At 57.7% G+C, this 57,094-nt stretch carries 55 protein-coding genes and 1 pseudogene (1 of these 56 cut by a window edge); 30 read left to right on the plus strand and 26 right to left on the minus strand.

Translation table 11 applies throughout. The annotated features are described in order from the left end of the window. The 6 genes from GKC28_RS26415 to GKC28_RS13725 all read right to left on the minus strand — a co-directional run. The coding region (locus GKC28_RS26415; RefSeq protein ID WP_368041123.1) for a helix-turn-helix domain-containing protein at positions 1–136 on the minus strand (136 nt) is incomplete at its 3' end. A gap of 64 nt (positions 137–200) precedes the next feature. Beyond that, entirely contained in the window at positions 201–401 is a 201-nt protein-coding gene (locus GKC28_RS13705; protein WP_174147467.1) for a hypothetical protein, read from the minus strand. Between the two features lie 11 nt (positions 402–412). Further along, on the minus strand, positions 413–883 hold the full coding sequence (locus GKC28_RS13710; RefSeq protein WP_174147468.1) for a hypothetical protein: 471 nt from the start codon (positions 881–883) through the stop codon (positions 413–415). Then, positions 880–1,068: a hypothetical protein gene (locus GKC28_RS13715; protein ID WP_174147469.1), complete on the minus strand. Its 189-nt coding sequence runs from the start codon at positions 1,066–1,068 to the stop codon at positions 880–882. The genes GKC28_RS13710 and GKC28_RS13715 overlap by 4 nt, the downstream gene beginning before the upstream one ends. Then, positions 1,065–1,292 (minus strand): hypothetical protein, encoded by a 228-nt coding sequence (locus tag GKC28_RS13720; protein WP_174147470.1) that lies wholly within the window; start codon positions 1,290–1,292, stop codon positions 1,065–1,067. Before GKC28_RS13720 ends, GKC28_RS13715 begins: the two co-directional genes overlap by 4 nt. A 438-nt stretch (positions 1,293–1,730) precedes the next feature. After that, positions 1,731–1,922, minus strand: coding sequence for a hypothetical protein (locus tag GKC28_RS13725; RefSeq protein ID WP_174147471.1), 192 nt, complete (start codon positions 1,920–1,922; stop codon positions 1,731–1,733). Positions 1,923–2,900: 978 nt separating this feature from the next. On the opposite strand from GKC28_RS13725, the gene GKC28_RS13730 reads away from it, so the two are divergent. Together GKC28_RS13730 and GKC28_RS13735 are read left to right on the plus strand one after the other, a co-directional pair. Next, positions 2,901–3,563: a ParA family protein gene (locus tag GKC28_RS13730; protein ID WP_174147472.1), complete on the plus strand. Its 663-nt coding sequence runs from the start codon at positions 2,901–2,903 to the stop codon at positions 3,561–3,563. After that, entirely contained in the window at positions 3,550–3,855 is a 306-nt protein-coding gene (locus tag GKC28_RS13735; RefSeq protein WP_174147473.1) for a hypothetical protein, read from the plus strand. The genes GKC28_RS13730 and GKC28_RS13735 overlap by 14 nt, the downstream gene beginning before the upstream one ends. 198 nt (positions 3,856–4,053) lie before the next feature. On the opposite strand, the gene GKC28_RS13740 is transcribed toward GKC28_RS13735, so the two are convergent. The 5 genes from GKC28_RS13740 to GKC28_RS13760 form a co-directional block, all read right to left on the minus strand. Further along, a complete protein-coding gene (locus GKC28_RS13740) occupies positions 4,054–4,863 on the minus strand; it encodes an N-6 DNA methylase (protein ID WP_174147474.1) in 810 nt (269 codons plus the stop codon). Further along, positions 4,860–5,102 carry a hypothetical protein gene (locus GKC28_RS13745; RefSeq protein ID WP_174147475.1) on the minus strand — a complete coding sequence of 81 codons (243 nt, stop codon included), beginning with the start codon at positions 5,100–5,102 and terminating at the stop codon, positions 4,860–4,862. Before GKC28_RS13745 ends, GKC28_RS13740 begins: the two co-directional genes overlap by 4 nt. Before the next feature lie 755 nt (positions 5,103–5,857). Continuing rightward, positions 5,858–6,490 carry a hypothetical protein gene (locus GKC28_RS13750; protein WP_174147476.1) on the minus strand — a complete coding sequence of 211 codons (633 nt, stop codon included), beginning with the start codon at positions 6,488–6,490 and terminating at the stop codon, positions 5,858–5,860. A gap of 54 nt (positions 6,491–6,544) precedes the next feature. Next, positions 6,545–8,395, minus strand: a complete 1,851-nt coding sequence (locus tag GKC28_RS13755) for a ParB/RepB/Spo0J family partition protein (RefSeq protein ID WP_174147477.1) — start codon at positions 8,393–8,395, stop codon at positions 6,545–6,547. Between the two features lie 236 nt (positions 8,396–8,631). Then, positions 8,632–9,081: a DUF3768 domain-containing protein gene (locus GKC28_RS13760; RefSeq protein WP_174147478.1), complete on the minus strand. Its 450-nt coding sequence runs from the start codon at positions 9,079–9,081 to the stop codon at positions 8,632–8,634. Between the two features lie 897 nt (positions 9,082–9,978). Between GKC28_RS13760 and GKC28_RS13765 the strand changes: the two genes are divergently transcribed. After that, on the plus strand, positions 9,979–10,698 hold the full coding sequence (locus GKC28_RS13765) for a DUF3800 domain-containing protein (RefSeq protein ID WP_174147479.1): 720 nt from the start codon (positions 9,979–9,981) through the stop codon (positions 10,696–10,698). Between the two features lie 685 nt (positions 10,699–11,383). Here the strand turns inward: GKC28_RS13765 and GKC28_RS13770 are convergent. Together GKC28_RS13770 and GKC28_RS13775 are read right to left on the minus strand one after the other, a co-directional pair. Next, positions 11,384–11,989 (minus strand): methyltransferase type 11, encoded by a 606-nt coding sequence (locus tag GKC28_RS13770; protein ID WP_174147480.1) that lies wholly within the window; start codon positions 11,987–11,989, stop codon positions 11,384–11,386. Next, positions 11,986–13,341 (minus strand): DUF3560 domain-containing protein, encoded by a 1,356-nt coding sequence (locus tag GKC28_RS13775; RefSeq protein ID WP_174147481.1) that lies wholly within the window; start codon positions 13,339–13,341, stop codon positions 11,986–11,988. The genes GKC28_RS13770 and GKC28_RS13775 overlap by 4 nt, the downstream gene beginning before the upstream one ends. A 1,997-nt stretch (positions 13,342–15,338) precedes the next feature. Between GKC28_RS13775 and GKC28_RS13780 the strand changes: the two genes are divergently transcribed. The 3 genes from GKC28_RS13780 to GKC28_RS13790 all read left to right on the plus strand — a co-directional run bounded on the left by GKC28_RS13780 (position 15,339) and on the right by GKC28_RS13790 (position 18,531). Beyond that, a complete protein-coding gene (locus GKC28_RS13780; RefSeq protein ID WP_174147482.1) occupies positions 15,339–16,418 on the plus strand; it encodes a hypothetical protein in 1,080 nt (359 codons plus the stop codon). Positions 16,419–16,769: 351 nt separating this feature from the next. Further along, on the plus strand, positions 16,770–17,360 hold the full coding sequence (locus tag GKC28_RS13785; RefSeq protein ID WP_174147483.1) for a hypothetical protein: 591 nt from the start codon (positions 16,770–16,772) through the stop codon (positions 17,358–17,360). A 367-nt stretch (positions 17,361–17,727) separates the two neighbouring features. Then, positions 17,728–18,531: an abortive infection family protein gene (locus tag GKC28_RS13790; RefSeq protein WP_254604233.1), complete on the plus strand. Its 804-nt coding sequence runs from the start codon at positions 17,728–17,730 to the stop codon at positions 18,529–18,531. A gap of 313 nt (positions 18,532–18,844) precedes the next feature. Here the strand turns inward: GKC28_RS13790 and GKC28_RS13795 are convergent, their stop codons facing one another. Further along, a complete protein-coding gene (locus GKC28_RS13795; protein ID WP_174147484.1) occupies positions 18,845–20,392 on the minus strand; it encodes a hypothetical protein in 1,548 nt (515 codons plus the stop codon). A gap of 668 nt (positions 20,393–21,060) precedes the next feature. On the opposite strand from GKC28_RS13795, the gene GKC28_RS13800 reads away from it, so the two are divergent. After that, complete coding sequence (locus tag GKC28_RS13800; protein WP_174147485.1) at positions 21,061–22,161, plus strand: outer membrane protein transport protein; 1,101 nt, start codon at positions 21,061–21,063, stop codon at positions 22,159–22,161. 51 nt (positions 22,162–22,212) lie between these two features. On the opposite strand, the gene GKC28_RS13805 is transcribed toward GKC28_RS13800, so the two are convergent. Together GKC28_RS13805 and GKC28_RS13810 are read right to left on the minus strand one after the other, a co-directional pair. Then, positions 22,213–23,175, minus strand: coding sequence for an alpha/beta hydrolase (locus GKC28_RS13805; protein WP_174147486.1), 963 nt, complete (start codon positions 23,173–23,175; stop codon positions 22,213–22,215). 3 nt (positions 23,176–23,178) lie between these two features. Next, positions 23,179–24,924, minus strand: a complete 1,746-nt coding sequence (locus GKC28_RS13810; RefSeq protein WP_174147487.1) for an RcgA family putative transporter — start codon at positions 24,922–24,924, stop codon at positions 23,179–23,181. A 19-nt stretch (positions 24,925–24,943) separates the two neighbouring features. Between GKC28_RS13810 and GKC28_RS13815 the strand changes: the two genes are divergently transcribed. The 6 genes and pseudogenes from GKC28_RS13815 to GKC28_RS13840 all read left to right on the plus strand — a co-directional run. Continuing rightward, positions 24,944–25,186: a hypothetical protein gene (locus GKC28_RS13815; RefSeq protein WP_174147488.1), complete on the plus strand. Its 243-nt coding sequence runs from the start codon at positions 24,944–24,946 to the stop codon at positions 25,184–25,186. 557 nt (positions 25,187–25,743) lie between these two features. Next, positions 25,744–26,769 carry a replication initiator protein A gene (locus GKC28_RS13820; protein ID WP_174147489.1) on the plus strand — a complete coding sequence of 342 codons (1,026 nt, stop codon included), beginning with the start codon at positions 25,744–25,746 and terminating at the stop codon, positions 26,767–26,769. 576 nt (positions 26,770–27,345) lie between these two features. Further along, on the plus strand, positions 27,346–27,753 hold the full coding sequence (locus GKC28_RS13825) for a transposase (protein WP_174147490.1): 408 nt from the start codon (positions 27,346–27,348) through the stop codon (positions 27,751–27,753). After that, entirely contained in the window at positions 27,750–28,106 is a 357-nt protein-coding gene (tnpB, locus tag GKC28_RS13830) for an IS66 family insertion sequence element accessory protein TnpB (RefSeq protein WP_174147491.1), read from the plus strand. Before GKC28_RS13825 ends, tnpB begins: the two co-directional genes overlap by 4 nt. 53 nt (positions 28,107–28,159) lie before the next feature. Further along, on the plus strand, positions 28,160–29,680 hold the full coding sequence (locus GKC28_RS13835; RefSeq protein WP_174147492.1) for an IS66 family transposase: 1,521 nt from the start codon (positions 28,160–28,162) through the stop codon (positions 29,678–29,680). Between the two features lie 33 nt (positions 29,681–29,713). Then, a pseudogene (locus GKC28_RS13840) lies at positions 29,714–29,929 on the plus strand (transposase domain-containing protein); the annotation flags it as partial. On the opposite strand, the gene GKC28_RS13845 reads toward GKC28_RS13840, so the two are convergent. Further along, positions 29,875–30,600 (minus strand): NAD(P)H-binding protein, encoded by a 726-nt coding sequence (locus tag GKC28_RS13845; protein ID WP_174147493.1) that lies wholly within the window; start codon positions 30,598–30,600, stop codon positions 29,875–29,877. The pseudogene GKC28_RS13840 and the gene GKC28_RS13845 sit on opposite strands and share 55 nt — an antisense overlap. 107 nt (positions 30,601–30,707) lie before the next feature. Here GKC28_RS13845 and GKC28_RS13850 point away from each other — a divergent pair, with 107 nt between their 5' ends. Beyond that, positions 30,708–31,097 carry a helix-turn-helix domain-containing protein gene (locus tag GKC28_RS13850; protein ID WP_174147494.1) on the plus strand — a complete coding sequence of 130 codons (390 nt, stop codon included), beginning with the start codon at positions 30,708–30,710 and terminating at the stop codon, positions 31,095–31,097. 1 nt (position 31,098) lies between these two features. On the opposite strand, the gene GKC28_RS13855 is transcribed toward GKC28_RS13850, so the two are convergent. Together GKC28_RS13855 and GKC28_RS13860 are read right to left on the minus strand one after the other, a co-directional pair. After that, complete coding sequence (locus GKC28_RS13855; RefSeq protein WP_174147495.1) at positions 31,099–31,971, minus strand: radical SAM protein; 873 nt, start codon at positions 31,969–31,971, stop codon at positions 31,099–31,101. Positions 31,972–32,045: 74 nt separating this feature from the next. After that, positions 32,046–32,816: an MBL fold metallo-hydrolase gene (locus tag GKC28_RS13860; protein ID WP_174147496.1), complete on the minus strand. Its 771-nt coding sequence runs from the start codon at positions 32,814–32,816 to the stop codon at positions 32,046–32,048. 204 nt (positions 32,817–33,020) lie between these two features. On the opposite strand from GKC28_RS13860, the gene GKC28_RS13865 reads away from it, so the two are divergent. Next, positions 33,021–33,935: an AraC family transcriptional regulator gene (locus GKC28_RS13865; RefSeq protein WP_174147497.1), complete on the plus strand. Its 915-nt coding sequence runs from the start codon at positions 33,021–33,023 to the stop codon at positions 33,933–33,935. Here GKC28_RS13865 and GKC28_RS13870 read toward each other — a convergent pair. Beyond that, positions 33,910–34,269 carry a helix-turn-helix domain-containing protein gene (locus GKC28_RS13870; protein WP_174147498.1) on the minus strand — a complete coding sequence of 120 codons (360 nt, stop codon included), beginning with the start codon at positions 34,267–34,269 and terminating at the stop codon, positions 33,910–33,912. The genes GKC28_RS13865 and GKC28_RS13870 overlap by 26 nt on opposite strands. 121 nt (positions 34,270–34,390) lie before the next feature. Between GKC28_RS13870 and GKC28_RS13875 the strand changes: the two genes are divergently transcribed. The 3 genes from GKC28_RS13875 (at position 34,391) to GKC28_RS13885 (ending at position 36,427) form a co-directional block, all read left to right on the plus strand. After that, entirely contained in the window at positions 34,391–35,269 is an 879-nt protein-coding gene (locus GKC28_RS13875; protein WP_174147499.1) for an SDR family oxidoreductase, read from the plus strand. Positions 35,270–35,337: 68 nt separating this feature from the next. Further along, positions 35,338–35,811 (plus strand): DUF4437 domain-containing protein, encoded by a 474-nt coding sequence (locus GKC28_RS13880; protein ID WP_174147500.1) that lies wholly within the window; start codon positions 35,338–35,340, stop codon positions 35,809–35,811. 55 nt (positions 35,812–35,866) lie between these two features. Next, positions 35,867–36,427: a class I SAM-dependent methyltransferase gene (locus GKC28_RS13885; protein WP_174147501.1), complete on the plus strand. Its 561-nt coding sequence runs from the start codon at positions 35,867–35,869 to the stop codon at positions 36,425–36,427. Between the two features lie 101 nt (positions 36,428–36,528). Here the strand turns inward: GKC28_RS13885 and GKC28_RS26840 are convergent, their stop codons facing one another. Further along, on the minus strand, positions 36,529–37,512 hold the full coding sequence (locus GKC28_RS26840; RefSeq protein WP_217434084.1) for a helix-turn-helix domain-containing protein: 984 nt from the start codon (positions 37,510–37,512) through the stop codon (positions 36,529–36,531). Positions 37,513–37,614: 102 nt separating this feature from the next. Here GKC28_RS26840 and GKC28_RS13895 point away from each other — a divergent pair, with 102 nt between their 5' ends. Together GKC28_RS13895 and GKC28_RS13900 are read left to right on the plus strand one after the other, a co-directional pair. After that, the gene (locus GKC28_RS13895) at positions 37,615–38,553 is read left to right on the plus strand and encodes a GlxA family transcriptional regulator (RefSeq protein ID WP_368041120.1); all 939 of its coding nucleotides are present in this window, start codon (positions 37,615–37,617) and stop codon (positions 38,551–38,553) included. Between the two features lie 101 nt (positions 38,554–38,654). Further along, positions 38,655–39,992 (plus strand): FAD-binding oxidoreductase, encoded by a 1,338-nt coding sequence (locus tag GKC28_RS13900; protein ID WP_174147503.1) that lies wholly within the window; start codon positions 38,655–38,657, stop codon positions 39,990–39,992. Between the two features lie 120 nt (positions 39,993–40,112). Here the strand turns inward: GKC28_RS13900 and GKC28_RS13905 are convergent, their stop codons facing one another. The 3 genes from GKC28_RS13905 to GKC28_RS13915 form a co-directional block, all read right to left on the minus strand. Then, the gene (locus GKC28_RS13905; RefSeq protein WP_174147504.1) at positions 40,113–40,559 is read right to left on the minus strand and encodes a universal stress protein; all 447 of its coding nucleotides are present in this window, start codon (positions 40,557–40,559) and stop codon (positions 40,113–40,115) included. Between the two features lie 186 nt (positions 40,560–40,745). Continuing rightward, positions 40,746–41,180: a nuclear transport factor 2 family protein gene (locus GKC28_RS13910; protein ID WP_174147505.1), complete on the minus strand. Its 435-nt coding sequence runs from the start codon at positions 41,178–41,180 to the stop codon at positions 40,746–40,748. A 102-nt stretch (positions 41,181–41,282) separates the two neighbouring features. After that, positions 41,283–42,623, minus strand: coding sequence for an FAD-binding oxidoreductase (locus GKC28_RS13915; RefSeq protein WP_174147506.1), 1,341 nt, complete (start codon positions 42,621–42,623; stop codon positions 41,283–41,285). Positions 42,624–42,904: 281 nt separating this feature from the next. Between GKC28_RS13915 and GKC28_RS13920 the strand changes: the two genes are divergently transcribed. The 4 genes from GKC28_RS13920 to GKC28_RS13935 are packed head-to-tail and all read left to right on the plus strand — an operon-like array spanning position 42,905 to position 47,972. After that, entirely contained in the window at positions 42,905–44,155 is a 1,251-nt protein-coding gene (locus tag GKC28_RS13920) for a sarcosine oxidase subunit beta family protein (RefSeq protein WP_174147507.1), read from the plus strand. A gap of 10 nt (positions 44,156–44,165) precedes the next feature. Continuing rightward, complete coding sequence (locus GKC28_RS13925; RefSeq protein ID WP_174147508.1) at positions 44,166–44,453, plus strand: sarcosine oxidase subunit delta; 288 nt, start codon at positions 44,166–44,168, stop codon at positions 44,451–44,453. Beyond that, positions 44,450–47,398, plus strand: a complete 2,949-nt coding sequence (locus GKC28_RS13930) for a sarcosine oxidase subunit alpha family protein (protein WP_174147509.1) — start codon at positions 44,450–44,452, stop codon at positions 47,396–47,398. Before GKC28_RS13925 ends, GKC28_RS13930 begins: the two co-directional genes overlap by 4 nt. Beyond that, positions 47,391–47,972 carry a sarcosine oxidase subunit gamma gene (locus tag GKC28_RS13935; RefSeq protein ID WP_174147510.1) on the plus strand — a complete coding sequence of 194 codons (582 nt, stop codon included), beginning with the start codon at positions 47,391–47,393 and terminating at the stop codon, positions 47,970–47,972. The genes GKC28_RS13930 and GKC28_RS13935 overlap by 8 nt, the downstream gene beginning before the upstream one ends. A 156-nt stretch (positions 47,973–48,128) precedes the next feature. Here GKC28_RS13935 and GKC28_RS13940 read toward each other — a convergent pair whose 3' ends face one another. Further along, on the minus strand, positions 48,129–49,049 hold the full coding sequence (locus GKC28_RS13940; RefSeq protein WP_368041121.1) for a PDR/VanB family oxidoreductase: 921 nt from the start codon (positions 49,047–49,049) through the stop codon (positions 48,129–48,131). 172 nt (positions 49,050–49,221) lie between these two features. Here GKC28_RS13940 and GKC28_RS13945 point away from each other — a divergent pair, with 172 nt between their 5' ends. The 6 genes from GKC28_RS13945 to GKC28_RS13970 all read left to right on the plus strand — a co-directional run bounded on the left by GKC28_RS13945 (position 49,222) and on the right by GKC28_RS13970 (position 55,714). Next, positions 49,222–50,124, plus strand: a complete 903-nt coding sequence (locus tag GKC28_RS13945; RefSeq protein ID WP_174147512.1) for a LysR substrate-binding domain-containing protein — start codon at positions 49,222–49,224, stop codon at positions 50,122–50,124. A 116-nt stretch (positions 50,125–50,240) separates the two neighbouring features. Further along, positions 50,241–51,401, plus strand: coding sequence for an aromatic ring-hydroxylating dioxygenase subunit alpha (locus GKC28_RS13950; RefSeq protein WP_174147513.1), 1,161 nt, complete (start codon positions 50,241–50,243; stop codon positions 51,399–51,401). A gap of 5 nt (positions 51,402–51,406) precedes the next feature. Then, positions 51,407–52,855 (plus strand): aldehyde dehydrogenase family protein, encoded by a 1,449-nt coding sequence (locus tag GKC28_RS13955; RefSeq protein ID WP_174147514.1) that lies wholly within the window; start codon positions 51,407–51,409, stop codon positions 52,853–52,855. Further along, on the plus strand, positions 52,852–53,097 hold the full coding sequence (locus tag GKC28_RS13960) for a hypothetical protein (protein WP_174147515.1): 246 nt from the start codon (positions 52,852–52,854) through the stop codon (positions 53,095–53,097). Before GKC28_RS13955 ends, GKC28_RS13960 begins: the two co-directional genes overlap by 4 nt. Positions 53,098–53,199: 102 nt before the next feature. Further along, entirely contained in the window at positions 53,200–55,041 is a 1,842-nt protein-coding gene (locus GKC28_RS13965) for a BCCT family transporter (protein ID WP_174147516.1), read from the plus strand. A gap of 424 nt (positions 55,042–55,465) precedes the next feature. Next, entirely contained in the window at positions 55,466–55,714 is a 249-nt protein-coding gene (locus GKC28_RS13970) for a hypothetical protein (RefSeq protein WP_174147517.1), read from the plus strand. A 705-nt stretch (positions 55,715–56,419) separates the two neighbouring features. Here the strand turns inward: GKC28_RS13970 and GKC28_RS13975 are convergent. Next, positions 56,420–57,094, minus strand: partial view of a tripartite tricarboxylate transporter substrate binding protein gene (locus tag GKC28_RS13975; protein WP_174147518.1) — the 3' portion only. Its footprint extends 309 nt past the window's final position; only the last 675 of its 984 coding nucleotides appear in the window; its start codon lies off the right edge, out of view — the gene reads right to left on this strand; its stop codon occupies positions 56,420–56,422.

Consider the following 57,094-nt stretch of genomic DNA (forward strand, 5'->3'; position numbering starts at 1 on the left):
TCGGCGGGCTCTCATCCTTCAGATACTTCTTGATCGTGTTCCGCGATAATCCCGTCGCCCGCGCAACAGACCGGATGCTGCGTCCCTCAACCAATACCCATCGTCGGATCTTCGACACGCTTTCCATCAGTAACACCTGCTCTTTCCTCCGCACTTTTAGTGCGGATGTTAACGAAAACAGGTGGGTCAATTTTACTCGCTCATAACCCACCAAAGTGGGTCAATTTTGCACGCCGATTCACACCGAAGCCGTAGATAACAAACTGCCAAGCCCCCCTGCCCTGCTCCCGCACCTGGTAGTATCCGCCGAAATTTCGGCATTGATAATCCCCGGCCCACCATTGCGCGCCGGGCATTGCTTTTTCTGTCTCGGTCATTGGAATGAGATCAAGCTGGCTCATGACTGGCCTCCCTAGAATTCAAAGGTCACGTCACCGTTAGGAAGGATCTTCCCGATTGCGTAAGTCAGGCGGCTCCCTTCTTCCTCTGCCTCGTCCTGCAACCCTTGCCACTGCTCATAGAGGTGCGTTTGACAGTCGGCCCTACAGCTGACAGGCCGGTCCATGCTGTCGAAAATCTGGTACTTCGGCTCCGGCACCTCGGCCAGCAGCGTGCGATTGGATGCACAAGACTCCGGAGACCAAACGCGGCCGTTGTAGCTGATGTGCGCGATGTGATCCCCACTGTCGGTGAACACATCAGCGCTTCCGAATTGCGAATGTCCGAGGCCCGCCTTGTCCCGAGCCTCGATGTAGGCTCGCTGGCAATCGTCCAAGTTTTCCTTCCCGCGGATCCACTTGATGCCGGGCACGGCGACCTCGCGCCCGGCATGAATCTCGAACCGCACCGCAAGGGTGCTTCCATTGCTGCTCTGCCCGCTCATGCCACCAGCTCCCCCGTCCTGATAAACCGCATGGGGTCGTTCTCAACTATCTGGCACTGGCCCTCGGTATGGCCTTTGGAAATTGCCTTGGCCCGCATTCCTGCCAGATTGACCGGCAGAATTGCCGCGCCCTGAGAGAGCGCGACTGCGTAGGTGTAGAGGTGTGTTTCCCAATGGCGCTTCATGTCGGCACCTCAGCGCTGAACACTACGGTTTCGCCTTCGACCTTATAAGGAACAGCCTTGGACAGCAGCTGCTCGATGGCGGCCGCCGGGACGTCGGCAAAGGTCGCACTGACGGTCTGAAGCATCCGCTGCCGATCTTCCTCAAAGGAATAGGCGTTGATGGCCCACGCGATAACGCCGGGGGTGTGAACTGCAGGGGAAGAACCGAGGCGGTATGTTGTCATTTGAATGCTCCCTATCTGTGGTGCAAGAAAATCAAGGCTGGATGCAGGACAGCCGCCGAAGGCGCCTGCCCCTGCATCCCTGCCTCGTGGCGAACAGCGGTTGGGGGCGAGACAAGCGCGCGAACCGCAGGCCGGAGGAAAATTTGTCCCGCGAGGAATGGGCCAAAGGCCCAGGGGAAATTTTCCTTTGGGCGAGGAACTTGCGCGCTTGTCCGAGGGGGAAGGCAGCGTCTTCCCCCTAACCAGGGGGCGTTCGGCTTGCCCGAATCCCCCCTGCCCTATCTCATGGATGTCTGGGCTGGGGTGAGCGGGCGCAGCCCGTCGATCCCCTGCCCTGACAATCGCCTCAATGCGATCTGCGCATGGCGCGGATCTCTTCTATATTTTACCCGGTATGGAGCACGACAAAAGGGCGGCTGCTGCCGCCCTCGCCGGAGGTCATTCGGTGACATCATCCTTGTTCGGGAAGGCAACCATTTCGACGCCTGGGAACATGTTGTGCTTGACGTTGATCGAGGTGATGTTGCCTTGATCGTCAGTCCGGACGAACAGTACGCCGCAGCGGTCCCAGTAGTTCTTGCCATCCTTTTCGCCGGTTTTGACGCTCAGTTTCAGGGTTTGAGTAGCCATTTTGTGATCCTCGCTTTGAGTGTTTCGATGAACATGGTGGAAGCGGGCTCAAAGGGAATGTCAGCTGAAAATTTGATCCGCGAGGAATGGGCTTTAAGCCCAGGGGAAATTTTCAGTTGAAGCAAAGCGATCATGCCCGGCTGCCCGCTTAGTGTTCATCTTTGAGAAACACAGATTGGCGAGGATCCTCATGGCTTTGGTCTGAAGTTGCGTCATGGAGACTGAAGGCAAGACTTGCTGGAACAGCGGTACAAATGTGAGAGGCCAGCGGCGTTGAATAGGCAATATCACCGCGATCAACTTGAGCGCGTCTTGTCCAACCGTGACCTGGTTGCCTTCCAGGCCTAGGGACAGATGAAAACACTGCTAGATAGGCGGCCGCAGGTCAATCAATAACAGATAACACATAACAGGGAACTGTTATTGGCAGCCGTTCTCCAGGCTGCTTGCAGCCTGCGCAATGCGATCGTCACCCGAAGGGCTGATACAGCCGTGTGGAAACGACCATGGCGCAAAACGCGTCAGCTGGCCCTTTGGGACAGATGAGGTGTTATTGCCCCAGGGAGTGCCACACGGTTGGATCGGTGGAGCGCCGCTTGCGGCGCGGAATAGAGCGCGGTCCCGCGTCCACGCGGGATGCGCCCGGAAACCCAGGCGAAGCTCAACTTGTGTAAAACCCGGAAAGACAGAAGCCGCAACTATTAACAGATAACCCTAAACAAGTAACTCATAACAACTAACAATTAACTATTAACACTTACCTGTTAACTGGTCCCTTCAGCAACTCAATCCTGCACCACGACGCCGAAGAACTTTTTTGATTACAATATATTAAAGTAATGACTTTGCCCAACATCAACGGTCACATGTGACCACCATGCTATAGCTTCAAAGGCATACAGTAGCTGATAACGCATAACAGTTTACACATAACTATTAACACCTTATAGGTGAACAAAGCAAAAAGAGGATCGAGCAGTGACCCAAGTAATCAGCGTTGTTCAAGAGAAAGGCGGGGCAGGGAAGTCTACCCTCCTCATAGCACTTGCTTCACTAATGGTAGCAGATGGAGCCAAAGTGGCCGTCATCGACACTGACCCACAACATACCCTTTCGGATTGGGCCAAAAAAGAAAGCACCGATGTTGATTGGGCGGTTGAGGAAGACGACGAACGGCTAATTCCAACACTTCGCGCTCTCAAGAAGAGCGAGCCGGCATATGATGCGATTTTAGTGGACACCGCCGGTTTCAAGTCCGCTATGGCTGTTTATGCAATCAACGCATCCGGCCTGGTCTTGATCCCTTCGAAAGCCACCGAAACTGATGCCAAAGGTGCAATCAAGACATTCAGGCATGTGACAAGTGTGGCGGACTCGATGGATAAAGACATTCCTGCCTATGTAGTCATGATGGACGTGGATCCAGCAACTAATATCACAGCGGCCACCTTGGAATCCCTGGACGCCCTAAAGATACCCAGGCTTAAAGCCATGTGTGCACACCGAACAGGCTTCAAGGAAATGATGAGCACAGGCCGAGGACCCGAAGGCTCAGCAAAGAGGTCGGCACAAACAGTGTTGGCTGAAATGCAGATGGGTGGTCTGATCGATTTCTACGGAGGCAAAGATGGCAAAGCTTAAAGTTGATCTGGGTCTTGATGATACCCAAGATGCGAAACCTGACGCAGAGGCAGAAATTCTCCGCCAGCTTTCAGCTCCCTTGCCAAGCCCGTCTAAAGCCAGAGCCGGATCGCTAAAGACTGCTCCGCGCGTCCAGTTCGCATTTTCTAATGTCCCTAAGCCGATTAAGCAGGCATTCATTGATGCAGCCGAAGCTAAGGGTATGGGAATGAAGGAGTTTTTGTATCACTGTTTGCGGGCAGGAGGTGTTGATATTCCTCCTATGGAAGAAATAGACGGTCGCCGCAGGTGACAAGCATAACACATAACAATTAACTGTTAAGGGAGGCCTTCGCGGCCTTCATTGCGCCGCGCAGCGGCTCGGGCGCCGAAGGCGCCAGTCCAGGAGGGCAGGGCCTTTAGGCCTTTCCCTCCTGGGACATCAGAAACGGCCGGCCTTTGCCTTCAGCCAACTGGTAACAACAAAGGTAGCTGTTTCTGAAACTCCCCCTCAAAAGAGGGTGAGCTGCTGGCCGGAAATCGCTGGACTTTCGCCCAGAGTAGCAAGCCGGTCTTTCCGTTCGGCCTCGGCTTGTTGCTTTCGCTGGGCCGCTTCAGCTTCAGCCTGTTGTGCCTGTTCTTTCTGTTTGGCAAACGGATCTCCATTTGCTGCGAAAAACACAGGCGCGGCGGCGGTGTAGGCACTGGTGAACACCTCAAGCGAAAGGCTATTGCCGCAAATGATCTTGCCAGCCAGGCCACGCGCGGCGCATTGGACATAGCACATATGGAAAGTGGGCCGGGACAGCTCCACGGCTTCTACCCAAACAGAAGTTTCCAGCTTATAACCCTTGCCCTCGATGACGTCCGCGACCGCCATAAGCATTCCGCCAGCCCCTGCAGCTGGTTCCTGAACAGTAATAAATCCCTGTTCCTTAATCTTCTCGTCAACATCGGTTAGCGAGATTTCCGCCATCATGCGCGAGACTTCATAAGGGGTGAAAAACTGGCCTAGCTTGGCGTCCAGAACTTCCAGCTCACCGGCGGCCATACCCAGAAAATCACACCCGCCATTGCCGATTTCACCAAGGGCGATCCCTACCATTTCCGGCATTTTGCGCACATCGTCCTTGTCTCGGTAACGGGCAACAACGCTCATGTATTGGGCTTCCAGGGCTTCGCGCTGATCAGGAAACGGGCTGGCTTTCTTAGCCAGCGCGCAATAGCTCATTTCGCAGAAGTCAGCGAAAACCTCACTTCGATGCTTGGAACGGTCTATATCGTTGAGAAGGCGCACAAATTCCTTTACCGCCGGGTTCATTCCGCTGCCTCATTGGTGACGGCCTGTTCAAGGTCTTTTTCCAGTTCGGCAGACGGTTCGATGATCGGAAATTCATAAGTTTTTACTTCTTGGCCGCAGTCTTCACAGACACAGCTGTCAAAGACTGCGGACAATTCCCAATCTTGAATTTCATTGACCCATACTGCTGTTGCATCGGCCTTTATGTTTTGGCCTCCGCACTTTCCGCAGTGAACAGAGACCGGGGCATTACACGGCATTTTGCACTTTCCTGTGTGGTGGTCCCGCTTCGATCTGGATGCCGAATACTTGGGACAGGGGTTGCGGGAAGGACCGCGAAGCGGCCCTCTCCTGCAAACCCTGCTCCCGGCCGAGGGCAGGAGGGGGACCCGTCAAGCAGAGTGCCGGGCCGGAAGGGGAGGGGGATCACCCATCCTCGCAGCGCGGCGGAGCCGTGACCGAGGTTGGGGAAACCCCTTCCGGCCCGAATAGCGCTCTGCTTGACGGGGGAACCGGCGGTTCCCGGATCTCCCTGGGGCGTTCGGCTTAGCCGAATCCCCCAGGGCACTATTGGGAAAGTGCCATGCCGCTACTGCGGCATGACCGCAGCTCATGTGATCGCCGTGCAAGCACGGAGATCTCCGCAAGAAAAAGGACCCCACCACAAGGGCGGGGCCAGTTGGTTCCTTCACCACAAAGGAAAACTCGTTTTCCAGGAGCGCAAACCGTGTGCCTGGTCCCGCCCTGGGAAAATCTCGGTCAGCTAGGCGCGGATGGCTCCGGCCTTGGCCGGATGCCGACGCGCCCGCGCGGATCGACGGCCCAGCCGCCACCTATGCGTTCAATACTGGCGTCAGGTCCATGCTGCGCGATGAACACCCGGTCGGCTTCTGTCTTGCGGCTGGCGTGAAGATCGCTCGCCATATGACCGCTTGGGCGGCGGCACCAATTGCCCGGCGCGCGGCGGCAATCCGGGCAACGCACAGCTAGAACGGGGTGCCGGTGGGCTGTGAAATCAGGCATTGCATTCCTCCAGTTCTCCTAGGCGCAGGAACAATTCAGACGCCCGCACACGGTCCCGCATGGCCTCCGTGCGGTCTTTTTTCGAGGACGCCGCAGCTTGCAGGTGATGGTAGGCGGCATGGCGTTCGGCCAGCGGATGCGCGTCTGGGTCTTCTGCAATGTCGCGCGCCTTCAGGATCGACACGAACAGGTCAGATGTTGCAAAGAGGCTGCCTTTCCGTGCGCCTGATGCATCCGTGCGAGAAAGCGGAAACGGCGGGCGTTTCAGGTCGATCCGGCCGAGGCTGTAGCTGTGCAGAACGCTCAACAGATAGGACGGGTCGGCTGGGTATGGGGCGCAGTCCCATGCCCGCCGAACGGCGCGGCGCTCGTCCTCTGGCATCGAGTCAATCATGCGTCGGGCTTCACGCCATTTCCCGGCCCGTGCGCTCCGGTCCCTGACTTCCTGTTCGGACCACGCCCTTGCCCGGTCCTCCATAACCTGATCCTCGCTCGGCTGTTCTTCGGCAACCTGGTCGGCAAAGAGCGGCAGGGCTTCCCGCTCCATGCGCTGCTTGCGGCGCAGAGCGGCCCGCTTTCGCGGTGTGTCGGTGAATGCGTGGCGGGGCCAAGATTTGAAGCGCATTTGTTCAATCTCCTGCGGATGGGGCAGGGCGCTAATGCGCCCTGCCAGCGTTTATTATTCCATGCCCTCGGGTAACCATGCGTCGATCTTCGCGGCCTGCTCGTCGGTGACGTTATGAGCCTTGCGTGTCTCAGCACTGGCAAACAGGCTTTCCAGCTTCTCCGCCTTGTCGCCCTTCTTCAGCTTGGCAAAACTCGTTGCGGTCGGGTGATCTTCGGCAAGGTCCAGCAGATCGCGCCAAATCTGGTTCATGTAGGGGCCACCCACGCGGCTGAAAAAGTTCTCAGCGGTCGGTGTCCAGACCTCGCGGATGCTGGGCTGTGTCTCTTTGGCAACCATCGCCGCCAGCTTTGCATCACCGCCCTGATACTGAGCTGCAAGGAAACGGGTCAGTTCACCGCGAATATGCTCTGCGCCCTTCTTGCGGAACGCCCGGAACGACGCGCCAAGGTCTTTTGCGTCGTACATATCGCGGGCCGGGTTGGTGGTCAGCCGCTCGTCCAGTTCATAGCCTGCCGCCTCGGTGCTGGGCCAGTTCGCAACATAGCTTTGCGACAGACCGAAGGGGTTGGACCACCGCAGTTCATGGCTCAACTGATAGGCCAGCAGGTCAATCATTAAATCCGGGTCGCGCAGGATCGCGTGTTGCTGCGCACCCTGAGCAACGCGGTTCAGGTCGTCGCGCAGCGCCTGGGAAATCGGAGATTTCGGCGCAGCGCTGACGGCGGAACCGGCAGAGCTTTTGATAACACCCGCCTCAACGGCAGCCTTCTTATCCTCGGGCCGGACCATTTCGCCAGAGCGTTCCAATTCGCCTTGATGGTTCACATAGACGATCAGACCTGCATGGGCTTTTTGTGCCTCGGTGTATTCTCCGTCGATGATCTTCTGCAGGTCGGCAAGTTCGGCCTGCCCTTCGTCGTCCAGAACCTCGCCCTCTGCCAACTCGGCCAGTTCGTCATAGCGCTCGGACTGTTCTTCGTTCAGATCGCCGCCTTCGCTGTAAATCCGCTCATACTTGTCCAGCCCCAATGTGTAGTGGCAAAGGTAATGCTCAGTGATGGGTTCTACCCACTTCCAGCCCTCCGCCTGAGCGATTTCGCTGGCTGCATCTTCAAGCGCACTCTGAAAGCAGGCATCCAGAATTTCCGGACTGTCATACAGCTTTTCCTCGGCAAACAGATCGCCGCCCATCTTGCCGCCTGCTTCGGTGTAGGCATCATCGCCCACAAATTTCACCCGGCGGTCAGTCGTTTTCACGCTGGCGGGTTTCAGTTGCTTCTTTAGCTGATGATCTGACCAGTTCTCGCCGCGTACCCGGTCCAGTACGGAAAGGGTATGGGCCTCGTCGTCACAGATCGTGAAACATGCCGCCATACTCAGATTGATTTCCTTTGCGGCCAGCGCGTCAAGAACCGGCTCCGGCAGATCGGCCAGAGCAAGGCGGCGGTAGACGTGCTTTTCAGTCACGCCGAAATTGGTGGCGATGGCGCTGACGTCTTTGCCCTCGGCGCGCATTTCGCCAAAGGTGCGGATTTCCAGAGCCGGGGGCAGGTTCTTGCGGACCACGTTTTCCATCTTCGCCCAATCGGCGGCGGTTTCGCGGTCGGGTGCGAGCATCACCAGCGGGTTTGCCAGTTCGGGCCGTACCTTGGCAAATTCCGGCTTTGTCTCGGCCAGATATTGCAAGGCGCGCAAACGGGTGCCACCGGCAACAATCTCGGCCCCGTCCAAGTCCTCGGTATATCCAGCAAGAGACTGGATCATGCCTTTTGCCCAGAGGGTTCCCGCAAGGTCTTTAATGTCCTGTTCCGGCACATCCTGACGTGGGTTCATGGGGGACAGGATCAGTTTCTCCAGCGGGAAACGGGCTTCTGTTGCTTTGATTTCCTGATGCTTCGACATTTGGGCATTCCTTGTAACGTGGTGAATTTTTGTGTTATTGGTGCCCCAGCCCTTTTGGGCTGAGGCGTGGCCGCTTAGACGGCTCCGTGTGATTTCAGAAAGGCGAGGCCGATCTTGGCGGAGAGACCTCCCTTTCTGATCAGCGCATAGGCTTCACGCTTGCGCAGATTGATCTGTTCAATGCTCATGATTTCACCTCCCTCCCGGCGCGGTAGCACCTACGGGCTTTGCCGATTTCAGTGTTCGTGGGGCAGGTAGATGGTGAGCACACGCCGCGTGTCGTCATCGTCAAGCGGATCGTCTGCGGCGGCATCGTAAGTTTTGTTGTAGAGGCTGATTGCCCAGAAAACTTCCGTCTCGTTGACATGAACAACACCAAACGAGTGATCACCGCTCGGATCATTCAATTGGTCGAAGTCCGTGAATTCAGCCACGGCTCGGGTCGCAAGGGCAACAAACAGCATCCCTTTTTCTTCAACGCCACCGCTGAAAATCACCTGACCCTCATAGGTCTGATGCCCTTGGAATGGGATTGCTGCGCGGAAAGCATCGTTCGTTTCCGCGATTGCAGCCGCTTGAATGGACATGTTGACGACGGCACGGGAACCACAGGCAGAGCAGGATTCCGGTACGATAGAGACCAGCGTTTCTGCTGCGCCGCACCCATTGCATTGATATAAAGCCATAGTTGGCCTCCTAAGTGGTGATGCGGTGGCCGATGTTCGCCCGACCTATCCGCGTTCGCTTCGGTTTGTTCCAATGGGTCAAGGAAACGACCCATTGGCCCTGACGCCTGCCACCCGCACCCATCCGCGTTTTTCCCCGGAAGGGAGGGGGGGCGACAAAAGAGGTGTGGAGAGGCTTCAGCTGGTTTCGATCCAGCCGAAAAACGGAAGGTTCGCCCGCTAGCGGGTGAAAGCCGTTTTTCTGCTTGAAGGCGGAAAATCTATAACGTGATCTGCGCTTGCGCGGATCTCTTCTGCGCCGTTCGGGACCGGCTGAAGCCTCAGAACAACTCGTCGCCCCCCTGACCGCCGGGGAAAAGCAGCGCAGCAGACCGCCCACGGCGGGCTGCGATCACCATAGGCAAACATGCCGGGGCAGGGAGGAGCGGGCAAAGCCCGTCGATGCCCTGGCACGCCCGCTGGAACATGCAATCCGCGCGGCGCGCGCGGATTTCTCCTGTTTCTTGCAAAAGGCGTAGCGAACGACCGTTACCCGAAGGGCGGAGACAGCCTGTCCTGGACGACCATGCGGCCGCGGCGGCAAGCTGGCTCGGAGAGACAGCTTCCGGCGCACTTGGGCCGCAGGGAGAACGGGGCAGGGTGGCTCCGGCCTGGTGCCGCCTGCCGGCGCCAGGCTAGGGCGCGGTTCCGTGCTTCAGCGCGGAATTTGCCCTACATAAGGTATTGAAGGCACACCCCTCCCACATTATTTTGGAAGAGTCGCGGGGCGTTGGCGCAGCCCGGTAGCACCACCTTTTAGGGTTGGTTTGCGGCATAGCATGTAACTGAAGGCTGAGATGTAAGGCTTTCGCCAATTTGCTGAGCTTCTGCGAGCCAGCGCCCTAACAAGGACTGAAGATGTCACCGAACGATGCCTTGCAGGCGGAAGATGATGAACACGCTGCCCCTCTGCCCACACTTTACATTTTTCTTGATGAAGGTGGAAACTTTGACTTTTCACCGAAAGGTTCGAAGTTTTTCACGCTAACCTGTGTCAGCTTGTACCGACCTTTCACCCTGCACACAGACTTGGACACGTACAAATATAATCTGATTGAACACCGGATTAAACCGCGTCTGGAGATGGAGTATTTCCATTGTGCTGAAGACAATCGTTTCGTGCGTAGCAAGGTTTTTTCCAAGTTGTCAGGTTCAGTCCCGCATGAATCTGTCGACTCCGTGATTGTTGAAAAACGCAAAACCGGGCCGGCCCTTCAGGCACCTGAAAAGTTTTACCCAAAGATGTTGGGCTATCTTGTACGGTACGCTGTTGAGAAGGCAGCTCACGGTGTAGGTGAAGTTGTCGTCATTACCGACAGCATCCCTGTTGCGAAAAAGCGAAAAGCAATTGAGAAGGCTGTAAAGACAACTTTGGCCGCCATGCTACCGAAGGGTACGCCCTACCGGATCATGCACCACGCTTCACGCGCACACTATGGCCTCCAGATAGCGGACTACTTCAACTGGGCAATCTTTCGTAAATGGGAAAACGGTGACACCGCCGCACACACAACCGTAGCCAAGCAAGTCCGAAGTGAATTTGACATCTTCAGGACAGGCACACGGTTCTACTACTGAGGAATGCGACCCCTCCGACTACCGGTGTGGAGAACCCCTTGGGTTCTTATCATCGGAGGGGAACCTTTGCAGCGAACATAGACACTGTGTCGTAAATTTCAACCTAATACCCAGGCTGGCCCCTCAGTGACCTAGGCCATTGTTTGGAATTTCCGGCTCCTGTGGCAGGGTCTGCGGAGCTGGGACATCATTTGCCGATAACCATTCCCGAATGGTCATCCACTTGTCCTGGTGTGAGGGGGGCCATCTCCATTGAAGAAGTTCCCCGGCCTTCCGATCCAACTCCGGAAACCACTGGATCTTGAGACGCAGCTTGTGCTTCTTTGCCCATGTTCGGAACACTGGTAGCCAGTCCGCCTCGCCACTGGCCTCCAGGGATGTTTTCAAATCGTGCGGGATGGTAAAAGGCCATTCTTTCATGGGTTCGGTGTTACAACCGTCTTCATATGGTAATCAACACAGCAATTAGCGAGCCTGCAAAGGTTCGCCCGCGCTCGACAGAGCGCAGAAACCCCACGTGTAGCCGAAGGCTGCATTGCGGCCGCCGAGCGGCCCCAGCGGAGCGCCAGTCCGGTTGAAATCGGGTGCCAACCCGGGTTCAACCGGACACCAGAACCTAGCTTGCAAACAGAAAACCCCGCTAAAGCGAGGTTTCCGTTTGAAGTTAGGTCAACGCCGGAAATAATTAATCCCTTCGGATCCTGATAAGCTTCGTGTGCACCTTGGCGGTTTCGAACGTATCCACGGGCAGGCGCTCCAACTCTTCGGCCTCGTCATTTTCAAAGGTGACCGGCACCAGTGCAACCAGCGTTGCAGGTTCCTGATGACCACCCCGGCCCAACAGTGACAATGCAGCCTTTACGTGAGCCCGCACAGTCTTGAACGGCGGGTTCATGATGACCCTTGGGAAAGCGGCACTCCCCTTCACCTCTTCAGCGTATTCCAGAAAGCACCGGTTGATTGTTGGACCAAGGTAGCGAAGGCGGCCGGCAAGGGTGCTGTGCCGCTCAACCATCGTCAATTCGCACGTGCTGTGCCCGGATGCGATCAGCGCGCGAACTAGCTGGCCGGTGCCTGCGCTCGGCTCCAATGTCAGATAGTCGCCTTGCGGCCCGAGATATTCGACCATGCGCCGCGCCACATCGTCGGGAGTGACGTGGCATTCGGTGAATTTGTCCACGGCGATCACCTCCGGCGCCTCGATGTGTTCCAGAGCTGGAGCGTCCCGGCGTGCCCTGACCGGAATGGTCAGGGGCTTGTCGGGGCGGGTGTACATGCTGGGGCGGTTCATTGGGCCGCCTCCGCCGGTGCCAGGCTCTTAGGGATCGGGTGCTGCTTCTGGTCGGTGATGACAAAGGCAACCCAGGGCGCGCGCCAGCTGGGTTCCTTCGAGTTGGGAGCGCGGCCGTAACGGATACGAAAATCCCCGCACGCGGAAAGCCGCGTTCCTTTGTAGTCGCTCCCAATCGCGGAATACTCAGCCTTGGTAACCTCTACTTGTTCAAGAGTTTCAACAGGATCAGCGCCGCGATAGGTCGCGCGAGACTTCACGCGCAGTTTCCCGTCAGGAGCCTTGAAGTTCAAAATAGGAGGCTTCGTCGGCTTCTTGGCCGGGGGGACATAGCCGCAAGACTGCATCAGGTCTCGCCACTCATCGCTTGAAAGCTCGACGGAGCACCCAAGGGCGATGTGAGCGGGCAGGGGCGCCGCGCATTCGACTGTAAACAGGTCTACATCAACCTTCGCCCCTTTGGGCTTGTCGGCGCCATGCTCCCGCACGAACATTTGCAGCAGCGTCGGGGTGATTTCGCCTTCAAAGCGCGGCACCTCGCCCAGCATTTCGCGCTCATAGGCCAGGCGGTTAAGCGTGTGTGTGATCCAGCGGGAAAGGTTGTTACTTTCTATGATCGAGCGCGCACCGGCCATGGCCTTTTCCCGTGCCTCCTCCGGGGTGATCTCGCCGCGGTCCACTGAAGACCACAAATTGTAAGAGTGCATATCGCTGCGGCCAAGGAACAGCTTGATTTGTTCCGGCGTGGTTATCTTCTCCCACAGGTCCAGCGCCTTGTGCGCGGTGTTCAAGTTGCGCTGCAGGTCCCGCAGTTCAGCCAAAAGGGTTTTGATCCGGCGCGAGCGCACTTTCGGGTTGTTCTTATAGTTGGCGTAACGCTCCACGCCCTCGGCGCGATACTGCCAATATCCGATGGCGTCATGGGCCTTTGCGGCCTTGCTCAAGGCGTTGTCCATGCGCTCTTTGTCCTTGCGGGCTTTCCGTTCGGAGTGGTGGCCGATCAGGATCGGCTGGCCGAATTCGAAGCGCTGGGAAATGTCCCGGGCGGCACGGGTGAAGGCGCTAGCCTGGGCAGCACGTTTCGCCGCGATCTCGTCCAGCCGGTCGGCCTTCATCTGTGCGCGCTCTGCAAGGGTGGTTCCCTCCGGCTCGATCTCGCCCGCCAGCTCCAAAGCCAAATCTTCACGCTTGCAGGACCACTTTGGGGCTACAAACAGCTCTTGTTTCGGTGCCCATTTGAAGCCGGCGGCCTTCACCCGCTCATATGTTTCCTCGTCCAAACGGTCAGAGGTATACAGCCGGATTTTGTTGTCTTCGGGGGAGTAAGTCGCGGTGATAGTCAAATCTGTCATGGGTCTTTTCTTCCGTGGTGAAGCGGCGGGGCTTGCTGCCTTCTTTCCGCCGATGGTCTGCTACGTTTGTTCTGACTTCCTTTCCGGAAAATCAGGGCTGATTTGCAGGTTCAGTCGGCGAAGCCGCCTGTTCCTGCTGATCTGCCACGTGGCGAACGCGGGAGGGGGCGAGGCAATGCTATTCGACAGGGTTGGTGCGGCCCGCAGGTGTCGGGCGACACATAGTTTTGCCATTTGCGACAGACCCTTTCCTTTTTCGTGTCTCCAACATCCCCGCTCGCGCCTCCTGTTCCGCCAGTGGCGAAGCCTTCCCTGATTTTCACTTCGGAAGACCTCGTGTCTTCCGGAGGGCAAAGCAGGGTGGGCGCAGCCCGGACTGCGGCCGGACGGTGATCTGACACACGGGGCCGGAGCGGTGAAATTGGGAGGGGCCCGCGCTTGGCGCGGGAGGAACCGGATTTCTCCGTGGAGGCTGACGCGCAGCGGCATCAGAACCCGTGTTCAGATTGCCGGCCGGATGGCAGGCGGACCAATCAAACGGAAAATGCCGGGGCAGGGAGGAGCGGGCACAGCCCGTCGATGCCCTGCCACGCCTCCTGAGATATGCAATCCGCGCGCCCCGCGCGGATTTCTACTGTCTCTTGCAGAAGGCGCAGCTGCCCAGGCCTGGCAGTCCAGCCTCAGCACGGAATTTGCCATGGCCTGACCGGTAGAATGGACGGGTGGAAATTCGCAAAGCGTTACACAAATAGCGGCCAGAAACCCAAAACGAGGGGCGCAATGCATTCGCAACATATCGCAACGCATTGGCAACGTAAGGTGCTGAAATAAAATGATCTTTCTTTGTCAGACCCGCAGATTAGGGCTTGCAGAACTCCGGAAGAGGTAATGAGATAGAAGAACGAGTTAGGCGGGCTTGGCCCTAGGTTCCAATCAAGAACCAAGCGCCGCCATCTAGAACTCAATGTTGCCCTAAAGGAGGTTTGCACATGGCAAACACAAATACAGAAACACTATCGAGCCTCAGGTTGCACCTTGCCCTGACTACCGCTCCAGGCACAAGACTGGCGTTGCACCTTTACGGTCCACCGGCATGGGTGAGTCTTCTGATCAGCTTAACAATTCTTCTGATCACGATGCCCATCTGGCTCTGACACCGCCAAGCACGCAAAGGCCTGCCGCTTCCCGGGCTATCCACGGATCTTTCGGGATAGCGGAAGGCCATACCGCATGTGGCACCTCTTTTTTTATTTTCGAGCCGTTTTTTTATGAGTTTCAAATCTCTTCCACGACCCCGACGCATAAATACTATTGCAGAAGGGCACTGAGCATGAGGCACAGTGTCAGTCGATTAACAAGACATTTAAACTTAGAGGTATTTATATGAAGACAACAAAAAGCCACCGAAGTGAAATCCATTACTCCGACAACGCGCGAACAGTATCTGTACTTGGGCTCGAAGGAATTTTAAGCACTACAGCGGCAAGCATCGCACTGATCATGTTCGCAATAATTGCCTGGCAGAATCCGGAACGCATCGCGGACATCACAGTGATTTTTCAAACGATCGCAGCGTACTTGCGCTAACGCACTTGCCCCCTGCGCGGACAGCGCCAGTCCCGCTGTGACGGGGCTGCCCTTCAAGGTCGCGGCGCAAGGCTATACAGCCTGGGCGCAGCCCGGACTGCGGCCGGACGGTGATCTGACACACGGGGCCGGAGCGGCGAAATTGGGAGGGGCCCGCGCCTGGCGCGGGAGGAACCGGATTTCTCCGTGGAGGCTGACGCGCAGCGCATCAGAACCCGTGTTCAGATTGCCGGCCGGATGGCAAGCGGACCAATTAAACGGAAAGATGCCAGGCGCGCTAGAGCTGAGCGGCGGCGCGGCTGACCGAGACAGCACGGATTTTTCCCATATGTGGTTGCCTTCTCGGAAGATGCACCCATATCTGGATTTGGGCTGGTAATTTTGGGCTTTGCGGCTGAGGGGCGAAAAAGATGCGAGATGAAGAGGGCACTGCCGAAGAACTTAAAAACGGCATTACGATCCCGAGCAATATTCAGTTTTCCGCGAGGGGGTTCGCAGATGAAGATTTTGCAAAGGAGGCGATTTACAAGTTGCACTCCGTCCTCAGCGCCATCAGTCAGTCCATTGACCTAACCAACCTGGATGGCGTGACGGTTGCGTTCGATTACGACGAAGCATTGTTAGAGCTTGATCGTGGATATGAGACAACCTACGAGCTCACCGCTACCAGAGGCGTCGCTATCGGTGTCGCAATGGCGCCGACAGTAATTCGCGACGGGGTGATCAAAACCCATCTTGTCCTTAACGCGAACTACGCACTCAGCATCCTTGAGGAACCTGGGAAGGAGACCGAGTACTTTTGGCAATCACTTCATTTGGTTGCGCATGAATGCGCACATGTAGAGGTGACGGCTTCATTTGACAAATCGTTCCCGGGGTTTCTTCTGCAGAAAGCACATAACAACATCCTAGATAACATGCGCTGGAAGGTAATTCTGGCGACATGGGATGAATACGCTGTATGCCGCATCGTTGGTTCGATCGGATATGATCCTGGAGACGGCTACCTCGAAACCCTAGTCAAGGTCTTGGGCGATGCCCGAGATCAGTGTTACGAGAAGATAAAGGCATACCGTACTCACGGGGATGTTGGGCAGGTCGCAACAGAGGTGTATGGAAATATTGGCGATCTTCTGAAGTATTCATCGTATTTCTTGGGCGCAGTTGCGGCGCGGGAAACCCCAGAAACGCATCCTCCTGCCCTAACCGAAGGGGCTGAATTTGGGTGGTTTGCACCGTTCTACGAACGCCTTATTAAGGTGCATGAGGCGCTTTGGAACGAATTTGGGAATTGGGAGGGTTTGGGTTCCTTTGAGGCTATAGGTGACATTTTGGAGGACATGGCTAAGAGTATTGGCGTCGAAGCTTCACGCGTGTCCAACGAATTAGTTAAATTCAATATCCCTTACCGGCGGGAAAGTATGCCCGACAGTGTCACGACGAACCCACTAATACGAGCATTGCTCGAAAAAGAGCTGCCGTCTAAATAAATCTCTGGGTAATCCCCCATTTTTGCGGGGACTTGGTCGTAGAGTTTACGCGGCCATTTTCAGTTTTTTGGTGCCGAAAAGAGAAACATCGACACATTAACGGAGCAGAGGAACCTGTTATCAGGGAAATCAGAAAGACGGTTAGGTACCAGTATGTCCGCTACCTTCACATTTGCCAGGAACTCTGAAGGTCGGATCATCTCTGTCAGTGAGCTTGATCCCAACAAACGATCCGCGCTTGGTAAATTAACATGTCCTGGGTGCTCTACCCAAATGCTACCCGTCCTAGGGCAAGTGCGGGAATGGCACTTCCGGCACGAGGCGGGCGAGGGGTGTGCGGAGTATTTCGCCGTGCTGGCAGAGGAAATGATCTGCCGAGGTGTCGGCCGGGCCATATTGGGCGAGGGCCCATACCTACTTGATATTCGCCGACTCCCCACTCTTGATCTGGCGGTCACCAGGAAAATTGTTCGAAAGACGGAAGTCGACGGCCGACGCGTGGATGTTGCGCTCTACTCTGAAAAGGGCAGTCTCAATGTTGTTATCGCCCGGCGGGAGGCAGATCAATCAATCCCCTGTGGCGCCACCGGACTTTGGCTTGTTCTCGATGTCACCGATTGCGATGAAGGAAGGGTCTTGGAACTCGAGAACGGCATCACTTTCAATCCGCACTGGATGTTCGAGCAGGGTTTCCCGCGACCGAAGCCAAAGGCCTCACCCATAGGCTTGCGGCAAGCAGCTGCGCCGACCTCAACCGGACTGTTCAGTCGTGGCTCGCCCACACACCGTATTTTCTACCCTCGCTATGACACCCTTAGCTTCGGGCAGGGCCTGTCAGACTCGAATTCTGATGATCCGGACAAGAGGCGGCCAAGTGAAACCCGTGAAGACCACTTGAGGCGGCTACATGCGAAATACCCATGGATGTCGCGGAAACCCTGAGCCGCCGCTCCCGGCGCCGGGGACAACGACGGCTGGCTGGGCAAACGGGCACAATCCGGGCGCTGCGAAACCTAGCCCGGCCTGCCCCCGCCGATGATGATCGTGTCGTAAGTGTTTCGTTTTGCCTTTCATTGTTCAGCACCAACGGTTGAGTTGATCGGCGTAGGGCTCTATGGCGCTCAGTGTCTCGGCCACTCAATCGGCTCAGAACATTGCAAAGCTGTTGACTCCTCCAAGTGCGGCAAGCTTATCAGTTCGACAAGCCACAGTGCATTGGAAACCTTCTCAATGGCCTCTCTAAAGGATGGAGCAGTGGAGCCTATTGTGAAACGGTCGGGCAACCGAAAGACAAAAGGCTATAGGATAGATGCAGAGTTACGAGGCCCTTGTCACGCGGCTTGACCGCGCTGCTTTCGAGGAAGCGCTTCAAATGCAGTCCGGTTACGTTCTGGATTTCTCTGACCGTACATTCGGTGACTTCTTCTGCACAGAAGTCGGAATCGATCCTGATGCGGCACCCGGATCATGGTTATTCTCGGCTTACGGCACCTCAAAAGCTAAACGCCTGCGGTCGTTCATCGCAAGGGCGCAGCCGCACCTAGTCGCGCGTACGCTGCGCGCTCTTTGGGAATACCGGGAAAACAACGTGCTAGGCGGCAGCGGGGCGCGCGAAGAACGCCTTAAGGAGGTATACTTCAAGATAGTTGGCAAATTTGAAGGGGAAGAGCACACTATCGACGCTACCGGTATCGAAGCTTTCGAAGCCAACGAAACCCTTCAAGAACTGGTCGCGGCGATCCGCAGGGATCTGGACGCAGGACGCCCAAACGCCGGGTTGGACCGGCTGCATACATATTGCATGAAGCGTTTCGCTTCCTTGGTAATCAAGCATGGGGGCGAGCCTTGCGGCGAGAATGACGCCCTCCATGCTAGGGTAGGAAAATACGTCAAAGCGCTGAGAGCAGAACGCAGTCTCACGGAAATGTCGGAGCGTATTATCAAAAGCTCCATTTCAACATTCGAGGCAATGAACAGCATTCGAAACAACCAGTCTTTTGCCCACGACAAGGAAGCCCTTGTACCGATGGAGGAAGCTAAATTCATCTATGACAGCGTTACTGCCCTACTGCGGTTCATCAAGGCAGTGGATGCTCAGAAGTTCGAAGATTAATGCTGTCTCGCCGCGCTCGGTTCGCCATCTAGATCTGACATTCGGGGCCGGAGTAGTGAAATTGGCAGGGCCCCGCGCCTGACGCGCGAGGAACTGAATTTCTCCGTGGAGGCTGACGCGCGGCGAAACCAGCGCCCGTTTTCAGATTGCCGACCGGATGGCCAGCGGACCAATCAAAGGAAAAATGCCAGTCGCGCTAGAATGGAGCGGAGGCCCGGCTGACTTCCGAGCCAGAGATCGCGGCCTCGACTGTGATCGCATTCAAAATTAGGCAGAAACGATGGAAGGAACGTCGAATCCTTTTTCAGGATAACTAGTCAGACAACCCGGCATGATGCATTTCATCCCACCACGGTAATAGAGATCCAAGTTCATCTACATACGGAAAACTGCGCTTCTCTCGTTCTGCCCCGGCCAGCAACTCACGGAAAACACCATCTAAGCGCCATCCGGCGAACTCATCTGATACAGAAGTAAGCAGAGCTTTCTTGAACGATTCTTCGGTTGCTACGGTTAATATCCGTTCGAGCTCCGGTGCAGCAACGAAAACTACTGGCCTTCTATCTTCTTCCAATATCTCGGGGTCTTTGGTTTCTGCCATCCGTTTGGCCTTCTCTAGAACCTGCCTTTGCAATGTCAGAGAGTGCATGAGCCAATTATCAAGCGTCAAAATGACCCCGACAGCATCTTCAGCAATTGTTCGATCAGCATACCCCCGACGGCAATGTGAAAAGAACCTCCACAACTGAAAGACAGCCTTCGTTAAGTCTTCATAGCCCCGAGCAGAGAACGGATCCTTCCCGAACATTGCTTCTTGCGACATGCGCGTTGCCTTGCACTCAAAGGCAATGGTCAAAAGAGGACCTTCGCTGCATAAAATATCGGGGGTATCAAATAGGTTAGGCTTCTTTCGGTAGCTAAATTCGCCTTCCCAACCGAACTTTGGCAGCACATCGGCCAGGTACTTGGCGCAGTACTCTTCAAAGCGCTTGCCATAGTTGTCTCTAATTGTGCCTCCTCCACTAACAACGTCATAGAAAACACCTGATGTGACACGCTCGATAATCAACTCAGGAAGCGGGGCCCGAATTCGCTCACCTTTACTGCCAAAACGCAGGCAAGGTGATTGGCGGAGGATACTAGGCTTGTCCGCCGTATGAGTAATCCTTTTGCGCCTACGTCTTGCCAAATTAGCTGCCTCTGGGAACGGCATTGAGATGAGATTCAGAACCCTTTCCATTTCCTCATGTGATACACCCAGTTCCGCCCAGGAACTATCATTGTGCATGACTGGGGTGCTCACAAACAAGACGTAGAGCATGAAGCCAATTTGAGAGAACCGGTTTAAGGAAATACCGTGTTTCTGTTCGAAATAAGACGCACATTCCCCTTGACCATAGACAAATGCATTTCGGTAAAACTGGGGGACATTGTCAAATCCACGCTGCCACTCAAACTGGCGGGCTGCGATCCGCCCCATTTCAATGAATACTTCTTCACGCTTCTTGCGAATTCTATACTCGGCATTCTCCAGTTTTCGAAGCCAGATCGCGCAATTTAAAGAGGCCTGAAAGTGGTCCCAGCGAAGTGTTCTTGTTTTACCATTCTTTGGTCGTCGGACCTTGGGCACAGTCATGATTTCGTTGGCTAGCGTTTCAATTTCCCATTTTTGGACCGCAAACCTACTTTTCATGTCGCTGGTGATTGCGCCGTCAGGAATGGTATCTGGGTGAATGTAGTCTCGGGCTGCATCTGAATATTCTGACTGCAAGACGTTTGTCGCCCAGAGTAGCTGAATAAACTCTTCGTCGCCTGCTGCACCCAGAAGTTTATTGAGCTTCTTGCGATAGTGAGAACGCATTTTGGTGTGCCCGAGTATTTTGTGCCGCCTTCAACCTTTGGCTGCTCTTGCAGCTTTTTGCAATCCTAGGCGCCCATAACCTCAACTGGGCTTCCACAAAGCGGCCTGGTGAAGGAAGGAACTCAGCATGCGGAGACGGTCTGCTTCTGGCGAAGGAAACCCTATGAGTCGCAAAAGGAAAGAATAGTGCTAGCGCGTGGTTGCCACTGGCGCAAAATCAATGACTTAGAGGCCCCTGAATAGAAGAACTATGTGTCGCCCGACAGCAGGCGCAGCCGAGGACACGGCCCTGTCTAATAGGATTGCCCGAGGGGGAGGGCAGCGCCCTCACCCTGACGGCCAGGGGCGTTTGGCTTGTCCAAATCCCGCTGGCCCAACAAAAAAGGTAGCCCGCACCTACGCGAATGGCCGACTTACCAACGGGCGAAGTTATCCAGCCGCCCAGATCTTCGAACTTGCGAGAAATCTGAGGTGGCCGAAGCAGTGTCTAAGGCGAAGACACCAGAATCTGAGATCTGACGCTGTGGGGAATTTTGTCCGTTTCCCGAGCGCCGCAGTGACATGCAGATGCAATCAAGGATTGATCACAATTGCCTAAATACTCTATCTGGCCTCTGGCTGCACGAGGCAGCCACTAATTCAATAATACACGCGGGTTTGGATCGCAGATGAAATCGAACTTTTTCAAGACTACAACACTGGCGGCCAGTGCATTCACCATTTCTGCCTCAATGGTATCGGCTGGCGGTATCGAGCGCCGCGCCGATCCATCACAAATCCTGTTTCAAAAGGGCAAGAACTACCTCGAATTCTCGGCTGCTACTGTGCACCCTACAGTTTCCGGCGACCCTCTGCCGGGGGTACCAGCTGGCTCTACAGGGAACATCACAAACAATTATGAATCCTACGCGTTCGGCTATAAGCGGGATCTGAACGACCGTTTTTCTTTTGCCTTTGTCGTTGACGAACCGATTGGGGCCTCTCTGACTTACACCAGCCCTACCGCTTTCCTGGCCGGATCGAGTGCGGAGGTTTCATCTATCGCCTACACCGGTCTGGCAAAATACCGGGTCAACGACCGCTTTAGCGTTTATGGCGGCCTGCGCATCGTTGGCGTTGATGGCGATATTACGGTTATCTCGCCAGTGACCGTATCCAGCCCTTACAGCCTGAGCGTGAGCAAAGACTACCAGGTCGGTTATCTTGCAGGCATCGCCTATGAGATCCCTGACATCGCTATGCGCATCGCTGCGACCTACGAGTCCAAGACAGAGCATGAGTTCAGCGACAACACCGGAACGCCTTTCCAAGTGGAAATTCCCAAATCATTCACGCTGCACGCCCAATCTGGCATTTCAAAAGACACCTTGCTGTTTGGGTCAGTGAGGTGGCGCGAGTGGACAAAGTTCAGGGTCCAGCCGAGCGACTTTTTGACTCTGGTTCCCGGGGTTGGTGTCGTGAACGTGCCCATTGCAGGCGGCACGAGCGACATTTGGACATACGAAATGGGTATCGGTCACGCGTTCAACGACAATTGGAGCGGCGCGGCAACCATCGGCTACGAAAAGGATAATGGCGACATTGTAGGCAACTTTTCTGGCACCGATGGCTATGTCAGCTATGGCCTTGCCGTGTCCTATGAGACTGAGGGTTGGAAGGTGACTACCGGTATCCGATACACGGACATCGGCAGTGCAGATTCCGCGATTACTTCGTTCACCGACAACGACGCATTCTCAGCGGGTGTGAAGGTCAGCTATAGCTTCTAAAGCCCCTGATAAAATCACGCTGTAGCCGTTCTGTGAGCCGTCTGTTCAAGCTCATCGGGCGGCTACGGCGGGTTGATTGCTTGCTGGTGTGAACAGCTTAGCGATCTCGGTCATTAGTCGTTCTCTAACCTGGGGAACTTCAGAAAAGACATCGTGTTTGGCGTTTTCTATCAGCTCCAACCGTCCACCGGGCCATTTACTCATGCGATCATGTATCGCTGGAAGGTCAACAACCACATCTTGATCACCGCAGAAGGTGAGACAGGGGATCTTTGGGGATGGAAGTTTTGACACAGCCTTTGTCTCTTTGAGCGTCTGAAACAGCCATCCTAAACTTGGCCCGCCAATCTGATGTTTTTTCAGCGTTGTGGCCTGATTGATGAAATACTGGTACATTTCAGGGTCGTTTGTGAGCCTGTTGTCTTCAAAGGCTGTGCTAAGCACATAGCTCTTCCCGTCAGTGCCGGGCGCGTAAACATGGCCCTTACCAATTGTTTGAGCTGTCCAGGACAAGGGCCAGGCCGCAGCCCGCTTGACCGCAGGAAGATTGATGTTCCACATCGGGCCGGTAAATGCACAGGCTGACACTGGAAGACCTTCCGCTATCGCTCTGAGGCCAATGCAGGCACCTAAAGAGTGCCCGATCAAATACCATGGTTTTGGCAAGTCCAGATCTTGCGCTGCCTTGGTCATCGCTGCGACATCTTTGTGGAAATCTGAGAACCGAACCACATGGCCGGCCATCGGATCGTCGGTCGCTCTGTCAGCAAGCCCTTGACCACGCCAATCAATCACCAGAGCTGTGTAACCGAGTTTCTGCAAATCCGAGACCGTGCGGCCGTATTTCTCGATATACTCGGATCGTCCTGGAAACACGAGGATGGTGCCCTTCTGAGCATCCTTTCCCTTCCACAGACCGACCCGAAGGCGCGTTCCATCGTCTGCTTGTATCCAATAGGCCACCCCATCTTTGGGGGCTTCGGCTATCTCATGTTCGAGGGGGGCTGGCAGCATTGGTCAACTCTTGCAGGTTGTCATTTCACTTGCCTGTGCTCTCCCAAACATCGGGTCATACAGGCTGTAAGTCGTCGCCAAGATGCCAACGATTAGGAGGATCGAAAAGCCGGAAATCTGCCCGATCAGGAAGAAGTTGGCAATGAGTAGCAGTACGACTCCCATCATCATCCAGCGATGGACACATGGAACTTCGGCAAAACGGCGAGAAGGCCCTGAGGGCAAAGCCCGCTCCACGACACGACAAATTTGAACATAGCCGAAAATGAAAACCGAACAGGTAGCAAACAGCAGAAGAAAACTAGTGAAATGGGCCAAAGATCGCTGACCGAGCCAACCACTTGCTTCGTTATAAATGCCCAGAAAGAACAGAGCATCTGTGAGCAACCAGTCCAAAATGCTTTCCCCGTCTGACAGGAGATAGGTGGCTTGAAGCTTGATGCACGTTGCAACCCAAATTCCCAATAGAGAAGCCCGATATACGCGGCATAGCAGATTAGTGCCTACTGCGCCGATCTTGCTCAGTATCGTTGGGTTAGAATGAAGCTCTGGCATGCTGCAAACTTCGAAAAAATCTTGCGTCAGAGTGTACATCAAGACGAGACCCGTAAGGAAAAGAAAGCAGATTGCCGCCGTGTACAAGAATGCCAGCATCGAAAGCACAGTTGCCTCTGGCACAGATATGACTTCGGGGCGCACAATTGCCAGGAGGTTCCAGTCCATCATGAGGTTGCCAACGTCGCCGTTGACGAGCGCGCGCATGTGTATTCCTGACCATTGCACAAGGAACACAATGGCAAAGCAGATGAAAAACACGGCCCAGTGAGAATAGGAAAAGGATTCCACTCTACGCGTCCAATCGCCTGTCTTTCCAGGATCAGAGCCAGTTGACGCGATGATCAATCGCCTTTCGGCCTTCCAAAAGGCCAAGAGCCCTACAACGGTTACAAGAAACAGTGGCAAGATCACCAGTTCGATCAAGGACCAGTTCGGAGCCCAGAAAAACCCTACCTGCTTATGCAACCCAGCAATGGGGCTATAGGTGACGCTGTGCACCCCCATGATGTAAGTCAAGAAACCGAGGACTACCCAACCCGCCCAAACCAACGCTGGCAGGTTCAGTGTCGATCGGCTGCTAAATAGCGCTTCAGACCATCTAGCCAGGTTAAAGCGCCAGCCAGGTGCTGTTGTGTCGCCTATTAGGTTGTTCTCAGCCGTGTATCCACTTTCTGGAATCTTGGCTTCTGGCTGTGCCAATTCAGGCAACGTTGGGGCAGGGTTCTCCGCCCGCCGGCGCTTTTCCCTTCGCCTTGCGACCAACCGCGCTTGCGATGCGCTGAGTTCCCTTTGCCACTCGCTCGTTGCTTCCGGATCCCCGCACCCGAATACCCTGGCAAGCCACCGGATATTCTCGGCGCTAATCCCTTTCTCGTTTTCCTGAAACCAAAGCTGAACGGTTCTCAGATCAACACCTCTGCGATTTGCATCAATCTGCGAGATAGCATCTGCAAGAAGATCGGGCGTCCATGGGCCTTCTGGAAAGCCGTCCTTGTCCACTGGCCGCCCAACACCAGCTGCCGCAACCTGGCTAAACAACTCCTTGAAAGTGCCAGTGCTTTCGGGCGGCTTCTGAAAGAATTTTCCGTTCTTTAACAAAGGTTTAAAGGCTTTCGTTTCGTTTCGCTTCGGAAGTCTTCGTATCCTATCGTGCCGCAATCGGAAATCAACGTATTTAGCAGGCAACTTCAATTTTATGGTGTGCTAACCAATGAACAACGGCATCAAGGAAATCATCGAGTCGATGGGGGTGCGCTTCGGGAAACCGCTCTCTGGGTATGAACCTGCATCGCGTTCTTTGGAAACGTGTGAAGGTTCCATGGGCGAAGCTGGCCCGGAAGAGAAACGGGTCAGGGAACAAGCGGTACCAGTCGCCCAGGTCGAAGATGCCATGGGCAAGACTGGAGTTGCCTATGTTTGGAATACCGGAGAGCTAGAGCTGAGTTGGATTTGAACAGATGGGTGTGGGCGGAGCAGCACTTCTGGATGGTCGTCTTTCTAAGCAATAACGAAAGTTATCCACAGGGCGGGACGGCTTCTAGAAAAGATTGCCCCGCCTTGGGGGTGTTAAAGTGGTGTTAGATTCAGTGTTACGGTTCCGGAGAGTACGAATTTTCTCAATGATAACAAAATCATACAGTGAGCGCCTGTGTGTAAAGTGGGGGTTTGGTGTGTGTAGGGTGGTGATTCACTGTGTGCAGAGTGGTGATTCCTTCAGTTGCTCGGAAGATAAAGGAAGGGCCTTTCCGTGTGTGAAGTGTCGTTCATTTTGGGCAACTTGTGGGTGAAGTGTCGTTTTGCACAGGTGTGGGTGAAGTGTCGTTTTGCTTGCAAGTGTGTGTGAAATGTCGTTACTGCCCCCCAGGTGTGGGTGAAGTGTCGTTTTTGCCTTGGCGTGTGTGAAGTGTCGTTATACGGTCAGGTGTGGGTGAAGTGTCGTTACATCTCCAAAAGCGTGGGTGAAGTGTCGTTCTGCACAAGTGTGTGTGAAGTGTCGAAAGGAAGCGAAAAATGAGTGACTATCCTCTATTGCCGGACCGGCACCCACAGGGAGATTTCTTCGTTTGCGATATTTTTGACGCGGCGCCTAAGGGTGACATTGGCTCAATGGAGCACCCGATTTTTTCGCTATCCACAAAGCCTGATCACCGGCCGCGCAAGTATTCCCATAACGGGATTACGGTCGAGGTCAAACCCGGACCGGATGGATTAGCGACTGTGCATGATAGGGATGTTTTGATCTTCTGCATCAGCAACTTGATAAGGGGCATCAACGAGGGGAAAGAGCCGCAGCAGGTTGTTCGGTTCCATGCATCAGATCTCCTCAAGGCCACCAACAGGATGACCACGGGTCGGGGTTATGAATTGTTGAAGGGTGCCATTGAGCGGCTGGCGGGAACGAGGATCAACACGAACATCTCCACAGGCGGCCAGGAAGTATTTGAGAACTTCGGTCTGATTGAACGCGCCAGGATTGTGCGGGAAACACGCGATGGCCGGATGCAGGAAGTGGAAATCAAGCTCAGCGATTGGGTTTTCAATGCTGTCCGCGCACAGGAAGTGCTTACCCTGCACAAAGGCTATTTCCGGCTGCGCAAACCTCTGGAACGCAGGATCTATGAGTTGGCTAGAAAGCACTGCGGCCGGCAGAGCGAGTGGAGGATCGGACTTGATACATTGCATAAGAAATGCGGTTCCGGATCTTCGTTGCGGGAGTTCCGCAGGCTAGTAGGGGCGATTGCCAAAGAAGACCAAGAATTCGGCCACATGCCGGATTATCAAATCAGGGTGGATGACGAGAAGGATCAACTGCACGTAGTGAGCCGCGGAACGGTGACGGCTGAAACTTCCGCCGTGGTTGAGATCCCTCCGCTTGATCCGGATGTCTACGAAATGGCCAGAGAGGCGGCACCAGGTTGGGATGTCCGCATGATCGAGCAGGAGTGGAGAGGCTGGGCCAGTGAACTTCCAAAAAACCCGGAAATGGCATTTCTGGGTTTCTGCAGGAAGTGGTTCAAAAAGCGCGGTCAGCCATAAGCTGGGCGTCACGACGAAATAATATCAGGCTGTTCTTTGGCAGCGGCAGGGCTGCCTATATGTAACGACCTGCAAACATAAACGGCTGGACCTGCAAACATCCTGATTTTCGGCCCGAATTATTTGCATCTATCGAAGGGGGCAGACCCGGATTATCTGCGAACGAACCCACATTATTTGCAACCAGCCTGCAATCATCGGCTCGAACCCAGATTACGTGCGAACGGCGGGCCGGTAGGAGAGCTTGGCATGTTTAGGCTGAACGATGGTAGCGCAGCAACCGCCTTTCGCTGCGGTCGGTTCGAACCATTGAAACGCCGGACTTTGCGGACTTTTGCCCGTGCGGCGAATGCTTAAGCAGAAAACTTTCGCTACTGCAGCGCCAAAAATTCGGCGCAGCGGCAGATTTCCCCGGACCGGTCATTCACTCGTGCCCAATCAGGCTGATTCCGAACCACCCCATCGCTGCCGGTCTCTCAGGATCAACGTCAGTATGCGTCCGTTGAAACTGCTCTGACGGTGTCGGTCTGCTGCCGTTAATGTCCATGATCGATAATGGACATCTTGAGGCACTTCATGGCGGGAAAGAAAGGGCAGAAGAAGCGGTTCTGGTCTGACGAAGAGAAACGCACGATCTGTCGGCAGACGCGCGCGCCAGGCGTTTCCGTGGCGCAGGTGGCACGTCGCTATGCGATGAATTCGAACCTGCTCTTCACATGGCTGAGGGATCCGCGTTTCGCGCCGGCCGACCACGAAATCTCCAGTAATCCCGGGGATGGCGATCTCTTCCTGCCGGTTGAAATCACCGAATTTGCCACCGAGCCTGACCCGCGAGCTGACCTTGCCGGGACATCGCGTTCGACAGATGCCCGCGTTCTCGCGCAGCGGGTCGATATAACGCTCTCGGACGGGCGACGGGTCGTGGTGGAGGGGCCAACGGCATTGTCGGCGGTTCTCGGGCTGGTGAAGGGCCTGATGGCATGATCCCGGTCCCGAGCAATACGCGGGTCTGGCTGGCCGCCGGGGTCACGGACATGCGACGGGGGTTCAATACGCTCGCGGCGCAGGCTGAGAAGACGCTCGAGGAGGACCCGTATTCCGGCCACCTGTTTGTGTTCCGCGGACGCCGGGGCGATCTGTTGAAAATCATATGGTGGGACGCGCAAGGCGCATGCCTGTTCACGAAACGCCTGGAGCGCGGGCGCTTCGTCTGGCCAGCCGCCAAGGACGGCAAGGTTAGTCTCAGCCCATCGCAATTGTCGATGCTTCTGGAAGGCATTGACTGGCGCATGCCGCAGAAGACGTGGCGCCCTCTTACCACCGGAAACTTGCCATAGAATCCAACATCATAAGCTTCACTTGCGCGCGGTGAGCCGGTATAAATCCAGCAATGCTGGAGACGCCTCAATCCCTTCCTTCCGATCCCGATGAGCTCCGCGCCCTCGCGGCGCAGCTGCGCGATCTGGCCAGGTCCCAGGCATTGAAGATCGAGCAGCTCGAACACCAGCTGGCCGGTCATCGCAAGGCGCGGTTCGGAGCCAAGTCGGAAAGCCTGGATCAACTGGCATTCGACCTTCACGAGGACGCCGAGATCGCCACAGCCGCTGCGGCCCAGCAGGAGGAAACCAGTCAGGGCGGTGGGAAGGCCGATGCGGGAAAACGCAAGCACAGCCGTGCCCCGCTGCCCGACCACCTGGAGCGGCAGTCCGAGGTCCTATCCCCGGGCGAGACCTGTTCCGACTGCGGCGGACCCTTGCGGGCCCTTGGCGAGGATGTGACGCAAGAGCTGGAATACATTCCGGGGCGGTTCGTGGTCCGCGAAATCGTGCGCCCGCGCATGACCTGCAACTGCTGCGAGACGTTCGTGCAAGCGCCGCTGCCGAGCCGCCCGATCGAGCGCGGGCGCGCTGGCCCCGGTCTGTTGGCGCATGTGTTGGTCGGCAAGTATTGTGATCATCTGCCGCTCTACCGGCAGTCCGAAATTTACGCCCGCGAGAAGGTAAATCTCCACCGGTCGACTCTGACTGATTGGGTTGGGCGATCGACGGCACTCTTGGCACCTCTGGCCGACCACATCGGCAAGCTGGTAGCGGCCGGGCCCGCGCTCTTCGCCGATGATACCCCCGTCAAGATGCAGACCGGGGGCAAGACGGGCAAAGCCCAGACCGCGCGGATGTGGAGTTATGTCCGGGACGAGCGGCCATGGTGCGGCCAGGCCCCGCCCTGCGCGTGGTACCAGTTCAGCGTGGATCGCAAAGGCAAACATCCCGCCGCACATCTCGCGGCGTACAAGGGCACCGTACATGCCGACGGGTTCACCGGCTTCAACGGGTTGTTCGGCGAGGGTCTGGCCAGCGAGCAAGCCTGCATGGTGCATGTGCGGCGCAAGTTCGTGGATGTCTTCGAACGAAACGGCTCTACCATCGCGAAGGAAACCATCGAACGGATCTCCAGGCTCTATGCCGTCGAAAAAGATGCGCGGTACAAGCCGCCCGAAGAACGTGTCGCCCTGCGACAGACCAGGGCCAAGCCCATCTTCGACGACCTGGAGACCTGGCTAAAGAGCCAACTGCCGAAAATCTCGGGGAAAACCAAACTGGCCGAGGCCATCCGGTATGCGCTCAGCCGCATGCCCAAGGCACGGGCCTATCTGGAAAACGGCCAGTTGGAATTGGACAACAACATCTGCGAGCGGTCAATCAGGCCGCTGACTCTCGGGCGGAAGAATTATCTGTTCATGGGGTCCGAAGGCGGCGGCAAGGCCGCGGCGATTGCCTACACTCTCATCGAGACAGCCCGCATGAACCGCGTCGATCCGGAAGCTTGGCTGACTTGGGTGCTAACCCACATCGCCGATCACAAGATCAACCGCATCGACGAACTTGCGCCCTGGAATTGGCAGCCAAGTTGATTGTCAACGGCGGTCACGCCGGACGGATACNGGTCAATCAGGCCGCTGACTCTCGGGCGGAAGAATTATCTGTTCATGGGGTCCGAAGGCGGCGGCAAGGCCGCGGCGATTGCCTACACTCTCATCGAGACAGCCCGCATGAACCGCGTCGATCCGGAAGCTTGGCTGACTTGGGTGCTAACCCACATCGCCGATCACAAGATCAACCGCATCGACGAACTTGCGCCCTGGAATTGGCAGCCAAGTTGATTGTCAACGGCGGTCACGCCGGACGGATACGTTACCTCCGTCACCGTCGCGGCGTAATCCGACAGCGTAAAGGCGCTGTCTCCGGCCAGTTCCAGGACCTCTCCGTCATGGCCGCCTCGCAACACGACGGCGGCAGCCTCGGCATAGTCCTGGCGGCTGGCGGTGGCGAACCGTCCGTCGCCCGCAGCGCCGAAATGCTGACCCAGTTCCAGGTCCTGGCCAAGCGTCATCGTGATGTTTTCGGAATACCATCCGTTGCGCAAGATCGTGTGTGGCAGCGCGCTGTCACGCAACATCGCCTCGGTGGCAAGGTGCTCTTCGGCCAACGCCATCCCACCGGTATCGGCGTTGAGGATCGACGTATACGCGACAAAACCCACCCCGGCGGCCTTGGCGGCGGCAATGGCGTTGGCATGTTGTTCGCGCCTTTTGCCAATCTCGGACCCCGAGATCAGTAAAAGCCGGTCGACCCCGGAAAATGCAGCTTCGAGGGCCGTGGGATCGTTGTAATCAGCGCGCCGGGTTGCGATTTCCTGGCCCTCGAAGGCATGCGCGGCGGCGTCGGACCGGACCAACGCAACAATGTCCTTGGGCGGCGCCAGCGTTGCCAGATGCTGAACGACGCGCGTTCCCAATTGGCCAGAGGCCCCGGTTACAAGATAGGTGGTCATGGTACTCCTCTTCGGTTCCATTTTTAGTACAAGTCTTAAATAGAGACCTTCTGAATAGTCGAAAAGGAGGCAGTGTTTGCTGCCCAGGTAACACAAAGGGAACCGTCATGGCTGATACGATGGCAGACCGGTTGGAGCGCTGGAAGGCGGACGGCTTCGACCCGCAGAATTGTCCGGTGCGCCGCATTCTGGATCACGTTGCGGCCAAGTGGACTCTGCTTGTTCTGATGGAACTGGACAGCGGGCCGAAACGATTCAATGCCCTTTTGCGGGCAATCCCGGACGTGTCCCGCCGGATGCTGACGCAAAGCCTGCGCGATCTGGAGCGCGACGGGCTTGTGATCCGTACGGTGTTCGACACGCGTCCGCCTTCGGTGGAATATAAGCTGACCGAAGGCGGCCACACTCTGATGGTGCCGCTCTCGGCGCTGATCGACTGGGCAACTTCGCAAAGCACGGCGATCTTTGATGCGCAGATGCGTTACGACGCAGCCTGATTTATGATCCTCCGGCGTGCTTGGCCTGAAACTCGTCGTGATAAACGACTTCGTCGAAGCGCAGTCTAAGCCCGTGCTTGTTCAGCAGTTCGGCAACGATATCGTCCATCCTTTCGCGGTGGCTGGCCTTGCGCGCGTTCTTATAAGCGGCCTGAACCGAGTCAGGTTCGCCCTCAAGAACCTTGTTCATCCGCTCAACGATATAGCGCTTGAGGTTGATGTGCTCCATGTAAACTTCGCGCACTCCGGTCTCGGCAAGGCGACCGAGCAGGGTGTCGAGCAGCTCCGGCTGTTCGGCGAAATGCGGCAACAGCGGCCCGACAAAGGCAAAGGTGCGAATGCCAGCCTCGTGCAACTCTTTGAGTGTGTGCAGACGTCGGGTCGCGCTCGGCGCGCGTACTTCCAGCCAACGGCTGATCGCATCATCGGTGGTGGTGACCGTCAGGCCCACCTCGGACTGCGGCAGTTGCTTCAGCAGGTCGATGTCACGGGTTACGATCGGTGACTTGGTCAGGATGCGCACGATCCCCGACCAACGATTGCCGACCAGCGCGCCAAGGATGCCGCGCGTGATCTCGCGCTTCTTTTCGATCCCCATATAGGGGTCCGTCACCGAGGATAGCAGGATCGTGCCGCGCTTCTTCTCCGCCGACATCTTCTCCAGCTCCTTGCGAACAAGCGCTACCGCGTTGGTTTTCACCGCGACGAAATTGCCCCATTCCTTCACCGGCTCTCCGACGAAACGCCCGCTGAAGCTGGCATAGCAATAGGCGCAGCCAAAGTCGCAGCCGGTGTAGGGATTGGCGACATAGTCTATGGAAGGAATCTTCGAATTCTGTATCAGAGACTTGGCTTCGTATTCGCTCACACGCATGGCTTGACTCCTGACTGGAAAAGCCGCTGCCCGGGGTCAGGGCAACGGCAGAGTTTGCTGGGAAGTCGCCCGGATCAGAGCGCGACGGTCTCGCCATCGGCGGGCAGCAGCATCTTGTCGCCGAACCCGTGTTGTTCCGCATAGGTCCCCATGCCAGAACGGGTCAGGACGCAGTGGTTCACCGCCTCCATATGGGTGCCGACGAGGGTGGCCTCGGGCGCGGCTTTGTGCACCTCATGGACATCGCTCGCGTTGAAGATCAACCGCCCCATGCCAAAGGCCTGCGCATTGCCGCAATTGACGATGATCACCTCGGGTGAATGGGCGGCGATGGCTTCACTAATCTTGTCGTACCAGACGCTGTCGGCCACCAGATAGAGCGTCTTTTCCTTGGGGTGGCTGAACACCGCGCCACCCACATGCAGGAACTCGGGCGGGAAGGCCTGGGTCACCGCCTCGACCCCGTGCACAGCGTCGGTGGCGACCAGCGAAATGCCGTTGAATTCCAGCCCGTCACCCACCACGCGAACATCGGTAAAGCCAGCGCCGCGAATGCCTTCGGCAACCAGATCGGTCGGAACAATAATCGGCAAGTCTTTCGGCAGAGCATCGACAGCAGCTGAGTCCCAGTGGTCTTCGTGCAGGTGGGTGACGAACACCGCATCGACATCCACGATCTGATCGAGCGGCAGCGGCAGGTCGGTCAGCGGATTGGCCAGGTCGTCATTAATGGTGCCGGGGAAGCCGGGAAAGGCGCCTTTGGCGCTGAGCATCGGGTCGATCAGAAAGCGGGTGCCGCCGTAGCTCAGATGCTGCGTGGCGTTGCGGATCTGGGTGATTTTCATTGCTACGTCCTTTTTGACTGTCAGTATTTCGGATGGTGATTGCCAATCGCGGTGCAACGCCCTGAGCCATGTGCCCCCGGCAAGACAGCGCCGCATTCATGATCGAGTGACCGCGCAAAGTCATTGCCACCATTTGCAGATCTCCTTACAAAGGGTAGTTATGGGACGCATTGCAAGGCAACAATGGTCATAAGCGGCCTTTTTATGGTTGAAAACAGACATACCGGCATACCGTGGCTGAACTTTAATCCGGCGTCGGAGCATCCGTTTGACCTCGAAGTCTTGCGTATGTCGGACTTGCGCAACCGGGTCGATGACGCGGCGCTGCAATCAATCCACAGGTACGGTTTTCAACTGGTGGTTTGCGTGACGCGGGGCCAGTGCGCGCAGATGCTGGATTTCGAGCCGGTGTGCTGCAAGACGGGCTCAGTGCTCAGTATCCGCTCGGGACAAGTCCATCGGTTCGGCTCTGACGACACCTGGGACGGCTGGCTGATACTCTTTCGCCCAGAGTTTCTGCCTCCGTCGGTGCTGACTTGCCCAACCCTGTCGCAGCTTGCCGATCTGGAGAGCTTGTCTTCCGTTCTGCACGCTGATCCGCAGGACATGGCCGTTCTGGACCATTGCGCAAGTCAGATGCAGCGCGACTCTGGCGCCGATCAACCCGCTGAGTTGCGGGCGGTTCTCTTGCGCCACCAGCTTTGCACCTTTCTGGTGCGTTTGGCCGCACTCGAAGGCAATCGCGATACAAATGAAGAGCCCGCCTCTGGTGTCAGGACGCGGTATGACAGGTTCGAGCAGCTTCTTGAGCGCAATTTCCGCCACAGCCATAAGGTCGCTGACTACGCGCATGAGCTTGGTTGCTCGGAGAAAAGCCTGATCCGCGCCACGCAACAGGTCAAAGGCGTGTCCCCTAAGGCCATGCTGAGCGCACGGATCATATTGGAAGCCAAACGTCTGCTGGCTCATGGCCGGGCGAGCGTGGCCGAAATCGGCTATGGGCTTGGATTTGCCGAACCGACGAACTTCGTGAAGTTCTTCCGGCGCGAAACGGCCACAACACCAGCCGAGTTCCGGAAAGCTCAGACAGATGTCACGCGCTTTGTCGACTCTCAATGAGGTGCTGAGGCAGGTGACTGCCCCATTCCGCGAGAGCCTCAGTCACAGAACGCAGCCCACTGCCCAGCGGCGTCAGTGAGTATTCCACCTTGGGCGGTACCTGCGCATAGATCTCGCGGTGGACGATGCCACCCTCCTCCAGCTCCCGAAGCTGTGCGGTCAGCATCTGCTGTGTCACCCCGGGAATGGAGCGGTGCAACTCGTTGAAACGCTTGGTCCCCTGCAAGAGCTGATGAATGATGTGCAGCTTCCACTTTCCGCCAAGTGACCGGATCGCCGCTGTAACAGGGCAATTCTGGTTTGGATCGCAGGCGTCTTGGGTGGTCATGGTCATAGTCTCTCCTTGGGGTCGGATCTCATAGTATGATTTTCCATAGTATAACAGAAAAATAAGCGTTCTTGCGACCTTCATCGTTACCTCTACATATCGTAGCAGATAGAAAAAAGGAAGTACGATGAAAAACATCCTAGTTATTGGTGCCACTGGTCCGCAAGGCGGCCCGGTTGCCGAGAAACTGATTGCCGCCGGTTTCAACACCCGTGTGATGGTCCGCGATGAAACCAAAGCCGCGCCGCTGGCCGCCAAGGGCGCAGAAGTTGTCACCGGCGATCTGACCGATGCAGCCTCCGTCGCCGCCGCAATGGCGGGGCAGGACGGTGTCTTTCTGCTGATCTCTTTCTTCTCTGGTCAGTTTGATCAGGCGCGGAACGTGATTGACGCCGCCAAGGCCGCTGGCGTGCAAAAGATCGTCTGGAACGCCACCGGCCCCATCCCCGAGGTCAAGCTCGGCCACCCTTCGATGGATCTGCGCAACGACATCTATAACGCGCTCAAGGACAGCGGCATTGCCTTCGTTGCGCTGCAGCCGACAACCTATATGGAGAACTTCCTGATCCCGGCGATTGCACAGGAAGTGGCTGAAAAGGACGTCCTGCCTTATCCGATGCCAGAGGCGGTGAATTGCCAGTGGATCAGCCACCAAGAAGCCGCCAACTATGTTGTCACCGCCTTCCAGGACGACAAGCGTGACCAGGTTGCACTGGATATCGCTGGGCCGGAAAAACTGAACGGGCCGGAGATTGCGGCACGGTTCGGCAAGGCCCTGGGGCGTGAGATCACCTTCCGTCCGATGCCGCCCGCCGAGTTCGCCAAGGCGATCTCCTTTGGCGGCAATGAGGATGCCATCGTTGGCCACTATCAGTCGATCTTCGACCATCCGGAGATGATGACGACTGATGTCGACACCGCCGCGACCCTCGTTGCACTGCCGTCCGAACAGGTCTCTATCGAAGACTTTGCCAAGCTCTATAGCGCGGCCTTCACCCGCGCCTGAGCCTTTCACGTCACCGGGGCGGCGCACATCCGTCCCATCCCTTCACTCTGAACACCAAAGGAAAACAGATGTTCAATACACTTCGCACCACCCTTGCCCTGACCACCACCGCGTTGTCGCTCTCCGTGACCGCTGCAGCCGCCGAGGGGGCTCCTAAAGTGACCTTGCCAGATGATGTGCAATGGTTCGCCATGATCCCCGAAATGGGCGATGAGGGTCCGGCTATGTCTGTTGTCTTCGGTGAACTCGGCGAGAAAGGCAAGCCTTTCGCAGGCCTGTTCCGCGTGCCCGCTGGCGGCCTTTCGCCCGCGCATATCCACAGTTCTGACTATACCGCCTATATGATTTCCGGTACCGAATCCGTGCGCGTGAAGGCTGAAGACGAACCCGAACTGATCCCTGCCGGTTCGGTCTGGTTCCAGCCCGGCAATGAGGTGCACATCAACGAATGCATGGGCCCGGAGGACTGCGTGTTCTATGTCTATTACCCCACCGGGATTGACTACATTCCGACCGACGCGGATGGTCACCCGCAGCACTGATCGCAACAAAGGTGCCGGGCCTTGACGGTCCGGCGCCAATCAAGAGTGCGCCCTTATGTATCGCATGTTCGTCCGCCCCGCAGGCCCGGAAGGCGAGACCGGCGCCGATATGATGGAGCGAAACGGCCCGCCAATGGCGCGGTGGATCGCTCGAACCAGCCAGTTGTCGCCGCAGGGGCGGGTGCTGGAAATCGGCTTCGGTCCCGGTCTTGGGCTAGAGCAGCTGGTCAAGATAGTGCCCGATGGCCATGTCACAGGGCTGGACCCGTCTAAGCTGATGCATCAGAGGGCAGGGCGCCGAAATGCGGAGGCGGTGCGCGACGGGCGCCTGACGCTGGTCGAGGGGGTGGCCGAGGCCATGCCGTTTGACGACAACATCTTTGATCTGGTGGTCAGCGTCGATAATCATCACTTCTGGACCGATCCGCAGGCAGGGCTGCGCGCGGCGCTGCGGGTACTGCGACCTGGTGGACGGTTGATCTGCGCCTTTACGCTGCCTTCAGGCGGAAGCACCCGTGGCCTTAGCCGTCGATTGCAAACTGCGGGCTTTGCCAACCCAAGGGCGCTTGACTGCCCGGAAGGAGAGGCCGCAGAGGCCTGGAAACCAGAACAATAATCGGCGATCCAGCGGTGTGGCGTCCAAAGTCACCAGCGCAAAAATGTGCTCGGGACAAGTCCACCTGTGGCCTTGTTCGATGCTCCGGCGCCGACGGCACATCAGCCAATCGGATCAGGCCGCGCGCTTCTGATGCTATCCACGGCCTGCTGTCGGCAGACTTTTGGTGTGATATCATATGCTTGTCGGAATGCAGTCGTGAAGTGCGAAGCACTGCGAAACCCGGTCGCCAACCCGACCTCGACGATGGGCAGGTTGGAATAGCTCAGCAGGTTCCGGGCGCGCTCCAGTCGCCGCAGCAGGTAGAATTCTGCTGCCGGATATCCGGTATGTGTCCTGAATTTTCGGTCCAGCGTGCGGCGAGAGGTGCCGATTGCCCGCGCCAGGGCCTCGGGCGAGAGCGGCTCGGCGATGGTTTGGTCGATCAGCGCCACCGCCTTATGCATGGATTTCGGCGCGGTGACCGGCAGGCGAAAGGCCCCCATATGTTGTTGGTCCGTGCCTTGTCGGGTGCGGGATATCTGAAGCTGATTGGAGACAGCCCCAACCAGCCAGTCCTCGTGCAGGCTGCCCAGGATTGCCAAGAACAGGTCCAGGGTCGCCAATCCGCCGCAACTGGTCATGATCGGACCGTCAATTTCAAAGAGGCCCGCAGAAATATCAATATCGGGGAACTCTTCAATAACGGCCGGCAGCCCCTCCCAGTGGATCACACCCCGCCGCCCGGTCAGCAACCCGGCGCGCGCCAAAAGGGCAGCCGCCAGAGAGACACCGCCAATGACTTTTCCCAACCGGGCGCGCCGGTTCAAGGTCGCAAAGAGGCGGTCTGGATCTCGTGCATTTGTATGCATACCAGCGCAAACAAATGTGTAGTCCGGGACCGGCGTTTCCCGATGGTAGGTGCCGCCGGGCAGACTCAGCCCGTTGGACGCCGCCGGTGGGTTGCCCGCTTCATGCGTAATGACCCATTCATAGCGGTTCTCCCCCAGGATGCGATTGGCGACCCTCAAAGGCTCAATCGCCGTGACCACCGACATCATTGAAAAGTCGTCAATTAAGATGAACTCGAAGGTTGTAGCTCGCACACTCGGATTCTTTGTGATGTTCGAATATAAAGAGGCTAACCGCAAATCTGCTTGTCAACACCCACGATACGGGACATTTTTTATGCAAAAAGGACGAAGGCCGTGCCTGAAACCGTTGCATTTCTGATGACCCCTGATTTTGCGATGATGTCAGCCGCCGCCGCGATTGAACCGTTGCGGGCCGCCAACCGGCTGGCGGGACATGATCTTTATTCTATCCGGTTTCTGTCGGCTGCCGGAGGAGCGCTCAGTTCCTCCTGTGGCGGCATGTTCGAGACCACGCCAATAAACAGCCAGGAAGACTTCGTCGACAAGCTTTTTGTTGTGGCCGGGGGCAATCCATTTGCCCTCACCGGACGTCAGGAGATGCCCTTTCTCCGCCACGCAGCCCGGCATGGCACGCAATTGGGCGGGATTTCAGGCGGGTCGGTCTTGCTTGCCAGGGCCGGTCTCATGGCGAACAGGCGCTTCACAGTGCATTGGGAGCACATGGATGCCATGCGCGAAGAGTTCCCCGATCTTATGATCGAAAAGCGTCTGTTCGTTCTGGACCGCGACCGTGCAACCTGTGCCGGTGGGGTGGCGCCTCTGGACATGATGCACGCGCTGATCCGGGCGCGACACGGGGCGGCGCTCGCCTCAGCGGTCAGTGACTGGTTTATCCATACTCGGGTGCGGGTTGCCGATGACGCGCAGCGGACGCAAGAAACCGATGAGACGCGCTTTCACGCGACCGTGGCCACCGCTGTACGGCTGATGGAAGACCATATCGCCGATCCTCTGAGCCTTGATCAGATCGCCAGGCTATGCGGCATCAGCGCAAGGCAGTTGCAGCGCCGCTTTGGTATTGATTTTGGCCGTTCTGTCGTGTCGCATTACATGCGCTTGCGGCTGTCAAAAGCTGATGAACTGGTCCGTCAGACGCGCCTCAGCATCGGCGAGATTGCCGTGGCCACCGGGTTTTCCAGCCAATCGAATTTCACTCGGGCCTATAGCGATTTACACGGGATGTCGCCGCGCGAGAGACGTTCTCGGGGGTAAGTTTGTCCATATTTCGCAATTTTGAGGCCGGATAGTGAAGCACCGGTCAGGCGCAGGTCTTTAGGAATATCCCAAATAGACTCTTATCCCGAGGGACAGTCATGACCAAGTCGACCCCGTATCTGATCATTGGCGCAGGCATTCACGGCCTGTCCACCGCCGCGCATCTGGCGAAGAAACTCAAGGCGACGGGCAAAGGCTCGGGCGCGGATATCCTTGTCATCGACAAGGCTGGCATCGCGGCGGGCGCATCCGGGATCGCTTGCGGTGTGGTGCGCAACAACTACTTCCAGCCCGCCATGCGCGAGTTGATGGCACATTCGGTGCAGCATTGGGAAGCCAACGCCGAGGTGTTCCAGTACAACCCCGTCGGCTACCTGCAAATCTCGGCCGAATCCATGCGCGAAGATGTCGGCACCATCTATCAGCAGCAGAAGGCCATCGGCTATGAATCCGAATTCATCGAAGGGGCCGCCGACAGCGACAAATACATGAAGGCGATGTTCGACGACTGGTCGGCCCAGAACATCACCTCTGTCCTGCACGAGAAGAAGGGCGGCTTTGCCCATAACGCTCCGGCGATCTATGCGCTGGCTAAAATGGCCGAAGACGAAGGCGTGCGCATTCAGAGCGGCATCACCGTGAACGGCATGAAGTTCGACAGCGGTTCGGGCGCGGTTACCGGCGTTGAAACGGACAAAGGTGACATCCTGTGCGATCATCTGGTCGTGGCTGCTGGCCCGTGGGTGCGCGACTTCTGGACCATGGCCGAACTGCCCAAGTCCGTGTCGATCAAAGGTGCCGATGGTGCCATGCATGACAGGCTGCCGATGTGGACCTTCTGGCAGCTGGAAGAAGGCGTCCTGCGCGTCGATCCGCAGCTGTTGCGCACCAATGAGGGCAAGCTGCCGCCGGTAATCCACGTCGACACCGATGCGCCGCTGATCTCCGATGTGGATGGCAGTGTCATCACCGAGGAAATGTGGGGTATCTACTACAAGCCGGACACCAACTTTGGCGGCATTCAGGGCGGCGCGATGCCCTATCCGATCCACAAGGATGCGGATGAGATCGCCATTGATCCCTATGGCCCTTCCTCGCCGGAATTCGTTTCCTCGCCGGAGTTCGCCCATATGTGGGTCTCGGCGCTGGCGCATTGCAACAGCCGTTTCAAAGGCACCATGCCGAAGTACCACAAGGAAGCCTCGGGCGGTGTTGGTTGCTTTACCCCGGACAGCTTCCCGGTCTTCGACACCTTTCGCGAAAATGTCTACATGATCGCAGACAGCAACCACGGCTACAAAATGATCGGTGTGGGCGAGCTGGTGGCGCAGGAAATCCTGGGCGAGAAATCCGCCCTGCTGGAGCCCTTCCGCTTCTCGCGCTATGCCGAAGGCAAGCTGCACCCGGTGTCCAACAGCCCCTATCCCTGGAGCTGAGTGGTCGTAAACGGCCATGCAATACTCAAGGCGCGTCCATCCGGGCGCGCCTTACGGTATTGGGGATGCGTTTCCTTCCTGATGAGACAGGGGGTCAGGCCCGGGACACGGGGCCAACCATCATAGCACCGTCAGGCAGGCACATTTGGCCTGATGGCTGATGCCCAACGATGTACTGCCCTGGATCAGCGCGCCGACACTTCCCAAACCTCGGCGACCGGTGACAATCAGGTCGGCGTCGCATTCTTCGGCGCAGGCAATGATCTCATCGACGGGGTTGCCTCGATTGCTGCGGGTCCCGGCAAATTCCAAACCATATTCGCCGGCAATTTCTCGCCCTTTGGCCAGGATGTTGTCCGTGGCTTTTTTCACCTCATCCATGGAAGGCATCGTGGTAACCGTGTGATAGCCGGCAACCGCACCAAGCGCGAAGGCGACTGTGTGCGGCTGAGGTGTGTGAACCACATATATTTTCGACTGGTAGTTCCGAGCCAGATCACAGGCTGTACGCAATGCCGTTTCAGACATTTCAGATCCATCCAAGCCGACGACAATGCGTTTAAACATGGGGTTTCCCATCGTTCTGTCCTCCTCGCTTCTCGATGGAGCAAAATTAGCATCGTTGAGTGTTGGAGGGCGTTGACCCATGTCAACCAGTGGCCCCGGCACTGTGCTCCGGCATGTGACGCCAACAAGGCGCGCCCAACCAGGGGCAAATTGTACCTCTTATAGCAGAGCCCGGTGCTTTGGCGTTTACTCCCCAGCGGGGCTCCACATCGGATTGCCCGATACGGTTTCCGCGACCTCTTCCTGTAGCACGTCCCAGTGTTCGGAGATTTTGCCATCTGTCACGCGAAAGATGTCGACACCGACGAACGGTTTAGGGCCGAAGCCAGTCACCCGGAAATGGACCGCGACCATGCCGCTTTCTTCATCTGCGATCACGTTACCGATTTGGTAGTCGACGCCTGCTGTGGGCCCGCTGGCAAACCCCCGCAACGTATCCAACCCGTTCGGGAAGGCAGGGTTGTGCTGAATGTAATCCTCGGAAAAGTAGCGGTCGATCGCCTCAACATCCGGATTGACAAAAACGACATCCAGGCCGTTCAGGACGATGTTCCGTGCGCTTTCGGCGGCGGCAGCCATGGGGGCAGCGGCCAGGAGCGTTGCAAGAAACAACTGTTTCATCTGTGGTTTCCTTTTGATTGATGACTGTCCGGCATTACATAGCCAAGTTACTTCATGCGGCTGCAATCGCCACATTGCGTTCGGACCAGACCTCGTAGATTGTCAGACCTCCGCCCCGGCCTGCCATTGCGCCAGACGCAACCGGGCATTGGCTCCGACGCTCAAGAGCGGGTCAGGGGGCAACCGGTTTGGCTTGCCGCTAACGGCTTGAATATCGTCCAGCGCCTGGCTTTTTATGCCGGTCCCGAGATCGGCCAGAAGCCGCCCTGCCGACCATCCCCGCGTAAGACCGACCCCATTATAGCAATTGGCTGAATACAAGCGCTCGTCCAGCGCACCAAAGAAGGTCTGGTGATTGCCCGAGAGACTGACCACGCCGCCCCAGGTTGCGGAAATCGGCACATTGGCAAAGTCGGGCCAACGCTTGTCCAGACCGCTTCGGTGTGCCCTGCGGGCAGTGGCAAGGTCGTGGTCCTCGCCACAGAAATGCGGGGCGGCGGCATAGTGATTGCGGATCAGCAGCCGCCCTTCGGCGGTCATTCTCAGTGTCGTCCCAGCGGCATCCGCCGGGGTCAGCCCCCAATTCATGCGCCCTTTGTATCGCGCCTTCTCGCCCGCTGTCAGCGGACGGGTGATCGACGCAAAGGTGATCGTCGGCAGGATACGCGATTTCATATAGCCGAATTGACCTGTATAGGGATCGGTCGCGAGGATGACGTTGCGCGCCTCGATGTCCACCAACTCGCCCGAGGAACGGCGCAGCTGCGCCACATAGCCGCCGCGGGCCTTACCGAACCGTACAACTGGAGTGTCATCGACGAGGGTCACGGTCTGCGGCAGATTGGCCGCCAGCCCGCGCACCATAGCCATTGGGTCCACCAGGACCGACCCGGGGGTAAAGACCGAAGCCGCATAATGCCGCGTCCCCATCACTTCGGCGCAGCCGTCACGGTCCAGCAGCTCGTAAGAGGCGCCCAGCCAGTCCAGCGCCTCTACATAAGAGCGGATCATGCCGGTGCCCCGTTCCTTGACCGCGCCTTGCAGCTTGCCGCAGTCGGACCAGTCACAATTGATTGACAGTTCTTGCGTGCGCGCCCGCATCTGGTCGATAGCGGCCCGATTCAGGTCCATGATCCGGGTCAACCGATCCTTGTCCCGGGTTTCCAGATCGAACTTGTGCGGAAGATCAAGCAAGAAGCCGGAATTGCGCCCCGAAGCGCCCCAACCGATCGGTCGCGCATCGACAAGCAGAACGCGGTCATTGCCCGCCACTTCACCAAGCCGGGTTGCGGCGGACAGGCCGGTAATGCCGCCGCCGATCACTAACCAATCACAGGTGCCCGGCAGGGTGGCTTCGGTCCCGAGCGGAAATAACTCGTCGGCAGAATGCCAGCCGCCCGGGGTGTCAAGGGGCGGGGTGATTGGCGTCTGATAGGACGGCATAGGATGATCCTCAAAGCGATCAGGTGTCAGATGCGTCGATTCTTAAACCGCCCAAAAAACAGGCTTGCGCGAAACTGGACGGAAATTGCCAAGATGTGGCCACGAAAGGTATTTCGTTGGTGCGCATCGGAACCCCGTGACTACGAAGCCCCGTCTCCCTCGGGGAGTCGGCTGGAACCTTCGCGAAGAGTGGCCGAATATCGCAAAAAAATGACCGTTTTTGATATGCTGCGCCGTTGATCTGCGCATAGACACGCTTCATCGCAAGATGGAGCGCCCCGATGAGATATTCCGCCGCCCGTGTCCTGTGGGAAGGGCTGACCGGACACAAGGGCTGGACCCGCGCTTGGCGCGACCCGGAGCCCAAGCCGCAGTACGACATCGTCATCATCGGTGGCGGCGGTCACGGATTGGCAACCGCGCATTACCTCGCCTCGATCTATGGTCAGCACCGTGTGGCCGTGCTGGAAAAGGGCTGGATCGGTGGCGGCAATGTCGGGCGCAATACGACGATCATCCGTTCGAACTACCTGCTGGACGGCAATGAGCCATTCTATGAATTCTCGCTCAAGCTCTGGGAAGGGCTGGAGCAGGACCTGAACTACAACGCCATGGTCAGCCAGCGTTCGATCATAAACCTGATCCATACCGACGCACAGCGCGATGCCTTCCGGCGGCGCGGCAATGCGATGATTTTGCACGGCGCGGGGGCCGAGTTGCTGAATGCCGAACAGGTGCGGCGCGAAGTGCCGTTCCTGAATTTCGACAATGCCCGTTTTCCAATCAAAGGCGCGCTGGTGCAGCGCCGGGGTGGCACGGTGCGCCACGATGCCGTGGCCTGGGGCTATGCCCGCGCGGCAAACAGCCGGGGCGTGGATATCATTCAGAACTGCGAAGTCACCGGCTTCCGGATCGAGAATGGCAAGGTTCTGGGGGTGGAGACCACGCGCGGCTATATCGGCGCCGGCAAGGTCGGCGTAGCGGTGGCGGGCAACTCCAGCCGGGTGATGGCCAAGGCGGGCATGCGCCTGCCGATCGAGAGTCACGTTCTGCAGGCTTTTGTTTCCGAAGGGCTGAAGCCGGTGATCCCGGGCGTCATCACCTTTGGCGCCGGGCATTTCTATGTCAGCCAGTCCGACAAGGGCGGGCTGGTCTTTGGCGGCGATATCGACGGCTACAACACCTATGCCCAACGCGGCAATCTGCCGGTGGTCGAGGATGTCTGCGAAGGTGGCGTGGCGTTGATGCCGATCATCGGTCGCGCCCGGCTGCTGCGGATGTGGGGCGGGATCATGGATATGTCGATGGATGGTTCGCCCTATATCGACAAGACCCATATCGACGGGCTCTTCTTCAATGGCGGCTGGTGCTATGGCGGTTTCAAGGCGACCCCGGCCTCGGGTTATGCCTTTGCCCATCTTCTGGCCACGGGCAAACCGCATGACACTGCCACGGCCTATCGTCTGGATCGTTTCCGCCGTGGCGGCATGATCGATGAAAAGGGCGTCGGCGCCCAACCCAACCTGCACTGAGGGCAACGCGATGCTGATACCCCACCCCATCCTGGGTCTGCGCGATGCGCAGGAGTTCACATACCTGGGCGATGCCTCGTTGCTTGACCGCCCGGATGGCATGGCCGAGGGCGCCTCGGAGGCGTTTCACGACTACCTCTACCTGCGCGACAACCCGGCGGGCGAACATCGCGAGCTGTGGTTTCACGAGCAGGGCGACCGGTCGTGGCTGGTGGTCACGCGCAACACGCTGACCCATGAAATCACCAAGGCAGAGCTGGCCCGTGACGTCGCGCTGGCCCGGAGGGGCGTGAAATGACCCAATCCAACCGGCTGAATGGCGGTCAGATCGACCGCGCGCAATTGCTGCGCTTTACCTTCGACGGGCAGTCCTATTCCGGCCATGCGGGTGACACGCTGGCCTCGGCGCTGCTGTCCAATGGCGTGCGCCTGATGGGCCGCAGCTTCAAATATCACCGCCCACGTGGCCCGATCTCGGCGGGCTCGGAAGAGCCCAACGCGCTGATGATGATCGGTGATGGCGCCCGTGTCGAACCCAATACCCGCGCCACCGTGGCCGAGCTTTATGACGGGCTGACCGCCAAAAGCCAGAACGCCTGGCCCTCGCTGAAGCTGGACGCGCTGGGGATCAACGACGTGTTTTCGAACTTCCTGACGGCGGGGTTCTACTACAAGACCTTCATGTGGCCGCGCGCCTTCTGGGAAAAGTTCTATGAGCCGGCGATCCGCAAGGCGGCCGGTCTGGGCAGATTGTCGATGCAGGAAGACCCGGATTGCTACGACAAAGGCTTCCTGCATTGCGACCTGCTGGTAATCGGCGCCGGACCGTCCGGGCTGATGGCGGCGTTGACGGCGGCACGGGCCGGGGCCCGGGTGATCCTGGCGGATGAGGATTTCCGCATGGGTGGGCGGCTGAATGCCGAAACCCACGAGCTGGGCGGGCAGTCCGGGGCCGATTGGGCCACGGCGACATTGGCAGAGCTGGCCTCCTTCGACACGGTACGCCTGATGACGCGGACCACCGTCTTTGGCGCCTATGACCACGGCGTCTTTGGTGCGGTCGAGCGGGTCAGCGATCACCTTCGCCCCACCGGGGATACACGCCCACGCCAGACCCTGTGGCGGATTTATGCGCGCCGCAGCCTGCTTTGTGCAGGCGCGACGGAGCGGATGGTCGGCTTTGCCAATAATGACCGTCCCGGCATCCTTCAGGCGGGTGCATTGCGCGCCTATGCCAACCGTTGGGCGGTGACCGCAGGCCTGCGCGTTACCGTGTTCACAAATAACGACGACGGGCACCGCACCGCCCGCGATCTGGCCGCCAAAGGCGTTGAGATTGTCGCCGTGATCGACCCACGCGCAGAGGCGCCGCAGGGTGACTGGCGGGTGATTAGAGGGCAGGTTGTTGATACCAAGGGCCGTCTGGGGCTGAAATCCGTCACTGTGCGCGGCCATGACGGCCGCCAGGAGGTTTTGCAGGTCGAAGGTCTTGGCGTCTCCGGCGGCTGGAACCCGAATGTGTCGCTGACCTGCCATCAGCGTGGCCGTCCGGAATGGCGCGAGGATATCGCCGCCTTTGTGCCCGGCGGCACCCTGCCCGTGGGCATGGCGGTGGCCGGTGCGGCGGCGGGTGATCTTTCGACCCATGGCGCGCTGCGTGGCGGTGCCGAGGGCGCGGTTGCCAGCCTTGAGGCGCTGGGGATCAGCGCCAAAGCGCCGGAGCTGCCCGAGGCCGAGGACGCGCCGGTGCAGCAAACCCCGCTATGGTATGTCGGCGAGGGCAAAGCCCGCAAATGGATCGACTTCCAAAACGATGTCACCGTCAAGGACGTGAAGCTGGCGCATCAAGAGGGGTTTGTCTCGGTCGAACATCTCAAGCGCTATACCACGCTGGGCATGGCGACCGATCAGGGCAAGAACTCTAACCTGGGCGGGCTTGCGGTGATGGCCGAGCTGACCGGCCAGACCATTGCCCAGACCGGCACCACGATGTTCCGCCCACCTTATACGCCGGTGGCGATGGGGGCACTGGCCGGGCGCTCGGTGGGCAAGGATTTCAAACCGACCCGCCTGACGCCGTCGCATCACTGGGCCGAAAAGCAGGGCGCAGTCTTTGTCGAAGTCGGCCAGTGGATGCGCGCGCAATGGTTCCCGCAACTCGGTGAAACCCATTGGCGGCAATCGGTGGACCGCGAGGCGCTTGCGGTGCGGAAGTCCGTGGGCGTCTGCGATGTCACCACACTCGGCAAGGTCGATGTGCAGGGCCGCGACGCGGCGGAGTTCCTGAACCTGATCTATGCCAATGGCTTTGCCAAGCTGGCGGTGGGCAAGACCCGCTATGGCTTGATGCTGCGCGAAGACGGGATTGCCATGGACGACGGCACCGCCGCACGTCTGGCCGAGGATCATTTCGTGGTGACCACCACCACCGCCAATGCCGGACCGGTCTATCGCCATATGGAATTTGTGCGCCAATGCCTGCGCCCGGATCTGGATGTGCAGCTGATTTCGACCACCGATTCCTGGGCGCAATATGCCGTGGCCGGGCCGAACGCGCGCAAGCTCTTGCAAAAGATCGTCGATCCGGAATTCGACATCTCGAACGAGGCCTTCCCCTTCATGGGCTGCGCCGAGATCACGGTGTGCGGTGGCACCCGTGCCCGGCTGTTCCGCATCTCCTTTTCGGGCGAGCTGGCCTATGAGATCGCGGTGCCGACACGCTATGGCGAGAGCCTGATCGAGGTGTTGATGGCGGCGGGCGAGGAATTCGACGTCACCCCCTATGGCACCGAGGCGCTGGGTGTGCTCAGGATCGAAAAGGGCCACGCGGCAGGCAATGAGTTGAATGGCCAGACCTCGGCGGCGCATCTGGGCATGGCGCGGATGGTATCGACCAAGAAAGACTCTATCGGCGCGGTACTGACCCGGCGCGAGGAGCTGTCGCGTGAGGACGGGCTGCGGCTGATGGGCTTTGAAGCCATCGACAGTGATACGCTGCCCGCTGGCAGCCACCTCTTTGCCGAGGGGGCCGCGCATCGCCCGGAAACCGATCAGGGCTGGCTGACCTCGGCCTGCTATTCGCCGCATCTGGGCAAGCCGATTGCGCTTGGCTACATCAAGCAAGGCGGCGAACGGATTGGCGAGGTGGTGACCGCCGCCAACCCTGTCGAAGGCACATCCGTCAAGGCCCGCATTGTCAGCCCGCATTTCATTGACCCCGAAGGAGCGCGTCTTCGTGACTGAATATCGCCTTTTCCCCCGCACCGCCTTTGGCGCAGAGAGCGCCCATTCCGTCTCGATTGCCGGGGTGACCCTGACCGAGCGCCCGGATGTCGCACTGGCATCGGTCGCGGCGCGAACCGGCGAGGCCGAAATCGCCGGCACGATGGCCGAACTTTGCGGCGGCCCCTGCGGCGTGGGCCAGTACAAGGAGGGCGCCCCCTTTAGCACCTTCTGGAGCGGACCGGATCAATGGTTTGTTCTGGCCGATCACGCGGCGCATGAGACACTGGCCGCCGAGCTGCAAGCCCGTCTGGGGGATCGCGCTTCGGTCACCGAACAGAATGACGGCTGGGTGGTGTTTGACCTGACCGGCAACGCCCTGACCCCGATGCTGGAGCGGCTGTGCAACATCGACCTCGCCCGTTTTGAGGCGGGACAGGCACAACGCTGCGTGATCGAGCATATTTCCAGCTTTGTGCTCTGTCGCGACCCGGGCCTGTCTTACCGGCTGATGTGCGGGCGGTCCTTTGCGCGCTCCTTTGCCCATGCGGTCGAAACCATCATGGCATCCGTCGCGGCGCAGGCAGCGGCGTAGCCCAGCCGGTCGGCCCGAACGGCGCCTCGAAGGCGATCTGCGGCCTGTGCCATTTGAAAGGTGGCAACCCGGCACCGGGCGCCCAAACGCCAGCTTGGGTCAGGATGCGGTCAATGCACCCGGACCCAATTCCCGCCTGACCCATGGTGACTGACATCACAGTTTTAGAACCAGCCGCGAAGATGCCGCGCGCGAGACGCAGACACACATGAATTCGTTGGTGGCCTGTTCCTCGGGGCTGAGGATACTGTCGCGATGATCCACCTCGCCCTCAAGCACATCAACCATGCAGGAGCCGCACAGCCCCTCGGCGCAACCGACGTCGATGTGGTGACCGTTTTCCTGCAAGACCTCCAATATAGTTTGATTTTCCGTCACCGGATAAACCGCGCCGGTTGAGGAAACTTCGACTTCAAAACCCGATTTAGGCGCATGGTCCATGTCGCTTGCAGCGGCGAAGCGTTCGAAGTGGACAGTTCCGCCGCGCAGGTTTATCGCCGCGGACAAAAGCGCATTAAGCATCGGCTCCGGACCACAGGAATAAACTTGGGCGCCCGCGGGCAGGGTACTCATCAGATGGACCAAGTCGAGCATGCCCGCGTCATCAGAACAATGCAGTATGTAACGATCTTCGAGGTTCATCTCGGAGAAGACCGGGTGAAACGCTGCGTCGGCTTTGGACCGGACCAGATAGATCACCTGAAACTCGCGATCCCGGTTGGCCAGGAACTGTGCCATCGCGGCAATCGGCGTGGCGCCAATGCCGCCCGCGATCAGCACCTTGTAGCTGTCGATCTCCTGCAACGGGAAGTGGTTGCGCGGCTCACCGATTTCCACTTCGCAGCCTTCTTCCAGCGCATGCATGGCAATAGAGCCGCCCCGGCCTTCGCGCTCTCGCTTGACGGCGACATTGAGCCAGGTGCCATTGTGATCCCAGTCCCAGATCGAATATTGGCGAATCAGGTCGTCTGCCAGATGGATATCGACATGCGCACCGGGTTCGAGTCCAATGAACCGACCTCGGTCCAGCTCAAACCGAAAATCCATGATATCGCCGCCAAGGGAGGCTTTGGCCACGAGTTTTGCTCGATGTGTTTTCATGACTGGAATCCTTGCTGGGTGATGCGAGCGGCGAAAAGTCCTAGCAAATCAGATTTGCGACCAATCGTGTCGCCTTCCCTAGTTGATTCTGACCCAAAAATAAACCTTTAATAGTTTACTAGAGTTAAACCAAACAGGAGCGAGGCCAGTGGCGCGCAGGTACTACAAATTGCCCCCGCTGACGAGCCTGGCCGCCTTCGAGGCTGCGGCCCGGCATCTCAGCTTCAAGGAAGCGGCAAAGGAGTTGTCGGTCACACCCGGCGCGGTCAGTCAGCAAATCAAGGCATTGGAGCAGGAAGTTGGTGCACCGCTCTTTCTGCGCAAACATCGCAGCGTCGCGCTCACGGACGATGGCGAGACGTTGTACGATGCGCTTGCGGTCGGTTTCGCGAGGATCTCGCAAAGCCTCAAATCCATCCAGGACAAACGCAGCAGCAATACCGTGACCATCAGCTCAAGCTCTGCGTTTGCCGGGCTATGGCTTTCTTCGTCGGTGATCCGCTTCTGGCGAGAGTATCCCGATATCGATGTGAACCACATCATCCAGGATGTGCGGGGGCCGGACACCCCAGACATCGATATTACCATCCAATACGGCAGAACCAACTCAGAGAAACTTGGTCATCGAGAGCTGTTCAGCGATCAAATCGTGCCGGTGTCTGATCCTGCAACCGCCCAAAGGCTCGCCAATTGCTCACTTGAGGATCTGGCTGACGAGCGTCTGATACACCTGGAAACGATAAATCGGGACTGGACAAGCTGGAGCGACTGGTTTCGAGCCCAGGACTATACCGGAGCCTTGTCAAAAGGCGTTCGCGTCAATCACTATTCCGTCGCCCTGCACGCGGCTCAGGAGGGCGGTGGCATCGCCTTGGGCTGGCGGCGGCTTGTTGAACCCATGCTCAAGAGCGGCGCCCTGGCCGTCATTGGAAGGAATAGCATTCCGGCCCCCCACCGCTTCTATTTGGTTTCCGGGGCGGATGTCCTGCCGCACTCGCCTGTGGACAAGTTGAAAAACTGGATATTGGCCGATCTCCGGGCGGGGGATTGAGCCGGCCGAGGCCATATCGGTTTAGTCAAGCTAAACCATGAGTCAGCATTTCTGTAGTTGACGATACATCAAAAAAGCGACTTTCTGCCTGGATCAATTCCATGGAGTAGCCCGCCGTGAACGTACGTGATCCCGCGTTTAACCCGCTTAGCGAAGTTCTGAAGCCCGTGAACCAGGCCAAAGGCCTTCCCAACAACCACTATGTCGATCCCGAGACCTACGAACTGGAAAAGCAAGCTGTATTGTTTGCGAACTGGTCGGGTATCGGTTTCGGCAAGGACATTCCAGAAACGGGCGATGCCAAGCCGGTGAACTTCCTTGGTATGCCACTTTTGATGGTGCGGGATCGCAACGGCGACATCGGCGTGTTCCAGAACACCTGCCGTCATCGCGGCATGATCCTGATCGAAGAGCCCCAGAAGATCCGGGGCGCAATTCGTTGCCCCTACCACAGCTGGTGCTACGGGTTGAACGGCGAATTGCGCACCGCGCCGCATGTTGGTGGACCAGGTCAGAACACGCATGAAGATCTGGATTTCTCCGAGCTGGGATTGATCCGCATTCGGTCGCATGTCTGGCGCGACGTGGTCTTTGTCAATGTCGACGAACAGGCGGCGCCTTTCGAAGAGGTTCACGCCGACCTGATAGAGCGCTGGAAGGAATTCGACCAACCGATGTATTATGGCGGTGCGGGGCAGACGGTCGAGCTGGATATGGCAGCAAACTGGAAGCTCGCGGTCGAGAACTTCTGCGAGAGCTACCACCTGCCTTGGGTGCATCCCGGCCTGAACAGCTATTCGCGGCTGGAAGACCACTACAACATCCATGAACTGGGCAAGTATTCCGGTCAGGGAACTTTGGTCTATCGCCAGATCGAGGGCGAAGACGGAACCAGGCTCACGGATTTCGACGGTCTCAGCGACAAGTGGAATGAAGGGGCGGAATATATCTGCGTGTACCCCAATGTGATGCTTGGCGTGCAACGTGACCACGCCTTTGCTTTCATACTCGAACCCGCAGGGCTTGAGCGGACCTTGGAACGCATCGCACTCTACTATGCCCAAAAGCCCGAAGACGCACCTGAGCATCAGGATCTGCGTGCTCAGAATGCCAAACTCTGGAACACGGTCTTCGAAGAGGATGTCTTTGTTGTCGAAGGCATGCAGAAGGGCCGTCATGGTACGAAATTCGATGGCGGTCGATTTGCACCTGCCATGGATGCGGCGACGCATAACTTCCACCATTGGGTCGCCACACAGATCACTAAGGGCCGCTAAGACCAATGTCTGACTTTCTGAAAAACGGACTGGCGAGAAACTATCTCGCCGGTCGATGGGTCGATGGTGACAATGGCGCGTCAATGCCCGTCGAAGACCCTGGCCTTGGTGAACATCTCGCTGATGCCGCGTTGGCTGGTGATCAAAGCCTCGCCCAAGCGCTGGATTCCGCGCGCGCTACGTTTGAGCGGGGTGACCTTGCAGACATGAACCCCCATGCGCGTTCACGGCTGATGATGCGGGTTGCGGCGGAGATCAGGGAGATAGCCAAGGAAGGCGGTGACCTGTTGTGCCGTGAGAGCGGCAAGTCGCTGGAGGCTGCCGAGGACGAGTTCGAAGAAGCCGCCCAATACTTCGAATACTATGGCGGCATGGCGGACAAGATTGAAGGCAAGTCGATCCCGCTTGGCCCCGATTACGCCGATTACACCGTTTATGAACCTTATGGCGTTTCCGCGCAGATCGTTCCGTGGAACTTTCCGGTGTCGATTGCCGCGCGTTCGCTGGCGCCTGCCTTGGCGGCGGGAAACTCGGTCGTTGTCAAATCGCCCGAGCTGGACCCGATCGGGATCGCCATGCTTGGCCTCGCGCTGGAACGCGCCGATGTGCCGGCCGGGGCGGTGTCCATCCTGAATGGCGTGGGCAGCGATATCGGTGCCAAGCTTGTTTCCTCGCCAAAGGTCGACCAGATCGTATTCACCGGCTCGGTGCCGACCGGGCAGGCCATTCTGCGGGCCGCTGCCGGTCCCGTCATACCCTCTTTGATGGAACTGGGTGGCAAGTCCGCGGCCATCGCCTTTGACGATGCCAACCTGGACACGCTGATGTCGAGCCTGCAAAGCGGCATCTTCTATAATGCCGGGCAGGTCTGTTCAGCGATGAGCCGTGTCCTAGTGCATCGTTCCATCTATGACCAGGCGGTCGAGCAGGCCGCCGCCTTGGCAGATGGCCTGAGCGTTGGGCACGGGCTTGAAAATCCCGGACTGACCCCGGTGATTTCCGCTTTACAGCTGAGCCGCGTTGAAGAGGTCACGTCGACCGCGACACAGCACGGATCACGCATTGCCGCGGGGGGATCTGCGCTGGATCGCAATGGGTATTTCATGGCCGCAACGATCCTTGCCGATGTTGATCCGGGCAGCCGTGTGGCACAGGAAGAAATCTTTGGTCCGGTGGTGTGCTTCACGCCGTTTGACACCGAAGACGAGGCCATCGCCATGGCCAACGGGACTGAATTCGGCCTGGTCGCCGGCGTGTTTACCCGCGATCTGGCACGCGCGCATCGCACCGCGCGGAAGCTTCGAGCTGGCCAGGTCTTTGTGAACGAATGGTTCGCGGGCGGGATTTCCACGCCCTTTGGCGGCGTGGGCAAGTCAGGCTTTGGTCGTGAAAAAGGGCTGGAAGCACTATTCAACTACGTGCGTACCAAGAATATCGCGATCTCACTGAAATGAACCAAGCGCTAACCGAGCTGAATCAGGAGCTTCTTGCAGCTCACGAACAGGGCGACCTTGTGAAACTTGTTGCCCTGTACAAGCAGGCTGGCGAGCTGATGGAACAGCAAGGCGATCTGAATGCGGCCTGCTTCTATCTCACGCATGCCTTTGTGTTTGCGCTGGAAGCAGGGAGTCCAGAAGCGCCTTTGCTCAACGCGCTGCTTGTGGAGCGCGGACGGGCGCATCTGTTGCAGTTCTGACATCCTGAATTGGATTGCTCGCCACGCTGCACGCGCAGCCAAACCTCTCAATAAGACCGACTTAGCCAAGAAAGAACAGGACAATTCGAACAGGAGGAAAACATGGCTATTAAACCACCCTTCACGGACGTGGAGATACCGAAAGCCCCCGACGGCTTTTATGCGGGCAACAGTCTGCCAATCGCGCTTATCAGCAAGGGCATCATGGTTGCACTCGTGCTATGGGCATTGATTTTTCCACTCAACGCAAGTGGGACCTTGTCATCGGTCAACTGGTCACTGCTGGAAGGCTTCAATACCTTCTACGTCATCTCAGTGGGTCTTTTCTTCTTCTTTGTCATCATAATGGCGGCGGTTCCGCAAATCGGTAAGCGGGTTCTGGGCCAACCGGGTGAAAAGCCAGAGTTTTCCACCTTTTCGTGGTTCTCGATGATGTTCGGCGCCGGTCTGGGCGTGGGCCTCATGGTCTATGCCACCGCAGAGCCTCTCGGCCTTTGGACCTCTAACCCCGAAATCGTGGCCGGCAATGTCGCTGGCAGCTCGCCCGAGGCCGTGCAGTCCGCGTTCCGCTATACGTTCCTGCACTACGGTTTTCACGCCTGGGCGATCTATGTCGTGACGGGTCTGGCCCTTGCCTACTACGCCTACACCCGTGACATGCCGCTCACTATCCGCTCGGCGCTGACGCCGGTACTGGGACGATATGCCAACGGTGTCGTTGGTCATCTCGTCGATGTTCTTGGCGTCGTTGCGACGATCCTTGGTGTATCGGTCACCATCGGGTTCGGTGTGTCGCAATTCGTTGACGGCTTCTACTCCGTTTCCGGAATGGGCTGGCTGATGAGCGGCGAAGAAGGCAATCTTACTCCCAGCCTTGCCGGCCTGCTGATCTCGCTTGCGGTTATCATGGGCCTCTCGATTCTGTCGGCAGTGTCCGGTGTGGGGCGCGGTGTGAAATACCTGTCGAACCTGAACATGGTGCTTTCGCTGATCCTGCTGGGGACATTTGCGGTTTTCGGATCGTTCCTCTTTGCGATGACCAGCTATGGAACCGCGTTCGTCGACTATATCCTGAACATCGTCTCACTGTCGTTCGAGGCCTACAGCCCGCTGTCCGAGCAGAGTTTTGCCCAGTCGCTGCCAACCGAGGCGGCACCGCTCGCCGGAGACCTGTTCGGCGGCGCAACCAACGCCTGGGGATCTCTCGACGGCTTCCAAAGCGGCCTGACAGGGGCTGCCGCGGAACTGCCCGCAGAAGTTCAGGTTGCTGCCTATGAAGCAGGGACACAGGGTCGCCTGTTTAACTGGCAAGCCGGATGGACGACCTTCTACTGGGCCTGGTGGATCGCATTTTCACCCTTTGTGGGGCTGTTCCTGGCCCGGATCTCGCGTGGCCGTACCATTCGGGAGTTCGTTCTGGGCTGTGTGATTGCTCCGGCGTTGGTCTGCTTTGCCTGGATGATGATCTTGGGCGGCACCGCTGTGGACATCGAACTGGCAGGGGCCGCAAACCCCTCGATCGTCGATGCCTCGACTACCGCCAAGCTATTTGCCGCACTCGCGAACATCCTGTCGGGCGGTTTTCTCAACGCGATCATCGTCATGTCGGTCGTGCTGATCCTGACCTTCCTGGTCACGTCAGCGGACTCCGGCATCCTGGTGATGAACACCATCATGTCCGGGGGCAGTCAACACACCGGTATCAAACACCGGATCGTTTGGGGACTGATCCTGACGGCATTGATTGGCGCGCTCATTATCGCAGGCAAGAGCGGCGCAGCAGCTGACCCGCTGGAAGCCCTGAAGAACGCGATGATCATCGGCGCGCTGCCCTTCACTGTGGTCATGCTTCTAATGTGTGTTTCCCTCGTCAAGGCGACATGGCGCGACCATTTGCGCCTGAAGCATGGGTCGCTGCCGGAAGCTGTAGAGCCGGCCGAGTAAGGTCAGTTGAAAACTACCAAGATCTGCGCCTCGCCTAGCGGGGCGCAGTTTATTGTTTCACTTAAAAATATTTCGGAATGTTCCTGAGTATGTGAAAGGCTTCAAAGCGAGAACCGCACCCTGAATAGTCGAGAGGGCGAGGCAGGAAGGCAAAACCCGGTTACTTGTGGCCCCATGGCCGCAAGACCCGGGAGAGCGAATGACTTAACATAAATCCAATTATGCGATTTTTATCAAACAATTGAATTTATGTCATAATTCGTCCTCTACCACCTCCCTGTGAACGAATTCCTGGCGGCGCCGGTTTTCCCGGTGCCGCCTCCTTTTCCAGCGGGGCTTAAGGAACCAAGCCAGAATACCGAACGCGACACTCAATCGCACAATTCGGGAAAGCACCACAGTCGGCCCAGAAAGGCAAATACCGATGAACACCGGACAGGACGAAGGCACGGCGATTGCCCGTTTGGTCGATGGATCATCGAGTCGGACCGTCGGCTGGGTTTATCTCTGGAACACGTTCGAGCTTGGCGTGCTGTGGCTGCGCCGCGATCTGGTACCCGAACGCATCGAACCGCCGCTGAGCCCGGAAGTTCTTGCAAGGGCCAGGTCCGTGACGACCGACCAGATTACTGCACTTCTTGATAGACTCGCGGCACGTGGGACACCCAAGTAGTCTGATCGGGACTCGGAAATGCTGCCCGACCCATAATTCGATATATTTCCCGTGAAATTACTATATTATTGGTTGGTGCTATCGGCAGCCCTTGTTGTGATTGCCTCCGCCCATGCTTCGCTCAGCCACCCGCTTCATTGTCGCTGCCGCCATCGGCGCTCTATCGCGGGCAGTTCGTGCATTGCGACCGCTATGAGGTTTACCACAAGCTCACCGGTGTCGACCGGCCTGAGGGGCCATGGACGCTCATCCATTGCTTGACCGACGCGTCGGCACTTCGTGAAGGCACTGGAAAAGGATGGCTCGCCGAGATCCGAATTGCAGCCCGACGCGACCTCTGTGCGCCCTGCTATATGGCCACCCCAAGAGCCGTATCGAAGACCTTGTGCCTTGGACCTTCGAGCCCGTGCCAAGCCTCGCTTGAAAAGGCCAAAGGCTGAGCTCTTGTGAACAAGAAGACCGACCACTAACTGAAGAAGCTCTTCGATCGGCTCAATAACACGCCTTGCAAAAGCCTTGGCTGGAAGACCCCGGCCGAGGTCTTCCGCGAAACATGATGGAGGAGATCGGCCGCCACACCTAGCCTCGCAGGTCATGGGTCATGGGGGTCGCAGGTCAGGCATCTACTCACAGACGCAATGAAAGCCTCCCTGCCACCGCTCAGAAAGTGAGTCCTTAGGGAAGGCCACCCCCGGGACGCGGATTTCAATCAAGCCGCAATCCGGCGTCTGAGATGAGCTTGCTCCAGCGCGCCTCTTCATCGGCAATGAAAGACGCGAATTCCGCCTGCGTTCCTCCTGCTGGAACCTGCGTGAAGTTCCGTGCGAGTTCCTGGAACTCATCGGATGCTACAATCTCCTGTGCTGCCTCCGCCAATTCCGCGACAATCTCGTCCGGCGTTCCGGTGCGCGCAAAGAGGCCATTCCAAGAGTATAGTGGATCGCCCATGCCAGCTTCTTCGAAAGTCGGCACGTCCGGGAGCGCTTCAAGACGCTTTTGGGTTGACACCACGAGCGGCCGTAGCGCCCCAGCTTTAATTTGCGGAATACCTGCCGCGGTCACGTCGAGCGAGCAATCCAGCGCGCCGCCGAGAAGGTCGGTCATGCCACCATCCTTGTAAGGCACATGGGTCATCTCAGCGCCGGTCTTCTGAAAGACCTGCAGCATGGCGACATGATTTGGCGATCCAGGTCCGTAGGACGGATACTTCAGTTTGCCGGGGTCGGCCTTAGCCGCATCGATCAGGTCTTGAACTGACTGATACGGAGATTCCGTCCGAACCAAAAGAACGAAGGGGACATCCAATAGATGCGTGACCGGCACGAAGTCGGCGACCTTATATCCGGTCGTGGAAAACAGTGACGGGTTCATCACCAGAGA

It is taken from the genome of Leisingera sp. ANG59 (genome assembly GCF_013317235.1).
Taxonomy (GTDB): Bacteria; Pseudomonadota; Alphaproteobacteria; order Rhodobacterales; family Rhodobacteraceae; genus Leisingera.

Coding starts and splice junctions, on each gene's coding strand:
- GKC28_RS13705 (WP_174147467.1), bottom strand. CDS start 401: ATGAGCCAGCTTGATCTCATTCCAATGACCGAGACAGAAAAAGCAATG.
- GKC28_RS13710 (WP_174147468.1), bottom strand. CDS start 883: ATGAGCGGGCAGAGCAGCAATGGAAGCACCCTTGCGGTGCGGTTCGAG.
- GKC28_RS13715 (WP_174147469.1), bottom strand. CDS start 1,068: ATGAAGCGCCATTGGGAAACACACCTCTACACCTACGCAGTCGCGCTC.
- GKC28_RS13720 (WP_174147470.1), bottom strand. CDS start 1,292: ATGACAACATACCGCCTCGGTTCTTCCCCTGCAGTTCACACCCCCGGC.
- GKC28_RS13725 (WP_174147471.1), bottom strand. CDS start 1,922: ATGGCTACTCAAACCCTGAAACTGAGCGTCAAAACCGGCGAAAAGGAT.
- GKC28_RS13735 (WP_174147473.1), top strand. CDS start 3,550: ATGGCAAAGCTTAAAGTTGATCTGGGTCTTGATGATACCCAAGATGCG.
- GKC28_RS13740 (WP_174147474.1), bottom strand. CDS start 4,863: ATGAACCCGGCGGTAAAGGAATTTGTGCGCCTTCTCAACGATATAGAC.
- GKC28_RS13745 (WP_174147475.1), bottom strand. CDS start 5,102: ATGCCGTGTAATGCCCCGGTCTCTGTTCACTGCGGAAAGTGCGGAGGC.
- GKC28_RS13750 (WP_174147476.1), bottom strand. CDS start 6,490: ATGCGCTTCAAATCTTGGCCCCGCCACGCATTCACCGACACACCGCGA.
- GKC28_RS13755 (WP_174147477.1), bottom strand. CDS start 8,395: ATGTCGAAGCATCAGGAAATCAAAGCAACAGAAGCCCGTTTCCCGCTG.
- GKC28_RS13760 (WP_174147478.1), bottom strand. CDS start 9,081: ATGGCTTTATATCAATGCAATGGGTGCGGCGCAGCAGAAACGCTGGTC.
- GKC28_RS13765 (WP_174147479.1), top strand. CDS start 9,979: ATGTCACCGAACGATGCCTTGCAGGCGGAAGATGATGAACACGCTGCC.
- GKC28_RS13770 (WP_174147480.1), bottom strand. CDS start 11,989: ATGAACCGCCCCAGCATGTACACCCGCCCCGACAAGCCCCTGACCATT.
- GKC28_RS13775 (WP_174147481.1), bottom strand. CDS start 13,341: ATGACAGATTTGACTATCACCGCGACTTACTCCCCCGAAGACAACAAA.
- GKC28_RS13780 (WP_174147482.1), top strand. CDS start 15,339: ATGCGAGATGAAGAGGGCACTGCCGAAGAACTTAAAAACGGCATTACG.
- GKC28_RS13790 (WP_254604233.1), top strand. CDS start 17,728: ATGCAGAGTTACGAGGCCCTTGTCACGCGGCTTGACCGCGCTGCTTTC.
- GKC28_RS13795 (WP_174147484.1), bottom strand. CDS start 20,392: ATGCGTTCTCACTATCGCAAGAAGCTCAATAAACTTCTGGGTGCAGCA.
- GKC28_RS13800 (WP_174147485.1), top strand. CDS start 21,061: ATGAAATCGAACTTTTTCAAGACTACAACACTGGCGGCCAGTGCATTC.
- GKC28_RS13805 (WP_174147486.1), bottom strand. CDS start 23,175: ATGCTGCCAGCCCCCCTCGAACATGAGATAGCCGAAGCCCCCAAAGAT.
- GKC28_RS13815 (WP_174147488.1), top strand. CDS start 24,944: ATGAACAACGGCATCAAGGAAATCATCGAGTCGATGGGGGTGCGCTTC.
- GKC28_RS13820 (WP_174147489.1), top strand. CDS start 25,744: ATGAGTGACTATCCTCTATTGCCGGACCGGCACCCACAGGGAGATTTC.
- GKC28_RS13825 (WP_174147490.1), top strand. CDS start 27,346: ATGGCGGGAAAGAAAGGGCAGAAGAAGCGGTTCTGGTCTGACGAAGAG.
- tnpB (WP_174147491.1), top strand. CDS start 27,750: ATGATCCCGGTCCCGAGCAATACGCGGGTCTGGCTGGCCGCCGGGGTC.
- GKC28_RS13835 (WP_174147492.1), top strand. CDS start 28,160: ATGCTGGAGACGCCTCAATCCCTTCCTTCCGATCCCGATGAGCTCCGC.
- GKC28_RS13845 (WP_174147493.1), bottom strand. CDS start 30,600: ATGACCACCTATCTTGTAACCGGGGCCTCTGGCCAATTGGGAACGCGC.
- GKC28_RS13850 (WP_174147494.1), top strand. CDS start 30,708: ATGGCTGATACGATGGCAGACCGGTTGGAGCGCTGGAAGGCGGACGGC.
- GKC28_RS13855 (WP_174147495.1), bottom strand. CDS start 31,971: ATGCGTGTGAGCGAATACGAAGCCAAGTCTCTGATACAGAATTCGAAG.
- GKC28_RS13860 (WP_174147496.1), bottom strand. CDS start 32,816: ATGAAAATCACCCAGATCCGCAACGCCACGCAGCATCTGAGCTACGGC.
- GKC28_RS13865 (WP_174147497.1), top strand. CDS start 33,021: ATGGTTGAAAACAGACATACCGGCATACCGTGGCTGAACTTTAATCCG.
- GKC28_RS13870 (WP_174147498.1), bottom strand. CDS start 34,269: ATGACCATGACCACCCAAGACGCCTGCGATCCAAACCAGAATTGCCCT.
- GKC28_RS13875 (WP_174147499.1), top strand. CDS start 34,391: ATGAAAAACATCCTAGTTATTGGTGCCACTGGTCCGCAAGGCGGCCCG.
- GKC28_RS13880 (WP_174147500.1), top strand. CDS start 35,338: ATGTTCAATACACTTCGCACCACCCTTGCCCTGACCACCACCGCGTTG.
- GKC28_RS13885 (WP_174147501.1), top strand. CDS start 35,867: ATGTATCGCATGTTCGTCCGCCCCGCAGGCCCGGAAGGCGAGACCGGC.
- GKC28_RS13900 (WP_174147503.1), top strand. CDS start 38,655: ATGACCAAGTCGACCCCGTATCTGATCATTGGCGCAGGCATTCACGGC.
- GKC28_RS13905 (WP_174147504.1), bottom strand. CDS start 40,559: ATGTTTAAACGCATTGTCGTCGGCTTGGATGGATCTGAAATGTCTGAA.
- GKC28_RS13910 (WP_174147505.1), bottom strand. CDS start 41,180: ATGAAACAGTTGTTTCTTGCAACGCTCCTGGCCGCTGCCCCCATGGCT.
- GKC28_RS13915 (WP_174147506.1), bottom strand. CDS start 42,623: ATGCCGTCCTATCAGACGCCAATCACCCCGCCCCTTGACACCCCGGGC.
- GKC28_RS13920 (WP_174147507.1), top strand. CDS start 42,905: ATGAGATATTCCGCCGCCCGTGTCCTGTGGGAAGGGCTGACCGGACAC.
- GKC28_RS13925 (WP_174147508.1), top strand. CDS start 44,166: ATGCTGATACCCCACCCCATCCTGGGTCTGCGCGATGCGCAGGAGTTC.
- GKC28_RS13930 (WP_174147509.1), top strand. CDS start 44,450: ATGACCCAATCCAACCGGCTGAATGGCGGTCAGATCGACCGCGCGCAA.
- GKC28_RS13955 (WP_174147514.1), top strand. CDS start 51,407: ATGTCTGACTTTCTGAAAAACGGACTGGCGAGAAACTATCTCGCCGGT.
- GKC28_RS13960 (WP_174147515.1), top strand. CDS start 52,852: ATGAACCAAGCGCTAACCGAGCTGAATCAGGAGCTTCTTGCAGCTCAC.
- GKC28_RS13965 (WP_174147516.1), top strand. CDS start 53,200: ATGGCTATTAAACCACCCTTCACGGACGTGGAGATACCGAAAGCCCCC.
- GKC28_RS13970 (WP_174147517.1), top strand. CDS start 55,466: ATGAACACCGGACAGGACGAAGGCACGGCGATTGCCCGTTTGGTCGAT.